This is a genomic window from Flavobacterium sp., assembly GCF_044341265.1.
Taxonomy (GTDB): Bacteria; Bacteroidota; Bacteroidia; order Flavobacteriales; family Flavobacteriaceae; genus Flavobacterium.
The window spans coordinates 1-56,271 of sequence record NZ_JBIISA010000024.1; the positions used below are offsets into that span (position 1 = coordinate 1).

A 56,271-nucleotide genomic window follows, 5' to 3' on the forward strand; every position below is an offset into this window, starting at 1 on the left:
CAATATAAACTGACAAAGTCCTTATCAATTGATAAGTCTATTAACTTTGCAGGCTTGATGGTTCACTTTGTCAGTTTTGGTTGTTAGCATAAAATTACGAATAATTCAATGCACAAAGCTAAAGGCTGGGTTTGGGCTTGCTGTCTAGTTTCCATGGAAAATAAGCTGGCCATTTCAATTTTATCTTTCTAAAAAATGTTGTAGTTTTGTTTTGGTCTGTGTCGGCAGCAGCAACAGACGCAAAGCCGCAGACGTTAGCAGCAAGTGTAAAAAAAATCGTTTGAAATGAAAAATTTCCTTTATTTATTATTATCATTTTTTGCTATTAGTTGCTCAACTTCAAAAAGTTTAAATTTTGAAAGCTCGTTAATTTCAATAATTAAATCCGAAGAGTTTACAAAAAATTATAGATTATGTGAAAAGAAAACTGATACGATTTTGATTTATAATAATCTCGATAGTAAGATTGAAAAAAAGTTCTCAAACATAGATTGTGGAAAAACTATTATGATAGAAAATAATGGTTTTCCAATCGATATGAATAAACATGTAAAATTTGATGATCAAAAAATAATTTTATACAAGTTGGAAATTGTTGGCAAAAAAAGGATTTTTACATTTTTAAATAACCATTCAAATATGAATTTGAAAATTTCAATTAATCATCGAAATGTAATTAAACTTGTCGAGCGTGGATTCTTTTAAAAACACCAGCTGCTAACACCAGTTTTCGCCTATTGCTGGGCTTGCGCATGCTGTTTTGTTTTTCATGGACAATAATCTGGTGATTACAATTTTATCTTCCAAAGAAATTTAGTAGATTTGTTTTGGCCAGTGTTCGCAGCAGCAACAGAGCGAAAGCTGGGGAACGTTGGCAGAAATTTTATATGAAACACTACATACTTATACTTTTAACATTAACGCATTTATTTTCCTTTGGACAAATAAAGCCAAATAATAAAACTGATTTCAACACAATTTTTATTTGTATTGATAGTATTACTTACAAAAATTTATTTCAAAACAAGTTTCTAAAAGACACATTATTATTTTGTAAGGAAAGTCATCAAGAGACAAATGACAATTCATATACAGGCAAATACTTTATTGGAGAATCTTCTACAATAGAATTTTTCCAACCCAAAAAATCTGACAAAGTTGGAGACAATTTTGGTGATTGGGGAATTGAATTTAAAACTCGTAAAATCGGCATACTAGACGACATAATTGGAAAATCAAAATTGCTTAAATATCCAATTGATACTTCTACAACCACATTTTTAGATAGTTTAACTATTATTCCTTGGTATAAAACTTTAAGTTTCAAAACTTCTAAAAATGAATTGTCAATTTTAGAATATCAAAATGAATACTTAAAGTATTTAGGTTTTACTAGTGACCAAATGAACAAGTCAATGACTTATAAAGAGTATAATAGTATTTTATCAAATGGAAAAAAATATCCAAGACAGTTTTCAATGGTAACCTATATTAAACTTTATGCAGACAAAAAACTTATTGATGATTTACAAAAGTTTGGAATAATGAATAATTGTGAAAAAACAAAAAATAAAATTGCTAATAGTGAAACAACAATCGAATTTATCGAAGTACAAAAGTTGCCGAAATTTCAAATAAAGGAAATAACAATTTCACTTTTGACAGAACAGAATAATCGTATTGTAAAAATTAGCGATAATCTTTTCATAAAAATAAAAGGTAAAAAAGCTAAACTTATTTTTAAGGACAACAAATAAAAAAACTTCTGCCAACACATGCTAAAACTCATGGCTAATTTTTCGGTAAATTGTTCGTTTCTTTTTCCTAAATTCGTTTTGTGCTAGTGGAGAAATCTCGGTCGCCAAGCCGCCACGAGTTCTAGCATCGAACGTTAGCAGAAAAAGCTGTTTATGGCTACTCGCCATTTTTAGGTAATTAATAGGAATTTTGTTTAGACCATTCTCAAAAAATATAACATTCCCAAAATGAAAAGAATTGAGATCGTATTAATTAGTCTTTTAGTAGCTTTTATATTGTATTTTGCTTTTTACAAACCCAACAAAATCAGTATTGAAGGCAACTGGGACATACAAAAAATAGTGCTCGATGGAAAACAAATCTATCCTACCGAAGTAGATAAATATCTAAAATTTGAACAGCCATTAATTATTAATAATTGGTCAAATAGTATTTTAATTCCCGGAATGAATGAAGATGTTTCAGTAAAATATGAAATAAAAAAGAACTCCGATGACTCGTTTAAAATAGTCTTATCTTCAAATGAAAAAGCCCTAAATGGTGATTTTGCTATCAAATTGGACACTACTTTTATTACTATGAGAAATTATAAAGTCTTTTTAAAAATTGGCTCAGGTAAAACTACATTTCAATTAAAAAAAGAAATCAATATTATTCCAAAAAAACCTGAATTTCCAAGAAAAGGTCAAGTGTAAAACTTCAAAAAAACCGTCTCGTTTTCAAAACAAGACGGTTTTTAACTTATGAAAAAAAATAATTATAACGGAATGTTTCCGTGTTTGCGTTTTGGTGTGTCTACCACTTTATTTTCAAGCATACTGAATGCTTTTAATAATTTTCTTCTAGTATCTTTTGGTAAGATAACCTCATCAATAAAACCACGTTGCGCAGCTGTGTAAGGATTAGCAAACAACTCAGCATATTCTGCTTCTTTTTCTAATAATTTAGCTGCTGGATCGGCTGCTTCGCTAATTTCTTTTTTGAAGATAATTTCTGAAGCTCCTTTTGCTCCCATTACAGCAATTTCTGCACTTGGCCAAGCAAAGTTCATATCGGCACCAATGTGTTTAGAGTTCATTACGTCATACGCACCACCATAAGCTTTACGAGTAATCACAGTAACTCTAGGCACTGTAGCTTCGCTGAAAGCATATAATAATTTCGCTCCATGAACGATAATTCCGTTCCATTCTTGGTCGGTTCCAGGTAAGAATCCGGGAACGTCTTCTAACACTAACAATGGAATGTTGAAACAATCGCAGAAACGTACAAATCGAGCCGCTTTGATAGAAGATTTCACATCCAAACATCCTGCTAAAAACTTAGGATTGTTTGCAACTATACCAATACTTCTTCCTCCTAAACGAGCAAAACCTACAATAATATTTTCTGCAAAATCTTTATGAATTTCAAAGAAAGAATCTTCGTCGATGATGTTGTCAATTACATCATGCATATCATAAGGCTTGTTGGCATTATCAGGAACGATAGTATCCAATTTCTCACGAACTTCTTCGTTGGTTACATAAGGTAATTTTGGCGTAGTTTCTCTGTTGTTTTGTGGCAAATAACTCAATAATTTTTTGATGTCTTCCAAACACTCAATTCCGTTTGGAGAAGTAATATGTGCTACACCAGATTTAGTTGAGTGCGTACTTGCTCCACCTAATTCTTCTGAAGTAACTTCTTCATTAGTCACAGTTTTCACAACATTTGGACCAGTTACAAACATATAACTGTTTCCTTCAACCATCATAGTAAAATCGGTCATAGCAGGCGAATAAACTGCTCCACCAGCACAAGGTCCCATAATGGCAGAAATCTGCGGAATTACACCACTAGATTGCACATTTCTATAAAAAATATCGGCATAACCACCAAGCGAACGAACACCTTCTTGAATTCTTGCTCCACCAGAGTCGTTTAATCCAATCATTGGCGCACCACTTTTTAGAGCCATGTCCATTACTTTACAGATTTTCTCGGCATGAGTTTCTGATAATGAACCTCCAAAAACAGTAAAATCTTGTGCAAAAACATACACTACTCTACCATTAATTGTTCCGTAACCTGTTACAACACCATCGCCATAAACGATTTCTTTTTCCATTCCAAAGTCGGTCGTTCTGTGCGTTACCAACATTCCGATTTCTTCAAAAGAACCTTCATCCATAAGATATTCGACACGTTCACGAGCCGTTAATTTCTTTTTGGCATGATGTGATGCAATTCTTTTTTCGCCTCCACCTAATTTGGCTAAAGCAATTTTATCGTTTAATATTTTAATTTTATCTTCCATTTTATTTTATGTGTCAATGAGTTAATGTGAAAATTAGATAATTACTTTTTACTAATCACTTTTCACTAATCACTTATTATAGGTAATCTTAAGATTTTTTTATCAGCAACATATTGTTTTAAAGCTACCATCGCCGCAATTTCAGCCTCGATATCTAAATTAGCTTTCAGTTTTTCAGGACTGTAATACGCTTTTACAAAACCAGTATCAAAATCACCTGAACGGAAGGCTTCGTGTTCCATCACAAATTTTCCGAATGGTAAAGTTGTAGCAACACCTTCCACGTGATAATTATCGATAGCTTTAATCATTAACTCGATAGATTCTTCACGAGTTTTTCCATAAGTTACCAATTTGGAAAGCATTGGATCATAGTAAATTGGCACATCCATACCTTCTTCGATACCATTATCTACACGAATTCCTTCGCCTTCTGGTAACTTATAAGTACTTAAATTTCCAACATTTGGTAAAAAATCATTCATTGGATCTTCGGCATATACACGAAGTTCCATAGCATGACCATGAATTACTAAATCTTCTTGTTTGATTTCTAAAGCTTCGCCACGAGCCACTTTTATTTGCAATTCAACCAAGTCTAAACCAGAAACCATTTCAGTAACTGGATGCTCTACTTGCAAACGCGTATTCATTTCGAGGAAATAGAAATTGTGTTTATCGTCTAATAAAAACTCAACAGTTCCAGCTCCAAGATAATCACAAGCACGAGCTACTTTTACAGCGGCTTCTCCCATTTTTTTACGCATTTCTGGAGTTAAAATAGATGATGGTGCTTCCTCAACCACTTTTTGATGACGACGTTGAATACTACATTCTCTTTCAAATACATACAAAACATTTCCATGACTATCAGCCATAATTTGAATTTCGATATGACGCGGTTTGGTTACATATTTTTCAATAAAAACCGAACCATCACCAAAAGCATTGGTAGCTTCAGAAATAGCACGTTCCATTTGAGATTCAAAATCTTCTTCTTTCTCTACAATACGCATTCCTTTTCCACCACCACCAGCAGAGGCTTTAATCAAAATTGGAAAACCAACTTCCTGAGCTGTTCTTTTAGCTTCTTCCACATCAATAATAGCATGATCAACTCCAGGAACCATCGGAATATCATATTTCATAACCGCTTCCTTTGCGGCTAATTTACTTCCCATCATTTCGATAGCTTTCGATTTTGGTCCGATGAAAATGATGTTGTTTTTTTCACATTCTTCAGCGAAAGCGGAATTTTCACTTAAAAATCCGTATCCCGGATGAACTGCATCAACACCAAGTTCTTTACAAACTTCAATGATTTTATCACCGCGTAAATACGATTGACTTGAAGCTGCTTCACCAATACAAACCGCTTCATCAGCATATTTTACGTGAAGTGCATTTCTATCGGCAGTTGAAAATACGGCTACCGTTTTGATGCCCATTTTCTTTGCTGTTTTCATTACCCTTATGGCAATTTCACCACGATTGGCAACTAATATTTTGGTTATTTTTTTCATATATTGATTTTTTTTTGCCGCAAAGACACTAAGACGCTAAGTTATTTTTTATTTCAAGACTCTAATTATATTTTTGTGTCTTTGTGGCTTCGTGGCTAATTCCGTGTCCTATTATTCGAATTCAATTAACAATTGTCCTTTGTCTACAGCGTGACCTTTTTCTACAGCAATAGATTTAATTACTCCATCACGAGGTGAAAGGAAACTATTTTCCATTTTCATGGCTTCAAGAATTAGTAAAGGATCATTTTCTTTAACTGTTTGTCCAACTTCTACATTAATTTCTAGAATTAATCCTGGCATTGGAGCTTTGATAGCATTAACCACTTTAGTTCTGCCACGCTCAATTCCCATACTTTTGATTTGAATATCTAAAGCATCTTCAATAGCAACTTCATACGTATTGTTATTTACTTTAACAGTATACTTTTTTGCTAAAAAATCGGAAGAAACAATTTCGGCTTTATAAGGTTTGTGATTTTTCAAAACGTGGAATTTGTCTTTTTCCACACTAACGGCATCAAGATTTTTGAGGTCACTTTCTGATAAATCAAACGAAGTAGCATGATTAACAGAAAGCTTATAATTATTGCTCATATTGATTGGTTTTTATTGGAAGTAAATTTAGGAAAAGAAAACGTTTTCGGAACTGATAATTATCAGAAAATTGGAAATTTAATATAGCTTTAATATAAAAAAAGACTCCAACTTATAAGCTGGAGTCTTTTTTTATGGTTTTGAATTTAAAATTATACTTTCTTTTCTAAGTCAAATTTTAAATCAATTTCTACTGATTCTGCAATTTTACTTTTAACTACAGAAGGAATTTTGATATTATAATCTGCAGGTTTAACTTTAAAACTACAAGTTGCCACCAGCTTTTCACCAGATTGCACAAATGTGATCTTTGTCTTTACTTTTTTGGTAACACCATGTAAAGTTAAATCGCCTTCAACATCGAAAGTTGCTTTACCTGCAGCTACTTTTGCAGCATCAAAATTGGTAACTTTTCCTTTAAAGGTAGCTTTTGGAAATTTATCACTTTCAATATAATTTTCATTAAAGTGTTCTTCCATTAATGGCACTTTAAATCGAAATGCTTTCACCAACGCCAAAACAGCAATATCACCAGTAGATTTATCAAAAATACAAGAAACAGTGTTGTTTTTAGCTGCTACTTCCTCAAAAGCAGGCATTGATGCTTCAAATTTAATCTCTCCTGAACGTGTCATCATCTTTTGTGAAAACAAGCAAGTCGAAAACAATAATCCAGTAAATAATAGTATCTTTTTCATAGCGATTTTTTTTAGTTTGGAAATCCGTTAGCAGCCCATTTTTTGATTGTATTAATTCTTGTTTGCGGCATTCTTCCTGATTGTGGCATCACTGCACCACAAGATTGGTCGTCAATTCTACAAATCATGTTTCCGCTTTCTGCTGCATCTCTTACTTGTGCGTAGGTTTCCATTGTTGGTAATTCGCCTCCTGCAACGCTATGACATGACAAACAATTGTTTACAATAATGGGTTTTACATTGTCTGTGTATGTTGGATTAGCAACCTCTCCAGAAATTTCTGTATAGGTTTGTGACTCACATGAAAACCCTATAAAACAGGCAATCATCAATACTATTATAATTTTTAATGCTCTCATAATTTAGAATACTCTATACATGTTAAACCCAAAATAAATTCCTTTTCCTTCTGTAATTCCGTTAGCATTGGTAAAATAACTAACATCATTCATTGCTTGACTGTTAGAGAAAACCAATTGGAATATATGTCCACCTGTTTCAATATCCATACCAATTGATAGAGGATTATGATAAAAACTTGTTTCTCTTGCATTCAATCGAGCTGCATATTCCATATTCATACTAATTCTTTTAGACAATTTATATCTTCCGCCAAGTGCTAAAAGAAAATTATCTTTTTCTTCAAATAATGGCTCATATAAGTTTTTGTGAATGTAAATCGGATTTAGTTCCATCGAAAAACTATTAGAAAACTTTCTTGAAATTGGTAATTGCGTACTAAAAGCAAATCTGCTTGATGATTTTAACTCAGGAAATTCATCTTTGCTTAATTTAGAATTGATGTCCATAGTATTGTAACCAACAATTGTTACAGGAAAACCATTAACTTCTTGGTTTGCAAATTTATACTTTGCAGTAAACTCATAGTTTTTATTTAATGTATGACGAGAAAAACCAAGAGTTAGCCAATCGGTTGCACCATACAAACCTCCAATTTTAGTTAAGGCATTGTCTAAACCAAAAAAGTTGTCTAAACCATCTGTTAAATCGCCAAATCTATGTGCTACTAAAAAATACCACTCGCCTTTTGCAGCAAGTTTAGTCGATTGCATTGTGCATACTTGCAAACCTTTGAATGCTGCAATTTCAATCTCCTTTTTTCCTTTATTCTCAGAATCTAATTCATTCAATAAATCATCTTGTGCATTGGAAAATCCGAATACAAATAGAAAAAATACTGAAAAAGCAATTTTAGATAATTTCATTTTTCTTGTTCTTATTTTACGATTAAACATTGATCTAATTTTAATTCTTCTAAAAGGTCATCATAACCAGTTACACGTCCTTTAATGTTAACTTGACTTCCAATAGCAACTTTTTCAGCAACTTGTAATTGACAAGAAACCTTCTCATCTAAAGTGATTACATTTTCACCAACATTGGTGACTTTTCCTGAAATTTCAACTGTTTTGTTTAAATACTTGGCAGTTGCCGTTTCTGAATTATTTGAAAACTCACTAAAAACATCAGTTGCTGATGTAGTGAATTCGGATTTTTCAGTTTGTATATCTCTAGCTCCACCAGTCATTATATAATTGTATCCAAAATAACCTGCAGCTACAATCACAATTAGTCCAATTAATAACTTTACTTTTTTACTCATGTTTAAAAAAAAAAATAGAGTTCACAATTAAGCAAACTCTAATATTAATAGATTTTACTTGTATTAGTTAATGATAACCTTTTTCCAAGATTTTTCAGAATCATTTTGTAATTCTAAAAAGTAAACTCCAGATTGAAGTCCACTAACTTTTAGTTCAACTTCGTTAGATTCATCTGTAACTTCAATTGTTTTAACTAAAGCTCCTGTTTGACTATATACGTTTACTTTAGATAGATTGGTTTTAGTTTTAATAGAAAATTCACCAGAAGAAGGATTTGGAAAAATTGAAGTAGCATTTAAAGAAAAATCTTCTGTTCCTAAAATTGTGAAAGAACCAGTTGCAAATCCTCTATTTGTATTACCATGATTAGCTAAACTAGTAGAAGCACTACTTGATCTTGCCCATGCTACACTGATAGAATTTGTTGAAGCATAAGGTAACTGAAAATCGTTAGTATCAGAATTTGTTAGTGCTCTTTCAAGCGTTAAAGTTCTTATTCCTGTAGTTGTATTTTCATTATTTGACATTGTTGTCCAATCTTGACTTGCATCGGCAGCAGGAGAGGTAAATCCAACATAATTTCTATCATTTAATGAAGTAGTGTAAACAATTACATCACCACTTGACATTGAAAACCCAGAGGAAACACCTAAACCAAGAGCAAACCATCTATCTGACGGTCCTGTTAAAACCAACGTTACTTTGGAAGTTGTGTTGTTTAATGTAAATTGAGCAGTCATGTTTGATGCTAAATTGATAATTGGTGTTGCTTTTGATTGTGAAAATCCCTTGACACCAAATGCAAGAGCAAATAATAAAATAGTAATTTTTTTCATAGTTATTTATTTTAGCAAGTTTATAATTTCTTCGTAATTAAATTCTACGGCATACTCAAAAGCCGTTTTATTTTGATTGCATTTTAGTTCTTTATTAGCCTTTTCTTCTACTAATTTTTTGACCATTTCTGGATTATTAAATTGAACAGCCAACATCAATGCTGTCATTCCGTTTTGATCTTTTAAATCTATATTCGCTCCATTGAGAAGCAATTTATCTACCAATTCAAATTCACCTTTTACAACGCAAGCCATTAATGCTGTTCCGTTTTTTGAAACATAATTTACTTCTGCTTTGTTGTCAATTAAAAAGTTCGCCACTGCATCATTACCTCTATAACAAGCTAATATAAGCATACTTGAACCTTTATCATCAATGGCGTTAACAATGCTTTTATCTTTTTCAAAAAGTGATTTAATATCAGATAAAATGCCTTTTCTAGCCACATCAAAACAATTAACATCTTGAGCAAAAACAGCATTTATTGACAATAAAAAAATTAACAGAATCTTTCGCAATTTATCTTTTTTTATACAAATTTATTAATTTTATGATATATATCATTGTTTCAGTGTAAATAAATGTTTACGAAATAGAATTTTTCAACTCTTGATGATTATATATACGATATGAATTAGAATTTGTATTTACAAATTGATTAATTAATTTGAAATAGAATATAAAAAACTATTCAAAGTATAATTTGAATAATAAAAGAATTTATAAAACCAAAAGTCCAAAACCTCTCAAAGTAGCAATCGATTTGGAATACCAAAACAATTCGAAATCCTCAAAATGTGTTTCGAAATCTGATTTTAATTGAGTGAATGTAGACTTAGATTCACCATAAACTGAGATTTTTTCTAAAGTAATGACCAACCAATCTGCCTTATCTTTTTCTAAAGAAATATCAAACGTTTCGGTTTTGTCATGAAAAGTCAATTTGGTCATTTCCCACGAGTTTCCTTTTTTGGATTTTGTGAAAGTTTCTGAAGTTGGCTTTCCTCCTATCCAAACAATTTTTGCTGAAGGTTTTATGTTGAAATCCGTTTCTTTTTCAAGACAAGAAACAATATAATCGGAAGGGATTTTTGTATTTGGAATTTTAAAATCAAACCAATCTTGTAGGTCATAGTCGAAGCAAATTCCGTGCATATAATTAAACAACGATTTCTTTAATCCGAAACTAAATTTGTCGTGATTGATTCCTGTTTTATCTTTAAAATTGATGTCATTATTGGCAAAAGTGATTGTATTTTGCTCAGGAATTACACCAAATTCCTCTGGAAACATTCCAACAGGCGAATGTGCTGTCATGGCAAATTGATGCCAAAAACCCGATTGTAATATTCCTAATTCAAAAAGTTGACGCACCATTTCTAAACTATCAACCGTTTCTTGAACCGTTTGCGTTGGATAGCCATACATCAAATAAGCATGAACCATAATCCCAGATTCAGTGAAATTTCGAGTTACTTGAGCAACCTGTTCAACGGTTACACCTTTTTTGATTAATTCTAAAAGTCTATCGGAAGCAACTTCCAAACCACCTGAAACCGCAATACAACCTGATGCCTTTAATAAAACACACAAATCGGAAGTAAAACTTTTCTCAAATCGAATATTGGTCCACCAAGAAACTACTAATCTTCTTTTGATAATTTCTAGAGCAACTTCACGCATCAAAGCTGGTGGCGCTGCTTCGTCAACAAAATGGAATCCGTTTTCACCTGTTTGCGCAATTAATTCCTCCATTCTATCTACTAAAATTTTAGCAGCGATTGGCTCATATAATTTGATGTAATCTAACGAAATATCACAAAACGTACATTTTCCCCAATAACATCCGTGTGCCATGGTAAGTTTATTCCAACGACCATCGCTCCACAAACTGTGCATTGGATTGGCAATTTCAATAACCGAAATATAATTTTGAAGTTGCAAATCAGAATAATCTGGAGTTCCAACTTCGCTTTGTTTATAATCTTGACGTTTTGAATTATTAATGTAAGTTACTTCTTTGTTTTGAAGAAGAAAAGTTCGTTTGAATTCATTTGTTTCACTGAGATTCATAGAGATTTCACAGAGATTTTCAAAATTATTAATTACATACTGATGAAGTAATTCTATTGGTAATTCACCATCGTCTAACGTTATAAAATCAAAGAATTCGAAAACGCGATTATCTTTTAGTTCGCGGAGTTCCGTGTTTGGAAAACCGCCACCCATTGCGATTTTAATCTTTGAAAAATGGGTTTTAATAAATTGCGCACATCTAAAAGCACTGTATAAATTTCCAGGAAAAGGAACAGAAAAGCAAACTAATTTTGGTTGCACTTCTGCTACTCTATCTTTTAGAATTTTGAGTGTAATTTTATCGATGTAAGTTGGTTCACTTTGAAGATGATTATACAATTCATCAAACGAATTAGCGCTTCTTCCTAAACGTTCAGCATAGCGACTGAAACCAAAATTTTCATCGACACATTCCACAATAAAATCAGACAAATCCTCTAAATATAATGTAGCTAAATGTTTGGCTTTGTCTTGCATTCCCATAGTTCCAAAAGCCCATTCCATGTCGTCTAATTGAGAAAATCGAGAAGCTTCGGGAAGGAAATTTCCACTACAAATTTGACGTGCAAAGGAAGAATTTTTACCTTGAAGAAATGCAATTAGAGCATCGATGGTTTTGATGTAATCTTCTTTGAGCGAATAAATTCTTTCTGGGTTGTGGGTTGTAGGTTGTAGGTTGTAGGTTGAAAACATTGCTGTCAAACCTTCTTTAGAAAAAAGTTCTAAAATAACTTCAATTCCCAAATCCATTTGGAAAGCAGAAATTCCTTTAGTATTCAGAAAACCTTTAATGTAAGCCGTTGCTGGATAAGGTGTATTCAGTTGGGTAAAAGGTGGCGTTATTAGAAGAAGGTCTTTCATAAAATAATATTAGAACTACAAAATTACTTCATATTTTTTTATGATATAGTCAGATATCGTGAATTAATCCTTAAATATATAAATTGATTTGTCGTAAACAAATTAGAATTATTTTTATCCAAAAATATTATTAATTTTGTTTATCTATTTTTTATTTTATGAAAAACATTTCACTTTTCTTAGTTCTCTTATTATCTGTACTGTGCAATGGGCAAGACTTTCAATGGGCAAGACAAGTTGAGGGAGTAGAAGATGAAAGATGTGATGCAATTGAAGTTGATGATAATGGTAACTCTTATATCATTGGTACTTCAAGTACTTTGTTGTTTGATATTGATCCAACAAATGGGCAACAAATAATTGACAACACCGCTAATAATGGTGGTAGTTCATCGCAAACCCTTTATCTAATTAAGCTTGACTCCAATGGTAATTTTGTGTGGGGCAAAACATTTAATTCATTTTCTTACTACGATAAGGCAATCGATATTAAAATAGGAACAGACGGCAATCTATATTTGTTAGCGATGACTGGAGCTTTTGATTCGACAACAACAATTTACGCTAATTATATCACAATAATAAAATTAGACCAAAATGGCACTATTTTGTTTACCAAACAGTATGGTAATCTAAACAATCCGTTGTATTATCAAAATCATTCTGCAACTTCATTTGATTTGGATAATCAAAATAATATTTACATATCTGGGTATTTTGCATTTCATCTCCAACTACATCCCACCGATCCTTTGTTTAATTTAGATTCTGGTTACAAGGATTCTTTTTTAATTAAATTAGACAGTTCAGGAAATTTGTCTTATGCAAAAAAACTTAATGTTAATTACACTAATGACCATTTGGAAAGAGTAAATGTAGCTCCTGACGGAAATTTAAATTTATTGCTATCTAATGGAGATAATCAGAGCCTTTCAAGCTATGGTTATCATATCATAAAAATAAACAGCTCTGACGGCAATGAAATATGGAGAAAATATCTTGAAAATCAGATCCCTACCGAATTAGGAACTGATAATTTTGGGAATATCGTTATTGCTGGGCAAGCAAGAAATTCCTATGGACCGCAAATAGATGTAGATCCTTCTACCACTACCTATCTGATACCACCAAAAAAATACCTGCTATGGCTAGACGGTAATGGAAACTTTTTAGATGCCAAAAGTTATACGTCAACAGGAATTGGTCCCACAATGTTTTTCACAAAGATTACTTTTGATTCAGATAATAACACATATGTTGGTGGTAATTTTTATTTTCAATTTGATGCTGATCCATCATCAAACATTACTATGCTTGTTAATACAACTCTGACTTATTGTTCTGATATTTACCATTCAATATTCAGTATTAAGTTTGACAACAATAGAAACTTTCTGACTGCTTTTAAATATGGGCAGTACAGTACTTATTGTCCTAATTTATATGTCAATGACATCAAGATAAAAAATGGTTATCAGTATTATGTTGGCAATTTTGGACACGCCTACATAGATCTTGATCCTTCGGTTAATGATTATACTTTTCATGTTAGTCCAACCAATACACCTTATGGAGATGGGTATATCTTAAAGCTTGGCCCTTGTGACAGTTTATTGCCTAATGCATCAGGTAACCAATCTTTTTGCTCTTCACAAAACCCAACAGTCAGCAGTTTATCTCCTAACTCAAGTTCATTTAGATGGTATTCATCTCTAACTTCTACCATCCAGTTACTGCAAACAACTCCGTTAATCAACGGACAAACCTACTATGTATCAAAACAAATTGGCAGTTGTCCTGAAAGCGCAAGATTACCCGTAACTGTAACTATAAATCAATCTCCATTACCACCAATAACAAATAATCAAATATTTTGTGAAAGTGATAACGCGACAATTTCAACACTAATAGCTAATGGATTAAACATAAAATGGTATGCATCACTTACAGATACAACTGAGCTTCCTTCTAATCATTTGCTAACAAGTGTAAACTATTATGCAACTCAAACCATTAATAATTGTGAAAGTGATAGAATCGCTATAAATGTTACTGTAAATTCAAATTCACTTCCAACGGTAACATCACCACAAAAATTCTGTATTCAACAAAATGCAACACTAAACGATATTATAATTTCAGGTTCAAATATCAAATGGTATAATGCTTCAACTGGAGGAAATTTATTGCCAAACTCAACTATTTTGTTAAATAGTACAACCTATTATGCATCACAAACCATTAATGGCTGTGAAAGCAGTAGAGTTCCTGTTTTAGTCAATATACAAAATACTCCAACACCAACTGGACCAAGTTTACAAACCTTTTGTTCTACTCAAAATCCAACTTTAATTGATCTCACGATAAACGGAACAAATGTAATTTGGTACAATTCAAACACAGGTACAATTCCACTTTCTGGAACTACCAACCTTATAAATGGTGGAATATATTATGCCTCTCAAACCATAAATAGTTGTGAAAGTGTAAATAGATTACCAATAACTGTATCATTAATAAATACTTTAAATGCAAACAATTATTCAGAGGTAATTTGTGACAATTTGAATGATGGAAATGAAATTTTAGATTTAGCAACTTATAATTCGCTATTAATTTCTAATACTTCAAATTGCACGTTTGAATATTACAATTCATTGTCAGGAGCCACAAATCAATCAACGATAAACTTAATTACAGCAACAAACAACTATAACTTGATTACAGGAAATCATATCATTTATGTAAGAATTAATTCTAACAATGGTTGTCATCAAATAGTAGAATTGACTTTAACTTTAGTTAATAAACCTATCGTATTAATTGCTGATATAACACCTATTTGTACAGGAAACAATATTACAATTTCAGCTGGATTAGGCTTTGATACCTATAATTGGTCAACTGGCGAAATTTCACAATCAATTGTTATAAATCAAGAAGGAAATTACAGCGTTACCGTAACTAAAAATAACTTTGGTACGATATGTTCTACTACAAAAATTTTGAAGTCGTACTTTCAAACATCGCAACTATATCCAACATTGAAACAATTGATTGGACAGATAATGAAAATATCATAACGGTCAATATTGATAGTAATAGTTTGGGAGATTATGAATATTCATTAGATGGAATTCACTACCAAGATAGTAATGTTTTTAATGGCTTATTTAGTGGACAATATTCTGTTTATGTTCGTGATAAAAATGGTTGTGGAATTGTAAAAAAAGACATATATTTATTTAGCTATCCAAGATATTTCACTCCTAATTCTGATGGAATTAATGATATTTGGAAAATTAATTTTTCAGAAAAAGAGCCAACAATAAACATCAAAATATTTGATAGATTTAGTAAATTATTAAAAAACACAAGTGATAATGGATGGGATGGAACTTATAATGGGCAGTTAATGCCTTCTGATGATTATTGGTTCGTAATAACCAGAGCTAATGGCAAAGAATATAAAGGACATTTTACTCTAAAAAGATAAAACCTTAATTGAAAGTTAAAGACATTTCTATTAATTCAATTTTAAGTATTTTTACAAAAAAATTCAAACATGCCTAGCGACTGTATAACGTACCAAAATTCTGGATATTTCACTAAATTGATGATAGATTATTTTGATGAAACGTCAGAGTTGAAGCCGTTTTACAATCATTTTCCGAAAATTGAGAATTTCAAAAGTCAGATAGAAGAAAAAAGTAGCAACTTCAATAGCAATGGCAAAAGAGAAATTTTAGTTTCTGAACTTGAAAAACAATATCAAAATTTTGAAGTTTCCAAAACAACTTTATACAACATTAAACTTTTAAACAACGCTAACACTTTTACAATTACTACTGGTCATCAATTAAATTTATTCACTGGACCATTGTATTTTTTATATAAAATTGTTTCTACAATCAATCTTTGCAAACAATTAAAGAAAGAGTATCCTGAAAATAATTTTGTACCCATTTATTGGATGGCTACAGAAGATCATGATTTTGATGAAATCAATTATTTTAATTATCAAGGTAAGGTTTTTAGATGGAATCGTGAGAGTTCTGGACCTGTTGGACGTTTATCAACAGAAGGTTTAGATAAAGTTTTCGATTTATTTTCTAAAGAGATTGGAACTTCAAATAATGCCAATTTTTTAAAAAAGCTATTTGAAAATGCTTATTTAAAACATTCAAATTTAGCCGATGCTACTCGATATTTGGCTAACGAATTGTTCCAAAATGAAGGCTTAGTTATTATTGATGGTGATTCAATTGAATTGAAGAAACTATTTATTCCGTTTGTAAAAAAAGAGCTTTTAGAACAAACCTCATTCAAAAAAGTTACAGAAACCAACGAACTTTTGAAAGACTATTTCGTACAAGTAAATCCTCGTGAAATCAATCTATTTTACATAGAAGATAATTTACGTGAACGAATTATTTTTGAAAACAACATATATAAAGTAAATAACACAACCTTTGAATTTTCTGAAAGTGAAATTCTAACCGAATTAGAAAATCATCCTGAAAAGTTTAGTCCAAATGTAATTACACGACCTCTATACCAAGAAGTTATTTTACCAAATCTGTGTTATATCGGTGGTGGTGGTGAAATAGCGTATTGGCTAGAATTAAAATCAAGTTTTGAAGAAAACAACATCACTTTTCCCATGCTGTTGCTAAGAAATTCGGTTCTTTTAGCAACACAAAAGCAAGCTGAAAAAGCAGATAAATTAGAACTATCTTGGAATGATTTATTTTCTAATCAAAGAGTATTATTAGATTCAAAAACTAAAGAGTTTTCAGAATTTGCAATTGATTTTACAGAGCAAAAAGAACATTTGAAAAAGCAATTTGAAAACTTATACACCATTGCTAATCAAACCGACAAATCATTTATTGGAGCAGTAAAAGCTCAAGAAATCAAACAATTAAAAGGTTTAGATAATCTTGAAAAACGCCTTTTGAAAGCTGAAAAAAGAATTCATACAGAAAAGCTTAATCGAATAGTTTCAGTACAAAACGAACTGTTTCCAGGTCAAAGTCTTCAAGAGCGAAAAGCTAATTTTTCAGAATTTTATTTAGAATTTGGAAAAGATTTAATTTCCGAAATAATAGATAATTTAAAACCTCTTGAAACAAACTTTACCATATTAGAATTATAAAAACATAATTAAAATGAAAAAAACATTACTCCTATTTCTATTGTTTTTTGGAATTTCTTACGCAAACTATTCACCTACAGTTGGAATTCTTGAAAATGAATCTACAACTTATCCAACAATTAGTATTATTGGAACAGCAAGTTCGGGTTGGGGAACTGATATAGTCATGGCAACAACTGATGGAATAACGTATACCTTAACAGATTACACTTTATCAAATGGTGAATTAAAATTTCGTCAAGATTATGATTGGGCCACAAATTGGGGAGGAACAAATTTTCCTTCTGGTACTGGAATTTTAAATGGAACCAATAATATTCCTATTCAAGCTGGTATTTATACAATCACATTTAATAGAACAAATGCAACTTATACCTTTATAGGAACTACATTCCCAAGTATTGGAATTTGGGGTCCAGCGGTTAACTCTCAATTAGGATATACAGCGCCAGATGTTGATATGAATACAACTGATGGAATTAATTACACTTTATCAGGCTTTTACTTTTCAAGCGGTAATGCCTACTTTAGACAAGATAATGATTCTGCATTTACTTGGGGCAGTACTATATTTCCTTCTGGAACAGCAGTTGCAAATGGTCCTTCACTTTTCATTTCTGGAGGTGAATGGTTTGTTACATTTAATAGATTAAATGGAAATTATAGTTTTACTTATCCGAGTATTGGAATTCTTGGTACTGCTTTAAATGGATTTAATGTTGCAGATACCGACTTAATTACAACAGATGGTTTTAACTATTACATCTCTGATTTAGTTCTAAATAATGGAGAAGTAAAATTTAGAAAAGATAATCTTTGGACATCAAATTGGGGTTCAGCAGCATTTCCCTCTGGAACTGGGACTCAAAATGGATTAAATATTCCAGTAACTGCAGGAACATATTCTATAACTTTTGATAAATCGACCGGGAATTATACATTTATGCAAATGTTATCCAATACTAATTTCAACTTAAAGAATTTAACTATTTATCCAAATCCAACCAATAAAGACTGGAATTTTTCTTCAAAAGAAATAATTAAATCAATTGAAATTTTAGATGTTTTAGGAAAAATTATTTTTAATTCAAATATTAAATCTGAAAATATAACTATTGACACAACACAATTCAATAGTGGAATTTACTTTGCAAAAATTTCGTCAGGAAATTCAATTCAGACTATAAAACTTATAAAAAATTAGAAATAATAAATTTGCCTTAATAAATCCTCAATCAATTACTTGTGGATTTTTTTTTTCAATATAGAAACACTACTTTTGCACCCGAATTGAAACAAAAAAACAAATAAATTAAAATAAAAATGGCTACAAATAGAACATTTACAATGATTAAGCCTGATGCTGTTGAAAACGGACACATCGGTGGGATTTTAAACATGATTACAGAAGGTGGTTTCAAAATCGTTTCTTTGAAATTAACTCAATTAACTATTGCTGATGCTCAAGCATTTTATGCTGTTCACGCTGCAAGACCATTCTTCGGTGAGTTAGTTGAATTCATGACAAGAGGTCCAATCGTTGCTGCAATTTTAGAAAAAGAAAATGCTGTAGAAGATTTCAGAACTTTAATCGGTGCTACTAACCCAGCTGATGCTGCTGAAGGAACAATCCGTAAAAAATATGCTACTTCAATCGGAGAAAATGCAGTACACGGTTCAGATTCAGATGAAAATGCTGCTATCGAAGGTGCTTTCCATTTTTCTGGAAGAGAGCAATTCTAGTATTCAGTGTTCAGTCGCAGTTGGCAGTAATGTAAATTGTACAAAATACAAAATCTCGTTTCTTTATGGAAACGAGATTTTTTTTAACTATATTTTTCAAACAACGATTGAACAACTTTATCAATTTTTTCAAAACGTAGCTTTCTTTCAATCTTTTTTGGTGGAGCAACACGTTCCAGACAATCCTCAATAGAACAAGTTTCACAGGTCACACCAACTTTTCTTCTTTGAATAGTTTCATCTTCCAAAAACTGAATCTTACTTTGTGAATGTGTCGAAATCATAATTCCTAAAGCAATACTTCTGTAATACCCATTTCTAAAAGGATCTTTAGTCGCAGATGACAATACAAAATACTCATTATCGGTATGATTATAACTAGAAATTTGAGTGTCAAAAAGATGGTTTTTATCTGAATTCGGAATCTCACCTAACGTTTTAATAGAAACCCATCTTCTGCAATAATGCTCATTATTTTCATTAGCATGCGGTTCCAATAAATTAGTAATGTGCAATTCTTTTGTCAACTGAAAATCATTTCGCTCTGGTTTGTAATTGAACCGCAAGAAAAACAAATTCTTCAAATTAAAATCTTTTGACAAAATATTAGTCAAACGCTGGTAAAAGGTTTCAGGCGAATCGGTAAACTTCAAAATCAAATCGGTAAAATCAGTTGGATTAAAAGTCTTTTTCTCAAAAACAACCTTCAATTCTTTTACTAATTCTTTCCTCGGAATTAATAAAGCTCCTGCAAAATAAGACGCAAAAAAGTTGTTCAAAACCTGGTCAAAACTTTCAAATTTTATCCATGAAAAAGTGTACAATCTATCGCTTATTTCCATATAATTATAAGCAATTTCCTTAGCATAGATAAACATTCTTTGCGAAACATCAGCACTTTTAGAAATCAGCAAAGTCTTCGATTTTGGCACAAAAACAGAACGTAAATACACCAACTCTTCATGCTCCGTCAACTCTTCGTTGTTTATCGTATAACCATACTCATCAACCAGAATTTCTTCCAAATCAGCAACGCTCAACTTTTGGGTTAAATCCAATGAATAAGCTTTGGCAAACTTCTCAACTTGCAACTCAATTTCATCAAAATAGTTGTTATTAGCTTCCTGATAAGAACGTAAAGCCGCAAGAAAAAAGCTTTCCCTAGTTAGATTGTAATGTTTGGCAATTTCAAATAACGTACTGATAAAAGCATTCACTTTTACAGGAGCTTCCGCAATAATATCAATCAAATCACTTTCCTTAATTCCGAAAATATCTAATGGAATTTCTTTCAAAATTCTGGATTGCAAAATCTCACCAATCGGAGCCAAATTCTTATCCAACTTCAACGAAACCATCTGGTCGTAAGTCGAATCTAAAGCTTCCGACAAAAGCAAAATCTTGTCTCTTTTCGGATACTTCTTCCCTTTTTCTATCTCATTCAAATACGATTTAGAAAGTCCCGTAACTTTGGCCAAACCAAACAAAGAAAGGTTTTTATCGGTTCTGATTTGTCGCAATTTCAAACCAAATATCAGTCTAATATATTCTTCTTCAATCATAATTATTAAGGAGCGAATGGCTCGGGCTATATTGGTAATCCATATTCCTGCCTTCCGCAGTATCTTTTTTTACAAAAAAGGATACTTGCTCCAGTCAGGGCTATTAGAATAACTATTTGTGTACTTATTTCTTCAACAAAGATACAATAATTCATATAAAAACAACAGCTGAAAAAATATTTTTACATTTTAGCGAACGTTCGCTTGTTTTGTATTTATTTTTTTTATAGTATTGCAGCAACAAAAAACAACATCTTATGGAAACCGAAGTAAAAACAACTGTAGAAATTATAAATTCAACAAAACATCAAAACATTTTAACCGAAGAAGCCTTGACTTTTTTGAGTGCTTTACATCATCAATTCAATTCAAAACGTATTGAACTATTAAAAAATAGAGCAACTCAACAAGAATTATTTGACCAAGGTGATTTGCCAAAATTTCCAAAAGAAACCGAATCCATAAGAAATTCGGTTTGGTCAGCAGCACCAATTCCAGAAAAACTATTAGACCGCCGTGTAGAAATAACTGGTCCAGTGGACAGAAAAATGGTTATCAATGCTCTAAACTCAGGCGCAAAAATTTTCATGGCAGATTTTGAAGACAGTTGTTCACCAACGTTCGAAAATCTAATAGAAGGTCAACAAAATCTAATTGACGCCATTAGAAAAACGATTACTTTAGAACTCAATAATAAAACCTACAAACTAAACAAAGATGTTGCAACGCTACTTGTTCGCCCAAGAGGTTTACATTTAGAAGAAAAAAACTTAAAAATAAAGGATGAAAATCTCTCTGGTTCGTTGGTTGATTTTGGTTTGTATTTTTTCCACAATGTACTAGAACTTCAGAAACAAAATCTTGGAATTTATTTGTACTTACCTAAAATCGAACATTACACCGAAGCGTGTTGGTGGAATGAAGTATTTGAATTTTCACAAAATTATTTCAAAGTACCAATTGGAACGGTAAAGGCAACCGTTTTAATCGAAACAATAACGGCAAGTTTTCAATTGGATGAAATTATTTATGAATTAAAAAACCACATTGCTGGATTAAACTGTGGTCGTTGGGATTACATCTTTTCATACATCAAAAAATTAAAAAATCATGAAAACTTCATGGTTCCCGATAGAGATCAAGTTACCATGACAAGTCCGTTTATGAGTGCTTATTCTTTACGAGTGATTCAAGTTTGCCACAAAAGAAATATTCTAGCTATAGGCGGAATGGCAGCACAAATTCCAATAAAAAACGATGAAGAAGCCAACAAAATCGCCTTTGAAAAAGTAAAAGCCGACAAAGAACGTGAAGTGAAAAACGGACATGATGGAACATGGGTTGCTCATCCTGGATTGGTAAGTTTAGCCATGAAAGTTTTTGATGAAAATATGCCAACAAAAAATCAAATGCATATAAAAAGAAGTGAATTAAATATCACCGAAGCACAATTACTCGAACTTCCAAAAGGAACAATAACAGAAAATGGTGTTAGAAAAAACATCAACGTAGGGATTTTATACCTTGAATCATGGCTTATGGGAGTTGGTGCAGCAGCATTATACAACTTAATGGAAGATGCGGCAACAGCAGAAATTTCTAAAGCACAACTTTGGTTATGGCTTAAAAAACAAGCGAAATTAGACAATGGCGAAGTAATCTCTAAAGCTTTCTATGAAAAATTAATTTCTGAAGAATTAGTAAAAATAAAAGAATATGTTGGAGAAGAACGCTACAATTCGGGTCAATTTGAACTAGCAACCAAACTATTCTCAACCATGATTTTCAATGAGAAGTTAGATGATTTTCTAACATTAGAAGCTTACAATTTTATAAAATAAAACTGCCGAATGCTGTAACACTCGACAGTTTCTAATAAATAATTAAATAAATAACTATCTAAACAGTACAAAAGTATGAAAACAGAAGACAGAATTCAAGCATTAATCACAGATTGGACAACTAACCCAAGATGGAAAGGAATTGAAAGACCTTACACTGCCGAAAAAGTAATAACATTACAAGGTTCATATCAAATAGAACATTCCATTGCAAGACGTGGTTCGGAAATTCTTTGGAAAAAATTAAACAATCAAGATTGGGTTGCCGGATTGGGAGCATTAACAGGAAATCAAGCTATTCAAGAAGTCGAAGCCGGATTGGAAGCAATCTACTTAAGCGGATGGCAAGTCGCAGCTGATGCAAATATTGCTGGTGAAATGTATCCCGATCAATCATTATATCCTGCGAACAGTGTGCCAATTGTAGTTAAAAAAATCAACAATGCTTTGTTACGCGCAGATCAAATTCAAACCGTTAATAAAATTGAAGATAAAAAAGACTATTTAGTTCCTATTGTAGCCGATGCTGAAGCAGGTTTTGGAGGAAACTTAAATGCTTTCGAATTGATGAAAAGCATGATCGAAGCTGGTGCTTCCGGAGTACATTTTGAAGACCAATTATCTTCAGCAAAAAAATGTGGTCACTTGGGAGGAAAAGTTTTAGTTCCGACCCAAGAAGCTATCAATAAATTAATTGCTGCTCGTTTGGCAGCCGATGTAATGAACGTTCCAAGTTTAATTGTAGCAAGAACTGATGCGGATGCTGCAAATTTAATTACAAGTGATATTGACGAAAGAGATCATAAATTCATAACTGGCGAGCGTACTCCAGAAGGATTTTTTTACGTTAACTGTGGCGTAGAACAAGGAATTGACAGAGGACTATCCTATGCTCCGTATGCCGATTTAATTTGGATGGAAACTTCCAACCCAGATTTAGACTACGCTAGAAAATTTGCAGAAGGAATTCACGCTAAATATCCAGGAAAAATGTTGGCGTACAATTGTTCACCTTCATTTAATTGGGCTGCAAAATTATCAGTTCCAGAAATGGAAACATTTAGAGAAGAATTGGCTGCTATGGGATACAAATTCCAATTTATCACATTGGCAGGATTCCATGCGTTGAATACTTCTATGTTTGAACTAGCTTTGGCTTACAAAAAAAGAGGTATGGCAGGATATTCTGAATTACAGGAAAGAGAATTCGCACTACAAAAAGAAGGTTTTAAAGCTGTTAAACATCAAAATTTTGTTGGAACCAGCTACTTCGACGAAGTTCAAAATACCGTTACAGCAGGATTAAACTCTACAGTAGCCATGAAAGATTCTACTGAAACCGCTCAATTTTAATTGATTTAAGTTTGTTGTTTGAACGCTTCAGTGTCGCGACTGGAGCGTTTTTTTTATCTTAAAACTAAATCTTTTACAATTTCTTTTCGAAGTTCTTCGTTGAGCATCACAATGATTTTTTGTTTGCCATAACTCAATTCTTCTCTTAAAACAGCCGAAGTTAATTTGACATACAAAGTAGTTCCTTTCAAGATTACTTCCTGAGTGTAACTATTTACTCCATTTCCCATAAGTGATTTCCAAGCCTGTTCTACATCAATTTTATCCATACCAGCTTCTAGTTTATTAACTTGAATAAACTGTTGCAAAACCTCCGATATAGAACTTTCGTTGCTTGTTCTTTTTGCCATTTTAAAATTACTTTAAAGAAAAAGGTTTATATCTTTTATAGTTATATTCTAAATCATCTTTATTTTTTAGAACTAAAACAGAATCTTGAAGTTCAATAATTTCCTCTTTCCACTTACCATAACTTGTTGAATAATTAACAAAATAACTACCATTTTCATTAGATATTGAAATCTCTTCTTTCAAATTATTGGTTTTATAAGTCCCATCAAGTTGTGGCATTACTTTTTGACGAAAACCCTTTTTATCTTTCAACTGAAAATAATCAATTGTTTCGTTAATCTTGTAATCTTTCTTCTCACCGTCTTTTAAAATAACCTTTTTTATTTCCCAATAGCCATTTAATTTAGCAATATCTTCATCTGTAATAGACTGATTACAAGAAACTAAAAGCAATAACGACAGAAAAAGTGTAATTGTATTTTTCATAATTTTAATAAAACCTAAAATTACAACATATTTTAAATAATAAAAAAGTATTTTTGATTAAACCTTTTTGATAATCTATTGTCTTAATTGAAAACCTACCAATTATGAGAAAATATATTACACTTTTAGCGCTTTCACTACTAACTTTCAGTTGTAGTTCCGATGACGATACAAATAGCTCTAACAATACAGAAGAAACTATGTATTTCCCACCAAATGATGGAAGTAATACATGGGAAACAAAGTCAATTTCTTCTTTAGGTTGGAATCAAAGTGCGGTTCAACCTTTATTAGATTATTTACAATTAAAGCATTCCAAATCATTTATAATATTGGTAAATGGAAGAATAGTTTTAGAAAATTATTTTAACGGACATTCTGCAACAACACCATGGTATTGGGCAAGTGCAGGTAAAACATTAACAACAACTGTCACAGGAATTGCCGAACAAGAGGGATTAATCAACATCAACAACAAAGTATCTGATTATTTAGGAACTGGTTGGACAAGCGCTCCATTAGCAAAAGAAAACTTAATAACATGTAAGAATCTTTTGTCTATGAATTCAGGTTTGAATGAAACTTTGGGTGACGATGTATCTCCAGCAAATCTTCAGTATGTTGCAGATGCAGGTACACGTTGGGCTTACCATAATGTTTATGTAAAACTTCAAGATGTTATTGCTCAAGAAAGTGGACAAACTTGGACCAACTACTTCAACACAAAACTTAGAGATAAACTTGGCATGACTGGTGGTAGTTGGTTGAATAGTGGCGATGGATTAAGTGTTTACAGAAGTACAACTAGAAATATGGCACGTTTTGGACTAATGGCTTTAAACAAAGGAAAATGGAATGGCAACCAAGTAGTTAATGAAGCTTTCTTCAATAGCGCAACGACTACATCACAAAACATAAATCAATCCTACGGATATATGTGGTGGCTAAATGGAAAATCTTCTTATCGTTTGCCACAAACACAATTTCAATTTAATGGAAGTATAATTCCGAGTGCTCCAAGTGATATGTATTGTGCCCTAGGCAAAGACGATCAAAAAATTTATGTTGTACCAAGTAAAAAAATGGTAATCATTCGAATGGGAGATGCAGCAGACACAGTAAGTATGGCATTGTCTGATTTTGATGATGTTCTTTGGCAAAAAATAAGCGCTTTATATCAATAAAGCGCTTATTTTTTATTTAAATATTTTATCAAATACTCTTTTCAATGCATAAACAAATAATATAAAAGTTATAAGCTGTAAGCCCATAGCTATATCTGAGAATTTCTTTTCTATAAGTTTTGCTAAAACTCCTAATCCGAAACAAATTAAAATCAAAATTATTGGAGAGGATGTTTTAAAAAAAGATACAATTTTATTCATATTTGCAAAATTTGATTTTTAAGCAATTATTTAAAAAAGCTATCTACAAATTCATATTTATTAAAAACTTGTAAATCTTCAATTCCTTCACCTACACCAATATATTTAACTGGAATTTGAAATTGATCAGAAATACCAATAACAACACCACCTTTTGCAGTTCCGTCTAGTTTTGTTACAGCTAAACAAGAAACTTCAGTTGCAGCTGTAAATTGTTTGGCTTGTTCAAATGCATTTTGCCCAGTAGAACCATCTAAAACTAAAAGCACATCGTTAGGTGTGTCTTCAACCACTTTCTGCATTACTTTTTTAACTTTAGAAAGTTCGTTCATTAAACCTACTTTGTTATGCAAACGTCCAGCAGTATCAATGATTACAACATCGGCATTTTGAGCCACAGCACTTTGTAAAGTATCAAAAGCTACAGAAGCAGGATCACTTCCCATTTGTTGTTTTACTATCGGAACTCCTACTCTATCAGCCCAAATTTGCAATTGGTCAATTGCTGCGGCACGAAAGGTATCTGCAGCGCCAAGAACAACTTTATAACCTGCTTTTTTAAACTGGAACGCCAACTTACCTATAGTTGTAGTTTTTCCTACTCCATTAACTCCTACAACCATAATTACGTAGGGTTTTTTATTGGCTGGAATTTTAAATTCTGATTCTTCTCCAGATTTAGTTTCAGACAATAAAGAAGCTATTTCTTCACGAAGGATTTGATTTAACTCTTCTGTTCCAAGATATTTATCATTTGAAACTCTTGTTTCAATTCTTTTTATGATTTTTAATGTTGTTTCAACACCAACATCTGATGAAACCAAAATCTCTTCAAGGTTATCTAAAACCTCATCATCAACTTTAGATTTACCTGCAATAGCTTTCGTTAATTTAGAAAAAAACGTTGTTTTAGTTTTTTCTAAACCTTTATCTAGTGTTTCTTTTTTTTCGGATGAAAATATTCTTTTAAAAAAACTCATTTCTTCAATTTATGTATTAAAAATAAGGATGCTAGAAAAGATTTTAGTCCTTATCAATAAAATTAGAGACAAATATAAAAATAAAAAAGCTACTTCCATACGAAAGTAGCTTTGATATATATTTAATTAGGAATTATTTCTTTGATAAGAAAGCATCCACTTCTTCTGGAGTCATAATGCTTTCAACAAAAGTATAAGCACCTGTTTTAGGAGATTTTACCATTTTGATAGCTTTTGTTAATCTCTTAGAAGCTGTTTGTAACGTTGCAACGGTTTTCTTTGCCATGATTAAAATGTGTATTTGAAATTCAACAAATGTGAAATTTCTAATTATTTAATTTCTTTATGAACAGTCATTCTCTTTAAGATTGGATTAAATTTTTTAATCTCTAATCTGTCTGGAGTATTTTTTTTGTTTTTGTTTGTAATGTAACGTGAAGTTCCAGGAAGACCTGTTCCTTTGTGCTCAGTACACTCTAAAATTACTTGGATTCTATTACCTTTCTTTGCCATCTTGCTTTATTTTTATTGGATATGGAATTATTTAATAAAACCATTAGCTTTAGCTGTTTTTAACACAGCAGCTAATCCATTTTTATTGATTGTTTTAATTGTAGAAGCAGCTACTCTTAAAGTAACCCATCTGTCTTCTTCAGCAAGATAGAAACGTTTTTTAACTAAGTTTACAGAAAATTTTCTCTTAGTTTTGTTCATTGCGTGAGAAACATTATTTCCTACCATCGCTCTTTTACCTGTAAGGTCACAAACTCTTGACATTATGCTTATCTTTTATCGTTATTCAAATCGAGGGTGCAAAGAAACAAAAAAGAAACCTTATACACAAAAAAATATTAGAGATTTTTTAAAATTTCTTTTTGTAACATTTCAAATGCTTTATTTACTGCTCTATCTATCACTTTCTCAAGTGGTTGACCAAAATTAAATTCTTCTACTATTACTTCACTTGGTGTAGCTAAAGCTAAAAAAACGGTTCCAACCTCTGCATCAGCATCACCTTTTGATGGTCCAGCATTGCCAGTTGTAGCAATTGCGTAATCTGTTTTCATTAATTTTTGAATTCCAAGCGCCATTTCTTTTGCAACTTGAGCACTAACAACTGTATATTTATTTATTGTTTCCTCGGAAACTCCTAAAACTGAAACTTTTGTATCTGTTGCATAAGAAACTACGCTTCCTCTAAAATAATTTGAAGCACCTGAAACTGATGTCAAAACTTGTGCAATTTTTCCTCCAGTACAACTTTCGGCTGTTGCTATTGTTTTGTTTTGTTGCGTTAATAATCTTCCTAAAACGACTTCAATAGTTTCATCTTCATCAAATCCGACAATAATATCTCCAATTATTTTAGCCAACGATGTTACATTATTATCTATTGCTTTTTCGAGAATTTCTTTCTCAGTTCCACGAGCTGTTAAACGCAAACGAACTCTTCCAGGAGCAGGTAAATAAGCTAATTTTACAAAATCTGGCAAATTGTTTTCCCAATGCTCAATTCGTTCAGCCACAAGACTTTCACCTTGTCCATAGGTCATTATTGTTTTGTGTAAAATGTAAGGTCGTTTGTACTCTTTTACTATTTTAGGAATGATTTCGTTTTCGACAATATATTTCATTTCGTAAGGAACGCCTGGAAGCGAAATAAAGACTGTATTTTCTTTTTTCATCCACATACCTGGTGCAGTTCCGACTTTATTGAAAAGAACCTCGCATTTTGATGGAACAAGTGCTTGATCTTTGTTCATCTGTGATGCCGGACGCTTCATTACTGATTCAATCAATTCGATAACATGCGATTCAACTTCTTTATTTATAACTAATGTATCGTTGAAGTATTCGCAGAATGTATGTTTTGTAATATCGTCTTTAGTTGGACCTAATCCTCCAGTTATAACAACAAAATCGACTTTGTTTTGTAGCGACTTAAAAGTGTCTAAAATGTGTTGCTTATCATCACTTATTGATAGTAGTTCGTGGGTTTGAACTCCAATTTTATCTAATGCTTTTGCGATGTATCCGGAATTGGTATCAATGATTTGTCCTATTAGGATTTCGTCACCTATGGTAACTATGGCTGCTTTCATTTGAAGTTTAGTATTTGTTTTTCAACTGTCTAATGCAGTTACTTCGATCATATCAAAAAAATATTGATTTCGATTATTGATTTGATTAGCAAAGATAGTACAAATAAAAAAATGAATCACTTTTTTAGCCCAGATTGGAGTATGTATCCTTTTATTTTGTTGCCTAAAACTTTGAGTTGTGATTAAAGAAATGTTCTCGAAGGCAACAAAATAAAAGATACTGCGGAAAGCTGGAAAATGGCTTGCAGATAAATCCCAAGCCATTCGCTTCTTACTATTATATTTCGAAATCTTTTTTGATTTCTTTTATTGCTTTATCAACTTGATCTTGAATGCTATCAAAAGTAGCTTCAATTTCTTTTCTCTTGCCTTCTGCTCTTGTCCAAGCTTCAACTTGAAGTATTTCTTCATAAGCCATTGTCATCCCTAATAAGTCTAGAGTTGGCTTAATCTTGTGTGCATAAGCATAAGCTTGCTTGTGATCTTTATCTTTAATACCTTGCTCTATTTGCTTCAAATCTTGAGGCACTTCGGTTACAAAAAGTGAGATAATTTGCATTACAAATTCCGGATCATTATCCGAAAGAGCGTAAACTTTTGAGAGGTTATAATTTATTGCCATTATTTAACTTGTATTCTAAATGATTTTTTATTTTCTATGAATCCTTCTAATATATCGTTTGCTTTTACAGCACTTACTCCTTCTGGAGTTCCTGTAAATATAATATCACCTTTTTTTAATGTAAAAAATTGAGAAACATGTGAAATAAGTTCATCAATTCTCCAAATCATGTGACTCGAATTCCCTTTCTGAACTACATTTCCATTGCTATGTAACTCAAAGTTAATATTTTCTAATGAAATAAACTCATTTTTCGGATAAAATTCACCAATTACCGCTGAACCGTCAAAAGCTTTAGATTTTTCCCAAGGCAAACCTTTTTCTTTAAGCTTAGCTTGCAAATCTCTTGCTGTAAAATCGATTCCTAATCCGATTTCATCGTAATAATTGTGAGCAAATTTTGCATCTATATATTTTCCGACTTTATTTATTTTAACCAAAACTTCAACTTCATGGTGCACATCATCACTAAACTCTGGAATTACAAAAGGATGTTGTTTTAACAAAATTGCAGAATCCGGTTTTAAAAAAACTACAGGTTCATCAGGACGTTCATTTTGAAGTTCCTCGATGTGTTTAACGTAATTTCTTCCGATGCAAATTATTTTCATAAGTAGTAGTAACAATTTGTAAGATAAAAACCCTACTTTTAACTTAGTTTATTATTAAGTTTTCTTAGCTTAATTCCTGTCAATACTTTTTTAGTGTAAAGAGGAAAATCAGCACCTTGAATCCAACCATAGTAACCTGGTTCTTTTTCAAGCACTTCCTCTACTAATTGACCTTTGTTTTTTCCGAAAGTAAAAATTTCTTTTCCTTCATTATTCAAAGCAATAAAACCAGCAAAATCAACTGATTTTTTACGAGTAGTGAACTCAGATAACCATTTCATATCGTTGTCTAAATCGTCATATCTGTCTAATTGTGCTTTTAGAATTTCATAAGTTGCCATAGTATCCGCTTCAGCAGAATGGGCGTTCTCTAAATTGGTACCACAATAAAATTTTAAAGCCGCACTTAAAGTTCGCTCTTCTTTTTTGTGAAAAATAGTTTGAACATCTACCGAAACCCTGTTTTTCATATCAAAATCTACTTCAGCACGAAGTAATTCTTCAGCTAAAAGTGGAATATCAAATCTATCTGAGTTAAATCCAGCCAAATCAGAATCCTTAATCATATTATGAACTTGTGATGCTAGTTCTTTAAAAGTTGGCTCATTAGCTACTTTTTCATTAGTAATACCATGAACAGCTGTTGTTTGAGGTGGAATTGGAATTGTTGGGTTTACTAACCATGTCTTGCTTTCTTTATTCCCGTTAGGATATACTTTGAAGATTGAGATTTCTACAATTCTATCCTTAGCAACATCAATTCCTGTAGTTTCAAGGTCGAAAAAGCAAATTGGTCTGTTTAATTTTAATTCCATTTTTTAAAAATGTTAGCCGACAAATATAAAATAATGTTGTTACCGTTTATCGATTATTTAAAAAGTTTTAATCAAAAATTAAGAAACCCTTTCAATTTGTTATCATTGAAAGGGTTACGTTTAATTTTTATTTTAGTATTCTCTATTCACATCAAATGCTTCAAGATATTCGGCTACTCGTTTTACAAAACTTCCGCCAAGTGCACCATCTACAACTCTGTGGTCATAAGAATGTGATAAGAACATTTTCTGACGAATTCCGATAAAATCACCTTCTGGAGTTTCAATTACTGCTGGCACTTTTCTAATGGCACCAAGAGCTAAGATTCCTACTTGTGGTTGATTAATAATTGGAGTTCCAAATACCGAACCAAAAGTTCCAACATTTGTAACTGTATATGTTCCGCCTTGTGTATCGTCTGGTTTTAATTTTCCTGCTTTAGCTCTATTTCCTAAATCGTTAACAGCTTTTGCCATTCCAACAAGGTTTAACTGGTCAGCATTTTTAATTACTGGAACGATAAGATTTCCGTTCGGTAAAGCTGCCGCCATTCCTAAATTGATGTTTTTCTTTTTAATGATGTAATCACCATCAACAGAAATATTCATTCCTGGAAAATCTTTTAAAGCTTTAGCAACTGCTTCCATCATAATTGGAGTGAAAGTCAATTTCTCACCTTCGCGTTTTTCGAAAGCACCTTTTACTTTATCTCTCCATTTTACAATATTAGTTACGTCAACTTCAATAAACGATTGTACGTGAGCAGACGTTTGAACCGAAGCAACCATGTAGCCTGAAATCAATTTACGCATTCTGTCCATTTCTACAATTTCATCACCTCCATTTACAGAAACTGGAACAGCAGAAGTTGTTGTAGATTGAACAGGTTGTGTTATAGGTTGTGCAACTGGAGTAACAGTTTGTGCTACAACTGGCTGACTTGTTCTATTCTTTACAAAATTTAATATATCTTCTTTAGTAACACGACCATCTTTTCCTGAACCTGAAATACTTTCTAATTCAGCAACTGAAACACCTTCTTCTTTAGCAATGTTTTTTACTAATGGCGAAAAGAATTTATCAGAACCACTAAAATCAGCTGGTGCAACATTTTCTTTAGCTACTTCAACTGTTTTAGCAACTTCAGCAACAATTGGAGCAGCAACTTCAGCAGTTTTAGGTGCCTCTACGCTTCCGCCTTCTGTTTCAATAATTGCAATAGTTTGACCCACTTTTACCACATCATCTTTCCCAAAAAGTTGTTCTACTAAAACACCTGAAACTTCACTTGGTACTTCACTATCTACTTTATCGGTAGCAATTTCAAGAACTGCTTCGTCCATTGCGATAGTATCTCCAACGTTTTTTAACCAATTGGTAATTGTTGCTTCAGCAACGCTTTCACCCATTTTAGGTAATTTCAATTCAAACTTTGCCATATCTTTAAACTAAAGTTGTGTTTTTTTATAATGATTGCAAAATTAGTAATTTTATCTTCATTTTGTAAAGAATACACTAATTTTTTAATGTTATGATTTCTCCTCTATCAATTGAATTATTGCTTCCAATAAGGTAATTAGAATTAGAAATATAATTCTTAAATGTTAAATTCTTACTTTTATTTGAATTCATAAAATCTATAATTTCCTTATAACTAAATGATTTTGTATCAAAAATGATTTCAGTATTCAAATTTACATTGTTTTTGAATTCTGAAAAATCATTTAAAATTGTTTCTTTTTTGTTCAAATCCAATTGTAATGAATCTTTAGAAAAAATTATATATTCATCAATCGTTCTTTTTATTTCTTTAGATTGATTTTTCTTAATAAACGAAAAAACAAAAACACCTATTTTCATAAAAAAATCGAATATAACTGATTTCTTAAAATGTTTAGTATAAAAGAAATTCATAGCTTCTTGAAAGCGTTTCATATACTTTTCATCACGAATAGTGCTTTCTCCTTTATAATGTATTACAGTTGTTTCGTGAAAATAATAATTGGTTTTACCTTTCTTTAAAGCCATGTAACTCAAATCAATATCGTCAGAATACATGAAGCAATTTTCATCAAATCCGCCAATTTCATTATACAATTCGCGCTTCATTACCATAAAAGCACCAACCAAAATATCCACTTTTCCAGATTGATTTTCAGTTAAATGTTGGGCGTAATATTTTCCAAAAACATTTGAAACTTTGTACAATCCGAAGATTTTTGTGAAGGCAACCCATGGAGTTGGTATGCCACGCTTACTTTCGGGTAGAAACTTTCCAGTTCCGTCAATAAGTTTACAACCAATTATTCCGCTGTTTGGCTTCCAATTTTTAGTATCAAGTATTTTAATAAAAGTATCTTCGGCAACTACTGTATCAGGATTTAAAATACAAATATAGTCGCCTTTGGCTTGTGCAACTCCAATATTATTTCCTTTTGGGAAACCTAAATTTTCTTTGTTTTCAATAAGTTTCACGTTTGGAAACAACTCTTTCATCATCGCACAACTATCGTCAGACGAATTGTTGTCTATTACAATGATTTCGCCATCAATGTTTTCAAGTGCTTTTTGGACACTTAAAACGCATTGCTCTAAAAAATAGCGCACATTATAATTTAGGATGATAACCGATAGTTGCATTTGACAAATATAATCTACTTTTGCAAAAAAATTACAACTGTGAATTACCTTTCTGTAGAAAATATTTCGAAATCATTTGGAGAACGCACTTTGTTCAAAGACATTTCGTTTGGAATAAACAAAGACCAAAAAATTGCTTTTATTGCCAAAAATGGTTCAGGCAAAACTTGCATTATGAAAATTATTAATGGCGAAGACGAACCAGATTCTGGGCAAGTGGTGATTAGAAAAGAAATCAAAATGGCTTTCCTATCGCAAGTCCCTCAATTGCAAGATGAGTTGACCGTTGAAGAAAGTATTTTTGCGTCTGACAATGAAATTCTACACGTAATTGAACGCTATGAAAAAGCATTAGAAAACCCAGAAGATACTGAAGCTTATGAAAAAGCTTTTGATGATATGGACCGTCATAATGCTTGGGATTTTGAAACCCAATTCAAACAAATTTTGTTCAAATTGAAGTTGGAAGATTTCAAATTGAAAGTAAAAAACATGTCTGGTGGACAGAAAAAACGTCTCTCGTTGGCGATTATTCTTATCAACAAACCTGATTTATTAATATTAGACGAGCCAACCAATCACTTGGATTTGGAAATGATTGAATGGTTGGAAAGTTATTTTGCAAAAGAAAATATTACGTTGTTTATGGTAACGCACGACCGTTTCTTTTTGGAACGCGTTTGCAATGAAATCATAGAATTGGATAACGGAAAATTATACAGTTACAAAGGAAATTATTCGTATTATTTAGAGAAAAAAGAAGAACGATTGGCATCTGAAAATGCTTCTATTGATAAGGCCCAAAATCTTTTTGTAAAAGAATTAGCTTGGATGCGAAGACAACCTAAAGCTAGAACTACCAAATCAAAATCACGTCAAGATGACTTTTATGTAATCAAAGAAAAGGCAGAAAGTCGCCGAAAAGAAAATAAAATCGAACTAGAAATCAACATGGAACGTCTTGGAAGCAAGATTATTGAGTTGCATAAAATTTCAAAAAAATTTGGCGATAAAAAGATTTTAGAAAATTTTAGTTTTGATTTCCAACGTGGTGCTCGAATTGGGATTATTGGTAAAAACGGAACAGGAAAATCGACTTTCTTGAACTTGTTGACACAAACAATTCCAACTGATTCTGGGAAAGTCATTACTGGTGATACGATTAAAATTGGTTATTACACGCAAAGCGGAATTAATCCAAAACCTGGACAACGCGTTATTGATATTATTAAGGAATACGGAGAATATATTCCGTTGATGAAAGGAAAATTGATATCGGCTTCGCAATTATTGGAACGCTTTTTATTTGACAGCAAAAAACAATATGATTTTGTAGAAAAACTTTCTGGTGGCGAATTAAAACGATTGTATTTATGTACTGTTTTGATTCAGAATCCTAATTTCTTAATTTTGGATGAGCCAACGAATGATTTGGATATTGTTACGCTAAATGTATTAGAAAGTTTCTTATTGGACTTTCCGGGTTGTTTGCTTGTAGTTTCTCACGACCGATATTTTATGGATAAGATTGTTGATGATTTATTCGTTTTTAGAGGTGACGGAATTGTAGAAAACTTCCCAGGAAATTACTCTGATTTTAGAGCTTATGAAGATTCGAGTGAGCCAACAAATAAAGACGATAACAAAGAAAAAAACAATTGGAAAACTAAAACTATTTCTTCTGGATTAGATTTTAACGAGCAAAAAGAATTCAATAAAATTGAAAAAGAAATCAAAGATTTAGAATACCAAAAGAAACAAATCGAGCAACTATTCTCTGACGGAAAAGTAGCCGATAATGATATAGAAGCGAAAGCAAATGAATTGCAGAAAATAATTCAAACCATGGAGCAGAAAGAAGAGCGTTGGTTTGAGTTGAGTTCAAAAATGGAATAATAAAAAGTATTCAGTGCTCAGTGTTCAGTTGGCAGTTACGCACTGAACACCGAACACCGAACACTGAACACTAAATAATGTTACAAATTATAAAATCATATCTGAATTTCCTTTGGAACTCCAAAAATCAACATGGAGTGCATTCGCCATTTGTATTTGATTTGGTTACCAAATGTTTTTATGATAAGAAGAATTATCCTGAATATCAATCTTTAAATGAGTACCGAAAATTTCTCTTAAACAGCAAAACAAGTATCGAAGTCACCGATTTTGGTGCTGGTTCACGAGTTTTTAAAAGCAATACACGAGCCATAAACCAAATTGCAAAAAACGCTGGAATTTCTCCAAAAAGAGCGGAACTTTTATTTAGAATTGTAAATTATTTTCAACCAGAAAGTATTCTTGAAATTGGAACTTCTTTAGGATTAGCAACTTCGGCTCTTTCATTGGGAAACTCAAATGCGAAAATCACCACACTTGAAGGTTGCCCGAAAACATCTAATGTTGCAATAATTTTTTTTCAAAAGTTTGGTTTCTTTAATACAAAAGTAGAAAAAACAGAGTTTTCATCTTATTTAAAAAATAACTTGGCAATAACTCAACCTATTTCACTAATCTACTTCGATGGCAATCACTCAAAAAAAGCTACTTTAGAGTATTTTGAACTATTACTTCCAACAACTACCAACGATTCTGTTTGGATTTTCGACGATATTCATTGGAGTAAAGACATGGAAGATGCTTGGGAAATTATTAAAAACCATCCAAAAGTTACCATAACTATTGACACCTTTCAATGGGGAATTGTATTTTTTAGAACCGAACAAGAGAAAGAACATTTTGTAATTAGAGTATAAAAAAAATGACAACCATCACTGATTGCCATTTTCCTGAATTAATAATAAACAAAAACCTCTATTCTTTAGCTTCTGATGTTTCTCTACTTTTTGCACCCATTCTGTTTAATTTAAACATTGGTCCAAATTTCAATTTTATTGAAGCTATCGAACTATTATCGTCAGATGTTAATCCTTCTTTTTCAACTGTATTTTTTCTATTATCTAATGCTTCATACATTAGTTTAATTTCATCATAATCTTCTCTTGAAAAATCTTCTTTGTTGTCTTTGTAAGATTGGAAAAAAGTTTCATATGTTTTCAAAATATTATCTTTATTTACCCATGCAAAACTCATATCGTTACCAATTTTTCCAGCACCAAAAAGTCTATCTCTTAAAAGCTGACTTGGATTTGGAATATCCGAAATTATTGCTGCTTTTTTAGTTTCCATACTTAACTTCAACTCATCATATTTTGCAACAGTTATGTTAATTTTTTCCTGAGATGCAGTTTTTGTAGCTTCATCAAGTGCAACTAAAGATTCATTTGCATTAGCACTTTTTCTATCAAAATCAGTAGCAATTTGATCCCAATTTGCCATCATTTCATCTGTATCAGCCATTTTTAATGAATCTACATAGCTTTCAAGTTCACTGATTCTTTTATCTGCAGCCTCTTTTTCCTTATTTTGACAAGAAACCATTCCTATTAGAACCATCGAAAGGATTCCAAATTTTAACATACTTTTTTTCATAATTTATAAGTTTTAATATTTATGTAAAATTACTTCCAACATCCATTTGTAATGTTATATAATTAAATGTTAAACTTATATAAATGTCATTTTTTAGTTTTGAATTTGTAACTTTATACAGTTTTAAACTACTAATCATTTATTAGTCCAAATTATCATGTCAAACACTCTTATAAAAATCTCAGACATCAAAAGAGATTTCATCCTCGGAAACGAAACTATTTATGTATTAAAAGGAATTGATTTGCAAATCAATAAAGGTGAGTATGTTGCTTTAATGGGACCTTCTGGCTCAGGAAAATCAACATTAATGAATATTTTAGGATGTTTAGACACACCAACATCAGGAACCTACATTCTTAACGGAAAAGATGTTTCTCAAATGCACGATGATGATTTGGCAGAAGTTCGTAACAAAGAAATTGGTTTTGTTTTTCAAACTTTTAATCTTTTGCCAAGAACAACTGCTTTAGATAACGTTGCTTTACCAATGATTTATGCAGGTTATCCAAAATCCGAAAGAAATAAAAGAGCCACCGAAGTACTTACTCAAGTTGGATTAGACGATAGAATGGATCACCAACCCAATCAACTTTCTGGAGGTCAACGTCAGCGTGTAGCAGTTGCAAGAGCTTTGGTTAACAAACCTTCAATCATCCTTGCCGATGAACCAACAGGAAACCTTGATAGTAAAACATCGGTAGAAATCATGAAACTTTTTGGAGACATTCACGCATCAGGAAACACTGTAATTCTTGTAACTCACGAAGAAGACATTGCTAAATATGCTCACAGAATCATCCGATTACGTGACGGAATTATCGAAAGTGATAAATTAAACGAAGGTCATTTATAAATCTTTCTTTTAGTTTTAATGGATTTAGGAGCGAATCGCTTGGGCTTTATCTGTAATCCTTATTCCTGCTGTCCATTCTGTCTCGTCCCAAAAGACGAGACGCCATTCCCATCAGGGCTAGTTGGCAATCCATATTAATTTTTGTTACCTTTGAAAAACAATTTTGATTTTTTTGACAAAGACATAAATCTCACAGTCAAAAAATCTAAAAATCTAAAAGTCTAAAATGAAAGTATATACAAAAACTGGCGACACCGGTACAACAGCCCTTTTTGGCGGAACTCGAGTTCCAAAACACCACATCAGAATTGAAAGTTATGGAACTGTTGACGAATTAAATTCACATATTGGATTAATTCGCGACCAAAAAATAAATTCACACTATAAAGACGTATTAATTGAAGTTCAAGATCGACTTTTTACTGTTGGAGCAATATTAGCAACACCACCAGAAAAAGAAACGCTAAAAAATGGAGAAAAACGTTTGCAAAATTTAGGGATTTTAGAAACTGACATTGAATATTTAGAAAAAGAAATTGATGCAATGGAAGATAGTTTACCACAAATGACACATTTTGTGCTTCCTGGTGGTCATACAACGGTGTCATATTGTCATATAGCGCGCTGTGTATGCCGTCGTGCCGAACGTTTATCAGTACATTTAAATGACATCGAGCCAACAGATGAACTAGTAATTAAATACCTAAACCGACTTTCTGACTATCTTTTTGTCTTGGCACGAAAGTTGTCCTTTGACCTAAAAGCTGATGAAGTTCAGTGGATACCTAGAAAGTAATTTGCTTTCTAAAACCAACAAAAACAAACGTTCTTAACTTTAATTATAAAATAAATCAATTTTTACTTGACTATTTCAGTTAAAAATTTATTTTTGCATAAATTATAAAATCGAAAGCAGATGTATTGGACATTAGAATTAGCATCTTATTTAAGTGATGCACCGTGGCCTGCAACCAAAGATGAACTTATAGACTACGCAATTAGAGCTGGTGCTCCGCTTGAGGTAGTTGAAAACCTTCAGTCTATTGAAGATGAAGGCGAGATATATGAATCAATGGAAGAAATTTGGCCAGATTATCCAACTGACGAAGATTATCTTTGGAACGAGGACGAATATTAAAAAAAATAAACTAACACAACAGAAAAAAGTCTCCTTTGGGGCTTTTTTTTTGTTTAAATTTGCACACCCAAATTAGGGATAATAAAAAAACAAATACAAACCCATTATGAGTTTCATTAATAATATACTTAAAATTTTCGTAGGTGATAAATCTGAAAAAGATGTAAAAGCTACACAACCTTATATTGCTAAAATTAAAGCACTTGAACCAGCATTAATGGCTTTATCTCACGATGAGTTAAGAGCAAAAACTACCGAATTCAAAGAAAAAATTAAGCTAGCTCGTGCAAAACAAGATGCTGAAATTGCTGCAAAAAAAGCAGATGCTGAAAACACCTTAGACATAGATTTAAGAGAAGATATCTATAATGCTATTGATGCTCTAGAAAAAGAAGCTTACGAAATTTCAGAAAAAGTATTAATGGAAATTCTTCCTGAAGCTTTTGCAGTTGTAAAAGAAACTGCAAGACGTTTCAAAGAAAATACTACAATTACAGTTACTTCAACAGAAAAAGACAGAGAACTTTCTGCTACAAAACCATACATTACTCTTGTTGGCGATCAAACAAATTGGGCAAACCAATGGAATGCTGCAGGAAAAGAAATCACTTGGGACATGATTCACTACGACGTTCAGTTAATTGGTGGTATCGTTTTACATCAAGGGAAAATTGCGGAAATGCAAACAGGAGAAGGAAAAACATTAGTGGCTACTCTTCCACTTTACTTGAATGCGTTAACTGGAAATGGAGTTCATTTAGTAACTGTAAATGACTACTTAGCAAAACGTGATAGTACTTGGAAAGCACCTTTATTTGAATTCCACGGAATAACAGTTGATTGTATCGACAACCATTCGCCAAATTCTGATGCAAGAAGAAAAGCTTATGAAGCTGATATTACTTATGGTACAAACAATGAATTTGGTTTTGATTACCTAAGAGATAACATGGCACATTCGCCAGAAGATTTGGTTCAAAGAAAACACAATTATGCCATTGTCGACGAGGTTGACTCTGTATTGATTGATGATGCAAGAACTCCATTAATTATTTCTGGTCCAGTTCCTGATGGTGATCGTCATGAATTTAACGAATTGAAACCAAAAATTGAAAATTTATTCAATTTGCAACGTCAACTTGCTAATGGATTTTTAGCAGAAGCCAGAAAATTGATAAAAGAAGGAAATACTAAAGATGGTGGTTTTCAGTTGTTGAGAGCTTATCGTTCGCTTCCAAAAAACAAAGCACTTATTAAATTTTTAAGTGAAGAAGGTGTAAAAGCACTTTTACAAAAAACTGAAAATGAATATATGCAAGACAACAACCGCAAAATGCCAATTGTTGACGAAGCATTATATTTTGTAATTGAAGAAAAAAACAATCAAGTAGAATTGACTGATAATGGAATCAAATTCCTATCACAAGATACTGATGAAAGCTTTTTCGTTCTTCCAGATATTGGAACTGAAATTGCTGCTATAGAAAAACAAAATCTTGAAAAAGATAAAGAAGCTGAAGCAAAAGAAAAATTATTTCAAGACTTCGGAATCAAATCGGAACGTATTCATACACTTACACAATTACTAAAAGCTTATACTCTTTTTGAAAAAGATGTAGAATATGTTATCATGGATAACAAAATTCTTATTGTTGATGAGCAAACTGGTCGTATTATGGATGGTCGTCGTTATTCAGACGGATTACACCAAGCCATTGAGGCCAAAGAGCAAGTAACCATTGAAGCTGCAACGCAAACATTTGCTACAATTACACTTCAAAACTACTTCCGTATGTACAGTAAATTAGCTGGTATGACAGGAACTGCTGTTACAGAAGCTGGTGAGCTTTGGGAAATTTACAAATTAGACGTAGTTGAAATTCCAACAAACAGAGGAATTTCTAGAAACGATAAAGAAGATTTAATCTATCGTTCTGTTCGTGAAAAATTTAATGCTGTTATTGAAGATGTAACTCAATTATCTGCATCAGGAAGACCTGTGTTAATTGGAACAACATCGGTTGAAATTTCAGAATTATTGAGTAGAATGCTTAAAATGCGTGGAGTTGCTCACAATGTATTGAATGCCAAAATGCACAAAAGTGAAGCAGAAATTGTTGCTGAAGCTGGAAAACCTGGAGTAGTAACCATTGCGACCAATATGGCTGGTCGTGGAACCGATATTAAATTAACTCCAGAAGTAAAAGCTGCTGGTGGTTTAGCAATTATTGGTACTGAACGTCACGATTCGCGTCGTGTTGACCGTCAGTTACGTGGTCGTGCTGGTCGTCAAGGAGATCCAGGAAGTTCACAATTTTATGTTTCTCTTGAAGATAACTTAATGCGTTTATTTGGTTCAGAAAGAGTTGCAAAAGTGATGGACAGAATGGGATTGAAAGAAGGTGAAGTGATTCAACATTCTATGATGACTAAATCTATCGAAAGAGCTCAGAAAAAAGTGGAAGAAAATAACTTTGGTACTCGTAAACGTTTGTTAGAATATGATGACGTTATGAATGCACAAAGAGAAGTAGTTTACAAACGTCGTCGTCATGCTTTACATGGAGAACGTTTGAAACTAGATATTGCAAATATGATGTATGATACTTGCGAAGTAATCGTTGGTGATAATAAAGCAAGTAATGATTTTAAAAACTTTGAATTCGAATTAATTCGTTATTTCTCGATAACTTCACCAGTATCAGAAGGTGATTTTGCAAAATTATCAGAAATGGAATTGACTGGTAAAGTTTATAAAGCTGCAATGCAATATTATACTGAAAAAACTAAAAGAAGTGCAAGAGAAGCATTCCCAATCATTGCTAATGTTTATGAGCAAGAAGGAAACACATTTGAGAGAATTATAGTTCCTTTTACAGATGGTATCAAATCATTAAATGTTGTTACCGATTTGAAAAAAGCATATGAATCTCATGGAACACAATTAATTGCTGATTTTGAGAAAAACATCACATTAGCAATCGTTGATGAAGCTTGGAAAAAACACTTACGTAAAATGGATGAATTGAAACAATCTGTTCAACTTGCTGTTCACGAACAAAAAGATCCTTTACTGATTTATAAATTAGAAGCTTTTAATTTATTTAGAACCATGTTAGATGGCGTAAATAAAGAAGTTATTTCGTTCTTGTTTAAAGGTGATTTACCACAGCAAAACAATAATATACAAGAAGCAAGAGAGGTAAAACGTAAGCAAGATTACATTGAATCTAAAGATGAAATCCCAAATAGCGAAACCCTAGCGGAACAAAACCGTGAAGCTGGACAAACGCAACAACGTCAAGTAACAGAAACTATCGTTCGTGATCAACCTAAGATTAACAGAAACGATAATGTTACTATCAAACACGTTATGAGTGGAAAAACAGAAAGCTTGAAATACAAAAAAGCTGAAAGTATGATTGCAAGTGGTGAATGGGTTATCGTTAACGAATAAGTAAATTTGCTCAAAATACAATCCTCAATTGTGAAAGCAGTTGAGGATTTTTTTATATTTGAAAAAAATAATTATATGTTTGAAAACAAAACATTATCCGATCAAGAAAACCCAAAAAGCATACAAGAGTATGTTGTTTCTAGCCTTATTGCTGAACAACCTAAACGACTAATTATTGCTGCTTTATTAGAAAAAGGAATCGAGGAAGAAGAAGCAAAAAAACTAATTGCTGATGGCGAAGACAAATTAATGGATGAAGAAAGAGCAGCAGCTAACAAAGATATACTATATGGAGCCATTTGGCTTGTAGTTGGAATAGCAATCACATTTTCAGGAGTTGGATTGATAACCTACGGAGCTATAATTTATGGTTTATTTAGATTATTCAAAGGATTAAGTAATACAAATATTTTATAAAAAAAACATGCAAAACATCATCGACCGCTTTATAAGCTATGTCATTATCGATACAGAATCGGATGCAAATTCTCCGACGACACCAAGTACTAAAAAACAATTAGATCTTGCCAATTTATTAGTTAAAGAATTAAATACTATTGGATTAACCGAAGTTACCATTGATGAAAATGGCTACGTTATGGGAACATTACCTAGCAATGTTGACCATGAAGTTCCAACAATTGGATTTGTTTCTCATTATGATACATCTCCAGATTTTACTGGTAAAGATGTAAAACCACAAATTATAGAAAACTATGATGGTGGTAATATTGTTTTAAATAAAGAGCAAAATATCATTCTTTCTCCAAGTTACTTTAAAGATTTATTATTGTATAAAGGACAAACTTTAATTACAACAAACGGATTAACACTTTTAGGTGCTGATGACAAAGCTGGTTTAACTGAAATTGTTACCGCTATGGAATATTTAGTGCAACATCCTGAAATTAAGCATGGAAAAATAAGAGTTGGATTTACACCAGATGAAGAAATTGGTCGTGGTGCCGATATTTTTGACGTAGAGAAATTTGGTGCAAAATGGGCTTACACTATGGACGGAAGTCAAATTGGTGAGTTAGAGTATGAAAACTTTAATGCTGCTGGAGCAAAAATCAAATTCAAAGGAAAAAGTGTACATCCTGGTTATGCTAAAGGTAAAATGATAAATTCAATGCTTATAGCAAATGATTTTATAAACCAATTACCAAAGAATGAAATTCCACAAGAAACAGTAGATTATGAAGGATTTTACCATGTTGTAGGCCTTTCAGGAAGTATTGAAGAAAGTGTAGTTGAACTAATTATTCGTGATCATGACGCCAATTTATTTCAAGAAAGAAAAAATAAAGTTTTAGAAATTGCTGAAGGAATTAATAAAAAATTCGCTCAACAATTTGGTGAAGATATTTGCATTGCAGAAGTTAAAGACCAATACTACAACATGCGCGAAAAGGTTGAACCGATGATGTTTATTGTAGATTTAGCCGAAGAAGCTATGAAGCAATTAGGAATCACACCATTAATAAAACCAATTCGTGGAGGAACAGATGGCTCAAGATTATCTTATATGGGATTACCTTGTCCGAATATATTTGCTGGTGGACATAATTTCCATGGAAAATATGAATATGTTCCAGTAGAAAGTATGCAAAAAGCCGTTGATGTAATTGTAAAAATTGCAGAACTAACAGCTACAACAGATTTTTCAGATAAATAATCATTTTTTGTATGGACGAAAAAAATCCTTGGATGAAATATGATTATTGGGATGATGAAATTGAAATAATTAAATCAATTCTCAATAAAACCGAATTAATTGAAACTACAAAATGGGGTGGAATTGTTTATACCATAAATAACAAAAACGTCATTGGAGTTGGAGCTTTCAAAAATTATTTTGCCCTTTGGTTTTATAACGGAGTATTTCTAAAAGATGAACTAAATGTTTTAGTTAATGCCAATGAAGGTGTGACCAAAGCTCTTCGTCAGTGGCGATTTACTTCTAAAGAGGAAATCAACGAAAAACATATTTTAGCTTACATCAATGAAGCTATTGCAAATGAAAAAGAAGGAAAATCGATTAAACCAACTAAAAAACCAAGAATTGTTTGTGAATTTTTAGATACCGAATTAGAATCAGATAAAGAACTTTCTATTGCTTTTGAAAAATTTACATCTTCTAAACAAAATGAGTTTCTTGAATATATTGAAACTGCAAAGCAAGAAAAAACTAAACTTGCAAGATTTGAAAAAATCAAACCTATGATTTTAAATAATATAGGTTTGAATGATAAATACAGATAAAATAGTCAAAAAAAAATCCCAAACTTCATCATTTGAAATTTGGGATTTTTTTAATCTTGGAATCTAAACTTATGCCTTCTTATTCAAAGCAGCACTCATATCAAGAGATATAGCAGATTTTTCCATTTTTAATTTTCCTGACATTGTTTCGATAACAACAGTAGTTTCAGCTAATTCAGCAATTTTACCATGAAAACCACTTTTAGTGACTATTTTATCACCAACTTTTAAACTACTTTCAAACTCTTTCTCTTTTTTAGCTTTCTTTTGTTGTGGTACTATCATAAACAAATAGATTACAACAAACATTAGAATAAACGGTAAAAACTGACTTATCTGTTCCATATTTTTTATTATTTAAATTTATATTAAACCTCTTCCGGCTTTATTAACTCTATTATTTTTTTGGAAATCTTTTACAAGATTATCTAAAATTCCATTAATAAAAAGACTACTTTTTGGTGTTGAGTATTCTTTTGCAAGTTCTAAATATTCATTAATAGTAACTTTCAAAGGAATTGATGGAAATTTCAAAAACTCACAAATAGCCATTTTCAAAATAATAGTATCCAATTCGGCTATTCTTTCGACATCCCAATTTGGAGTTTTATCAATAAATTCTTTTGCTAATTCACTTTCGTTTAAAACCGTTTTTCTGAACAAGGCGGAAGCAAAATCTTTATCTTCATCGTCTTTATAAATTGCAGGAACTTTAATTAAATCGGCATCAGCCAACATGTGTCGCAATTGCTTTTGAATTTGCGTATTGACAACAGGAATATCATCTACCCACGTCAATTTAAAATCCTCTAAGTAAGAATATAATTTTTCGTTAGGCGCAATCAATTCAGAGAACATATCCACCACAAAAAAGCGCTCTTCTTCAAAAGTAACCGCTTTTTTAGCCATGTAATTCTGATACAAATCACTTTGCTTTACATCTTGCAAAAGCAACAAAATCGTATCATCATTAGCTTGCCAGTTGTTGATTTTTCTTTTTTCAAGAGCAATACTCAACGAATTACTTTCTTCTAAAGCAACAAGAATAGGATTATTAACAAAACGTTGATTTGGATTTCGCTCTTCAGGTGTAGCAAGATGCTTTTTCTGAGCAATTTCGATATATTCTATTTCCTTTTTTCGAATTTCGACTAAAGAAGACAACATTATTAGATATAAATCTAAAATATTTTCTAGACTAGCTTGCAAAAATTTTTCTTGTTTTTCAAGATCGTCAGAACCACTTTGGTGCATAGCATAAATAGCTTGCATCACTTTTATACGGATATGTCTTCTGTTTAACACGGATAAGAACTTTTAAAAATTAACAAAGCGAAAGAAATTGCTCTTTCGCTTTGCAAAAATAAAACTATTTTTTTTAAACACTTAACTATTTAGCGTTTTCTTTTTTTCTTTGTTCGATTCTAAGTTCTGCAATTGCCATTGCCGCTTTTTGAGGCGTCAAATTGTTTGCTTTAGCATAATCAAAAATTTCTAAAGTTGTATTGTAGATATTTTCTGTTCTACGCATTGATTCAGCTTTGTCATAATGAGCAATTTCTGCATAAACATTGATAATTCCACCTGCGTTGATTAAGAAATCTGGTGCGTAAACAATACCTCTTTCTTGCAAAATTGGTCCATGAACGTTTTCATTTGCCAACTGATTGTTAGCTGCTCCAGCAATAACTTTAGCATTTATCTTGTAAACTGTGTCGTCATTGATTGTTGCTCCAAGTGCGCAAGGTGCATAAATATCAACATCCGCAGTATATAAATCGCTTCCTGTATAAATTGAAGCGCCATACTTTTTGCTAACTTCTTCAAGACGTCCTTCGTTGATATCTGCAATTTGAACCAAAGCTCCTTCTTTAGTTAAATACTCAACTAAAGTTTCACCAACGTGACCAATTCCTTGAACTAATATTTTTTTACCGTCTAAATTATCTGAACCAAATTGGTATTTAGCAGCAGCTTTCATTCCCATGTAAACACCATAAGCGGTTACCGGAGAAGGATTACCTGATCCACCACGAGATTCTGAAATTCCTGTTACGTATGGAGTTACATCGCGAACCGTATCCATATCGGCAGTAACCATACCAACATCTTCAGCCGTGATATATCTTCCTGATAAGGAATGAACAAACTCACCAAATTTACGCATCATTTCTGGTGTTTTTTGAGTTTTAGCGTCACCTATAATAACTGCTTTTCCTCCACCAAGATCTAAACCTGTAATTGCAGATTTATAAGTCATACCACGAGAAAGACGTAAAACATCGTTTAATGCTTCCCATTCGTTTGCATAATTCCACATTCTAGTTCCACCCAAAGCTGGTCCTAAAACTGAATTGTGAATACCAATTATTGCTTTTAATCCTGTATCTTTGTCGTTGCAAAAAACAATTTGCTCGTGATTATCAAATGATAGTTGTCCGAAGACCGGATCCATTTTTTGAAGCTCTTTTGGAGTTGTGATTTCTGTAGTCATAAAAATATATTTGGGTTGCGACTTTATCAATAAGTAATCGCAAATTTAACTTTTTATTCAAAATAATTCATGAATTTTAGTTTTAATTAGCATATTGTTAATAAAATTAATTTTTACTGAATATTTTAAAAATGAATTATTTCTATCATTTTAACAATTATAGAAGTATTTCTGCAAACAATTAAAGAATTAAAATGAAAGAATTACAATATTTAAATAAATATTTTGTCAAATATAAATACCGATTTTTATTAGGTATTGTCATCACAATTGTTGCGCAAATCTTTAGATTGTTTACTCCAAAATTGATTAGTAAGTCATTTAAAGCCATTGAAGACTTTCATAAAAACAACATAAGTAATGAAATAATTAAAAGTCAATTGATAGAAAATATCCTTTTAATTGTTGGAACTACAATAATTGCAGGGATTTTAACTTTCTTGATGCGTCAAACTTTAATCGTAATGTCGCGTCATATCGAATTTGACTTAAAAAATGAAGTTTTCAAACACTATGAAGTTTTAGATCAAAACTTTTACAAACAAAATCGCACAGGAGATTTGATGAGCAGAATTAGTGAAGATGTTGCCAAAGTGCGAATGTATGTTGGTCCTGCTGTTATGTACACTATAAATACTTTGATTACTTTTACAATTGTGATTATCTATATGTATAATGTTTCACCAAGATTAACATTATACACTCTTCTACCCTTGCCTATTTTATCGTTTATTATTTTCAAATTGAGTGTTGAAATCAATAAACGAAGTACTATTTTTCAGCAATATTTATCTAAAATTTCAAGTTATACACAAGAAGTTTTTTCAGGAATTAGAGTTATAAAAGCTTATGGTTTAGAAAAACAACATCAAAACAACATTATTGATTTAGCAAAAGAAAGCAAATCAAAGAGTATGAGTTTGGCAAACGTTCAATCGTTTTTTGGACCATTGATGGTGACTTTGATTGGAGTGAGTAACTTGGTTGTGATTTATTTTGGTGGAATGATGTACATCAATGGCGAAATTGATAGCATCGGAAAAATTGCCGAATTTATTTTATATGTAAACATGCTAACTTGGCCTGTAGCTACAATTGGTTGGGTTTCATCGTTAGTACAAGAAGCAGAAGCATCTCAAAAAAGATTGAACGAATTCTTAAAAGTAGAACCTGAAATTAAAAATACCAATCCAAATCATTCAGTAATTAAAGGTGAAATTGAATTTAAAAATGTAAGTTTCACATACGATGATACCAATATTGAAGCTTTGAAAAACGTTTCTTTTAAAGTTGATAAAGGACAAACTCTTGCTATCTTAGGTAAAACAGGTTCAGGAAAATCGAGTATTCTAACATTAATTACTAGAATGCACGATGTGAAAGTTGGTAAAATTTTAATGGACGGAACTCCTTTGGCGGAACTAAATTTATATGATTTAAGAAACAGCATCGGAATTGTTCCACAAGATGCCTTTTTGTTTTCAGATACTATAAAGAATAATATCAAATTTGGAAAAGAAAATGCTACTGACGAAGAAGTATTTGAAGCCGCAAGAAAATCGGTAGTTCACGATAATATTATAAATTTCAATCAGCAATATGAAACTATTCTTGGTGAAAGAGGAATTACCCTTTCTGGAGGACAAAAACAACGTGTTTCTATTGCCAGAGCGATTATAAAAAATCCTGAAATTCTACTTTTTGACGATTGTCTTTCGGCAGTTGACACAGAAACAGAAGAGCAAATTTTGAATAATTTATTGGAAATTTCTAAAGATAAAACCACAATAATTGTTAGTCATAGAGTTTCCTCAGCAAAAAATGCTGATATAATTATAATTTTAGAGGAAGGAAAAATTATCCAACAAGGTTCTCATAATCAATTAGTAAACCAAGAAGGCTATTATAAAGAACTTTATTACAAACAACTTTCTGAAAAAGAAGTAGAATAATTCTTGCATCGTAACATTTTTTTTATCATTTTCGTAAAAGAAAAACTACACTAATTGACAGAACGAATATGAGAGAACACGACATGTTAGAAAAAGATGAAATTTTTTCTAAAGTATTGAGAGCAGGAAGAAGAACTTATTTCTTTGATGTAAGAGCTACAAAAGCTGAAGATTACTACATCACCATTACTGAAAGTAAAAAATTTACCGAAGAAGATGGATCATTTCACTTTAAAAAGCATAAAATTTATTTGTACAAAGAAGATTTTACAGCTTTCAAAGAAATTCTAGACGAAATGACATCGTTTGTATTAAACAATAAAGGCGAAGAAGTAATTTCTGAAAGGCACCAAAAAGATTTCAAAAAAGAATACTTCTCAGAAAAAACAGAAGGCGAAGAAGAACCAAAAACAACTAGCTTTACCGATATTGATTTTGATGATATTTAAAATAAAAACAGACTCCAAAAGTTGAAAGATTTTTGGAGTTTTTAATTTCTAGCCATTTTTAAAGTTATGAAGTACTTAATCCTTTTTATGTTGGTTTGTTTTAATGCGTTTGCTCAAAACAATGTTGTTGTAAATAAATACAATAGCAACGGTTATAAAACGACAACCAACAACACTAAATTTGGTGTAGTTGATAGTACAGGAGTAGAAACTATTCCATCAATTTATGACCAAATTGGTGCATTTTCTGAAGACAAAATATGGGTGAAATTAGGAGATAAAATGGGTTCGATTTCAAAAACAGGAAAAGAAATCATTCCGCTTGTTTATGACTATGTTGGTAATTTTATAAACGAAAGAGCGGTTGTCGTAAATAAAGGAAAATACGGTTATTGCGATGCAAATGGTAAAGTAGCCATTCCATTAATTTATGATATTGCGGACCAATTTAAAAACGGTATCGCTATTGTAAGAAAATCAGGCAAATGTGGTATAATTGATGTCAACGGAAAAGTTTTACTTCCTCTAATTTATGATACCATTGACGGATTTGATAATGGTGTAGCAAGGGTTTATAAGAACAACAAATGGGGTTATATTGATACTAACTTTAAAGAAATAATTCCTTGTATCTATGAAAGAGCCAACTTTTTTAGAGATGGATTATGTCTTTTATTGTTAAATGGAAAGATTGGCTTCGCTGACAAATCTGGAAAAATTGCAATTCCTTTTATCTATGAAATGGCCGAAAATTTTAAAAATGGTACCACTACAGTAACTTTAAACGGAAAAACTTTTACCATAGACAAACAAGGAAATAAAATATAAAACACTTACACTATGCAAAAAATTCTAGCTTTTTTAAACAAGTATGCTTTTCATTTGAATCTAATAATCATTTTATTTTGGTTGTATATTATTTATGAAAATTACCAACATATTCAACAAAACGATTCCTTTGAAGAACGAAAATTCTACTTTGTTGTTCCGGTATTATTTATTTTACTTTCAGTTTTTAATATGTATATGGCTAACAAACGTAGAAAACAAAACTAAGCAATTCGCAAACCGTTTTCTACTTTTAAATCGGATGATAAAAGGACTACTTCATCTTCATTTACGGAACCTAAAACTAAACATTCACTCATGAATTTTCCAATTTGTTTCTTTGGGAAGTTCACAACTGCTATGATTTGTTTTCCAATTAATTCTTCTTTTGAATAACGCTTAGTTATTTGTGCTGACGATTTTTTAATTCCGATTTCAACACCAAAGTCAATAGTTAATTGATAAGCAGGTTTTCTGGCTTCAGGAAAATCATTTGCTTCAATAATTGTTCCAACTCGCATTTCTACTTTTTCGAAATCATTCCAGGTAATTGATTCCATATTATTTAGATACTTTCTTAAGGACAACTTCTAGAGGTTTATTGGCTTTTCTTCCAAATTGAGTTACATACTCTTGTGCTTGATTGGTGCATAAAACAAACATATCAAAAAATCCTAAATCAACGATTTGAGTTTCAAAAAATCCACCATTTTCTGTACCATCAATGTCTTCAATCTTTACTTTCACTTCGTCAGCAGGAAATGAATTGATTATTGACAGAAAATAATTGTCTTTAGCATAAGGAAAAAACCAACGTTCTTTTTTATTTTCTGCTGGAACTTCAGATTTTACTTCTTCTTCAATCTTATAATTGAAAGAAAAAATTAAGGGTTTATTTTCTTCTTTCCAACTGTATTTATTATTTATATTTATCAGTTCATTTCCTTCTAAATCAACCAATGTCAATTTCAAACCTTTAATATTTTGCTTCACTCCTTCTTCATGAACATCTAAAACTAAATAAGACGTAAAGTCATAGCCACAATGTTGCGCCTGACTCATATCTTGTGCCTGAATTGAAAAAGTTGCCAATAAAAAAACAATTAAATAACGCATTGAAGGTAAATAAAGTTCAAAGATAGTAACTCAAAAACTATTCCAATAAAAAATCCGCCAAAAGACGGATTGATTTTTAGTTAGCAGTTAAATAACTATATATTTTTTCTCTTTGCTCATCTGAAATTTCAGCTTTTTTCTGCATGTCTAAAAGAATTGGCTTCCATTGTTCTGCATTAAAATCTTTTGGTTTAAAAAGATCATGACATTTTGCACAATTGTTTTCGTATAAACTTTTTCCTTCGGCCAAGTCAGATGCGCTATCTGCTTGCTTCGCTTCAACTGTTGGAACTTTATATGTTTGTGTTAATGGTGGTGGCGTTGGTGGTGGTGGAACTGATTTAGATCCTCCACATGAGTAAAGCACAATTGCAAAAAGAGCAACTGCTAAAATTTTTGTTTTCATAGTATTGAATTATTGGTTTTGTAAAGTAAAAATAAAAAAAATCCCGACAGAATATCTATCGAGATTGTTTTTTTACATTTAATTTACAATATTTACTTAACGTCCATTAGTTCTACGTCAAAAACTAAAGTTGCATTTGGTGGAATTACACCTCCAGCACCACTTGCTCCGTATCCTAAATATGATGGAATTACAAAACGTGCTTTATCTCCAACTTCTAACAATTGAATTCCTTCATCCCAACCTTCAATAACGTGACCTTTTCCTAAAGGAAACTCTATTGGTTTTTTTCTTGGGTAAGAGGAATCAAATGTTTTACCATTTTCTAATTGACCTGTGTAATGAACAGAAACAGTTTTTCCAGCTTCAGCTTTTTTACCGTTCCCTTTTTGAATGATTTTATATCTCAAACCACTTTCTGTTTTATCAAAACCAGCAGCTAATTTTTCCATTGCTTCTTCAGCTTGCTTTTTAGCTTCTTCTAATTTTCTTAATCTTGAACCTTCAAATGTTCTAAAAGCTTCAATAGCATTCCATTTTTCAGCCTCTTCTCCTACTCTAACTATTTCTAAAGATTCTATTAAATCACCTTGAGCTACAGCATCAACTACATCTTGACCGTCTACAACATGACCAAAAACTGTATGTTTGTTGTCTAACCAATTTGTTGGAACATGCGTGATAAAAAATTGAGAACCATTACTTGCAGGGCCCGAATTTGCCATAGATAAAACTCCAGGTTTGTCATGTTTTAATGAAGGATGAAATTCATCTTCAAAGCTATATCCAGGACCACCAGAACCAATTCCTTGAGGACAACCACCTTGAATCATAAAATCTGGAATTACTCTATGAAATTTTAATCCATCATAATATGGTTTTCCCATTGGTTTTGCAGTGTTTTCTAATTGACCTTCTGCCAATCCTACAAAGTTTCCAACTGTTCCTGGTGTTAAATCGTGTGTAAGTTTTACTAAAATTGAACCTTTAGAGGTATTGAATTTAGCATATATTCCGTTTTCCATTCTATTGTATTTTTATTTGAAGTGCAAAATTACAAAATTTTAATTGTTTCGATTTAAATAGTACATTTGATTTTAAAATATTTTGAAATGGAAAATAAATTGGATTACATAAACATAAATAAACAAACTTGGAACAATAAAACCGATGTTCATATTGCGTCTGAATTTTATGATATGCAAGGTTTTTTGGATGGAAAATCTACTTTAAATTCTATTGAATTAGAATTACTTGGAGATATAACAGGAAAACGTATTTTACATTTACAATGTCATTTTGGTCAAGACACGATGACATTTTCGAGAATGGGTGCGATAGCTACAGGTGTTGATTTGTCTGATAAAGCCATTGAAAGAGCACGAGAATTTGCATCAAAATTGAATTTAGATACTACATTTGTATGTTGTGATATTTATGATGCTCCAAAGTTTATTGATGAAAAATTCGATATTGTTTTCACAAGTTATGGAACTATTGGATGGTTTCCTGATTTAGATAAATGGGCAAAGGTTATTTCACATTTTTTAAAACCTGATGGAAAATTTATAATGGCTGATTTTCATCCTGTCGTTTGGATGTTTGACAATGATTTTAAGGAGGTTTTTTATAACTATTTCAATGTCGAGCCAATTATTGAAGACGAATCTGGAACTTATGCTGATAAAGAAGCTGAACTTTCAACACAAACGATGACTTGGAATCATCCAACTTCTGAATTATTAAATTCTTTGATTAATAATGGTTTGGAAATTAATTGTTTCAATGAATATGATTATTCGCCTTACAATTGCTTTAATGAAATGGAAGAATTTGAGCCAAATAAATTTAGGATAAAACATTTTGGCAATAAGATTCCGATGGTATATTCTATTTTAGCAAGTAAGAAATAAAAAAAGAACCGCTCAATTACTTGAACGGTTCCCAGGGTTTAAACAATTGTATATTAAATATAAATCTACAATTTAGTAATAATAAATTCTGATCTTCTGTTGGCTTGGTGTTGGTCTTCTGTACAACTTGATTGGTTTGTTGGTTCACATCCACAATCGTTTACTAGTTGCGACTCACCATATCCTTTTCCTGTTAGTCTTGATTTGGCAATGCCTTTTTCTACTAACCAAGCTATAGTTGATTTAGCTCTTCTGTCAGACAAAGCCATGTTGTATTTAGCTGTTTGACGACAGTCTGTGTGTGAACGAACATCAATCTCCATCGTTGGGTTTTGCTCCATTACATCTAAGATTTTAGCCAATTCTACTGCTGCATCTGGTCGGATGAATGACTTATCTAAATCGAAGTAGATGATCTTGATTTTGAAAGCTTCTGCTAAGTTGTCTCCAACTTTAACTGGTTTTACTGCTTTCTCAAGTTCTACTGGAACAAATGATTTTCCAGATTCTTCTTTTGTAATGGTTGAAGTCTCTAAAGTATTGTACTCTGGTTTTTCTGTTTTGATGTAGTATTTTGTTCCACAATCAACTTTTCCAAAGTCAAACTTACCATCTTTATCCGAGATTACTTCTTGTAGCTTTTTGTAATTAGCATCTGATAATGTTACGCGTGCTCCAGAAAGTGGTAATCCTGATTCTTTATCCTTTACAACTCCAGTTAAGAATTGCTCACATTCTAGTTTCTTAGTTTCTTTAAATCTGTAGATATCATCACCACCTTGTCCACCATCTCTATTTGAGGTAACATATCCTATTCTTGATGATGTATCGATAAGGTAAGCAAAATCGTCTTTCGAACTGTTTAATGGTTCTCCTACGTTTTCTACTTTCTTGTAGCTTCCATCAGCTTGTTCTTTAGCAACAAATACATCTAATCCTCCAAGTCCTGGATGTCCATCTGAGGCAAAATAAATTTCGTTCTCATTAGTTACCATCGGAAAAGTCTCTCTTCCTTCAGTGTTGATTACATTTCCAAGATTTGTTGGCGTACCATAACTTCCATCTGATTTTATTTCAACTTTAAACAAATCTGATTGTCCTAAAGTACCTGGCATGTTTGATGCAAAATATAATGTTTTCTCATCTGCACTTAATGCCGGATGTGCCACACTATATTCATTGCTATTGAATGGTAACTCCGTTACATCACTCCATTTATCGCCATCTAAGGTTGCTTTGTATAATTTTAATAAAGTCGATTTTCTAGCATCTTTTCCTTTTTTTCCGTCAAGGAAATTGTTTCTTGTAAAGTAAACTGTTTTTCCGTCTTTGGTAAAAACAGGTGTTGATTCGTGGAACTTTGAATTTAAATTTGCTCCAAATCTTCCTGGTTCAGATAAAGCACCTTGGTCGCCTATATTGGCACTATACAAGTTTGTAAAACTCTCACCTGTCCAAGAGTGTCTCTTGTTAGATAATCCTCCGGTATCTCTTGCTGAGGCAAAAACTACTTTAGTACCTGAAAAAGCACTTCCGTAATCAGAATACTCTGAATTGATTCCAGCATTTTCTAAGGTATAACGTCCAGAGTTTTTCTTGATTTGTGCCAAATAATCTTTCTGAGCTGTAGCTAATTTAGCACGTAAATCATTACCGCTTTTTTGATTAAATTTTACCAACATTTCATCGGCTTTTTTATAATCTTTTATTGCTTTTAATGATTGCGCATAACGATAGTAGTATTCTGGCTCTACATCTTGTGTGAAAGCGAATAACTCGCCATACCATTTTGCAGCATTGTCTAAATCGGCTTTAAAATAGTACGAATCACCAAGCTTTTGTAACATCTCTTGCGATTTGTATCCTTTAGCAAAAATACGCTCGTAGGTTTTTATAGCATCAACATAGGCAAACTTGTCGTATTGTTGGTCTGCTTTAGCTTCTTTTAACTTCTGACCTGACATGCTCATTGAAGCGATGCAGGCAACTACTAAATATATAATTCTGTTTTTCATTTCCTTTGTTTTTAGAAGAATCTTGGTGA

58 protein-coding genes are annotated in these 56,271 nt (G+C 31.9%); 24 read left to right on the forward strand and 34 right to left on the reverse strand.

From position 1 onward, the window contains the following. Nucleotides 1–118: 118 nt before the first annotated feature. Complete coding sequence (locus tag ACIQ06_RS11565; protein WP_396146480.1) at nt 119–316, reverse strand: hypothetical protein; 198 nt, start codon at nt 314–316, stop codon at nt 119–121. Nucleotides 317–887: 571 nt separating this feature from the next. Between ACIQ06_RS11565 and ACIQ06_RS11570 the strand changes: the two genes are divergently transcribed. Continuing rightward, on the forward strand, nt 888–1,757 hold the full coding sequence (locus tag ACIQ06_RS11570; RefSeq protein WP_396146482.1) for a DUF5829 family protein: 870 nt from the start codon (nt 888–890) through the stop codon (nt 1,755–1,757). 228 nt (nt 1,758–1,985) lie between these two features. Continuing rightward, entirely contained in the window at nt 1,986–2,453 is a 468-nt protein-coding gene (locus tag ACIQ06_RS11575; RefSeq protein WP_396146484.1) for a hypothetical protein, read from the forward strand. Between the two features lie 62 nt (nt 2,454–2,515). Here the strand turns inward: ACIQ06_RS11575 and ACIQ06_RS11580 are convergent, their stop codons facing one another. From ACIQ06_RS11580 to ACIQ06_RS11625, 10 genes are all read right to left on the reverse strand, one after another. After that, nucleotides 2,516–4,057 (reverse strand): acyl-CoA carboxylase subunit beta, encoded by a 1,542-nt coding sequence (locus ACIQ06_RS11580; protein WP_298303206.1) that lies wholly within the window; start codon nt 4,055–4,057, stop codon nt 2,516–2,518. A 65-nt stretch (nt 4,058–4,122) separates the two neighbouring features. Continuing rightward, nucleotides 4,123–5,580 carry an acetyl-CoA carboxylase biotin carboxylase subunit gene (gene accC, locus ACIQ06_RS11585; protein WP_396146486.1) on the reverse strand — a complete coding sequence of 486 codons (1,458 nt, stop codon included), beginning with the start codon at nt 5,578–5,580 and terminating at the stop codon, nt 4,123–4,125. A 111-nt stretch (nt 5,581–5,691) separates the two neighbouring features. Continuing rightward, nucleotides 5,692–6,177 carry a biotin/lipoyl-containing protein gene (locus tag ACIQ06_RS11590; RefSeq protein ID WP_396146488.1) on the reverse strand — a complete coding sequence of 162 codons (486 nt, stop codon included), beginning with the start codon at nt 6,175–6,177 and terminating at the stop codon, nt 5,692–5,694. Between the two features lie 152 nt (nt 6,178–6,329). Then, entirely contained in the window at nt 6,330–6,875 is a 546-nt protein-coding gene (locus ACIQ06_RS11595) for a YceI family protein (RefSeq protein WP_396146490.1), read from the reverse strand. An 11-nt stretch (nt 6,876–6,886) separates the two neighbouring features. After that, nucleotides 6,887–7,234 (reverse strand): hypothetical protein, encoded by a 348-nt coding sequence (locus ACIQ06_RS11600; RefSeq protein ID WP_396146492.1) that lies wholly within the window; start codon nt 7,232–7,234, stop codon nt 6,887–6,889. A 3-nt stretch (nt 7,235–7,237) separates the two neighbouring features. Further along, nucleotides 7,238–8,101: a DUF5777 family beta-barrel protein gene (locus ACIQ06_RS11605; RefSeq protein WP_396146494.1), complete on the reverse strand. Its 864-nt coding sequence runs from the start codon at nt 8,099–8,101 to the stop codon at nt 7,238–7,240. An 11-nt stretch (nt 8,102–8,112) separates the two neighbouring features. Further along, nucleotides 8,113–8,499, reverse strand: coding sequence for a hypothetical protein (locus tag ACIQ06_RS11610; RefSeq protein ID WP_344816206.1), 387 nt, complete (start codon nt 8,497–8,499; stop codon nt 8,113–8,115). Nucleotides 8,500–8,562: 63 nt separating this feature from the next. Next, nucleotides 8,563–9,336: a T9SS type A sorting domain-containing protein gene (locus ACIQ06_RS11615; RefSeq protein WP_396146496.1), complete on the reverse strand. Its 774-nt coding sequence runs from the start codon at nt 9,334–9,336 to the stop codon at nt 8,563–8,565. A 6-nt stretch (nt 9,337–9,342) separates the two neighbouring features. Beyond that, complete coding sequence (locus ACIQ06_RS11620) at nt 9,343–9,855, reverse strand: ankyrin repeat domain-containing protein (protein WP_396146498.1); 513 nt, start codon at nt 9,853–9,855, stop codon at nt 9,343–9,345. 202 nt (nt 9,856–10,057) lie between these two features. Beyond that, nucleotides 10,058–12,274 (reverse strand): B12-binding domain-containing radical SAM protein, encoded by a 2,217-nt coding sequence (locus tag ACIQ06_RS11625; protein WP_396146500.1) that lies wholly within the window; start codon nt 12,272–12,274, stop codon nt 10,058–10,060. Between the two features lie 158 nt (nt 12,275–12,432). Between ACIQ06_RS11625 and ACIQ06_RS11630 the strand changes: the two genes are divergently transcribed. From ACIQ06_RS11630 to ACIQ06_RS11650, 5 genes are all read left to right on the forward strand, one after another. Further along, on the forward strand, nt 12,433–15,357 hold the full coding sequence (locus tag ACIQ06_RS11630) for a hypothetical protein (protein ID WP_396146502.1): 2,925 nt from the start codon (nt 12,433–12,435) through the stop codon (nt 15,355–15,357). Continuing rightward, nucleotides 15,261–15,770 carry a T9SS type B sorting domain-containing protein gene (locus ACIQ06_RS11635; protein ID WP_396146504.1) on the forward strand — a complete coding sequence of 170 codons (510 nt, stop codon included), beginning with the start codon at nt 15,261–15,263 and terminating at the stop codon, nt 15,768–15,770. Before ACIQ06_RS11630 ends, ACIQ06_RS11635 begins: the two co-directional genes overlap by 97 nt. Before the next feature lie 69 nt (nt 15,771–15,839). Then, entirely contained in the window at nt 15,840–17,432 is a 1,593-nt protein-coding gene (bshC, locus tag ACIQ06_RS11640) for a bacillithiol biosynthesis cysteine-adding enzyme BshC (RefSeq protein ID WP_396146506.1), read from the forward strand. Between the two features lie 13 nt (nt 17,433–17,445). Then, the gene (locus ACIQ06_RS11645) at nt 17,446–18,636 is read left to right on the forward strand and encodes a T9SS type A sorting domain-containing protein (RefSeq protein ID WP_396146508.1); all 1,191 of its coding nucleotides are present in this window, start codon (nt 17,446–17,448) and stop codon (nt 18,634–18,636) included. Nucleotides 18,637–18,755: 119 nt separating this feature from the next. Then, on the forward strand, nt 18,756–19,175 hold the full coding sequence (locus ACIQ06_RS11650) for a nucleoside-diphosphate kinase (RefSeq protein WP_008253880.1): 420 nt from the start codon (nt 18,756–18,758) through the stop codon (nt 19,173–19,175). Between the two features lie 83 nt (nt 19,176–19,258). Here the strand turns inward: ACIQ06_RS11650 and ACIQ06_RS11655 are convergent, their stop codons facing one another. Continuing rightward, a complete protein-coding gene (locus ACIQ06_RS11655; RefSeq protein WP_396146572.1) occupies nt 19,259–20,740 on the reverse strand; it encodes a helix-turn-helix domain-containing protein in 1,482 nt (493 codons plus the stop codon). 254 nt (nt 20,741–20,994) lie between these two features. Here ACIQ06_RS11655 and aceB point away from each other — a divergent pair, with 254 nt between their 5' ends. Beyond that, the gene (gene aceB, locus ACIQ06_RS11660; protein WP_396146510.1) at nt 20,995–22,578 is read left to right on the forward strand and encodes a malate synthase A; all 1,584 of its coding nucleotides are present in this window, start codon (nt 20,995–20,997) and stop codon (nt 22,576–22,578) included. A 75-nt stretch (nt 22,579–22,653) separates the two neighbouring features. Next, nucleotides 22,654–23,931: an isocitrate lyase gene (gene aceA / locus ACIQ06_RS11665; protein WP_396146512.1), complete on the forward strand. Its 1,278-nt coding sequence runs from the start codon at nt 22,654–22,656 to the stop codon at nt 23,929–23,931. A 53-nt stretch (nt 23,932–23,984) separates the two neighbouring features. On the opposite strand, the gene ACIQ06_RS11670 is transcribed toward aceA, so the two are convergent. Together ACIQ06_RS11670 and ACIQ06_RS11675 are read right to left on the reverse strand one after the other, a co-directional pair. Beyond that, nucleotides 23,985–24,281, reverse strand: coding sequence for a DUF721 domain-containing protein (locus ACIQ06_RS11670; RefSeq protein WP_345093747.1), 297 nt, complete (start codon nt 24,279–24,281; stop codon nt 23,985–23,987). 7 nt (nt 24,282–24,288) lie between these two features. Then, complete coding sequence (locus ACIQ06_RS11675; RefSeq protein ID WP_396146515.1) at nt 24,289–24,708, reverse strand: lipocalin family protein; 420 nt, start codon at nt 24,706–24,708, stop codon at nt 24,289–24,291. Nucleotides 24,709–24,812: 104 nt separating this feature from the next. On the opposite strand from ACIQ06_RS11675, the gene ACIQ06_RS11680 reads away from it, so the two are divergent. After that, nucleotides 24,813–25,892: a serine hydrolase domain-containing protein gene (locus tag ACIQ06_RS11680; protein WP_396146517.1), complete on the forward strand. Its 1,080-nt coding sequence runs from the start codon at nt 24,813–24,815 to the stop codon at nt 25,890–25,892. 12 nt (nt 25,893–25,904) lie between these two features. On the opposite strand, the gene ACIQ06_RS11685 is transcribed toward ACIQ06_RS11680, so the two are convergent. The 11 genes from ACIQ06_RS11685 to ACIQ06_RS11735 form a co-directional block, all read right to left on the reverse strand. Continuing rightward, complete coding sequence (locus ACIQ06_RS11685) at nt 25,905–26,093, reverse strand: hypothetical protein (protein WP_396146519.1); 189 nt, start codon at nt 26,091–26,093, stop codon at nt 25,905–25,907. A 26-nt stretch (nt 26,094–26,119) separates the two neighbouring features. Then, nucleotides 26,120–27,073: a signal recognition particle-docking protein FtsY gene (gene ftsY, locus ACIQ06_RS11690; RefSeq protein WP_298303240.1), complete on the reverse strand. Its 954-nt coding sequence runs from the start codon at nt 27,071–27,073 to the stop codon at nt 26,120–26,122. A gap of 133 nt (nt 27,074–27,206) precedes the next feature. Beyond that, nucleotides 27,207–27,359: a DUF4295 domain-containing protein gene (locus ACIQ06_RS11695; protein WP_298303242.1), complete on the reverse strand. Its 153-nt coding sequence runs from the start codon at nt 27,357–27,359 to the stop codon at nt 27,207–27,209. Nucleotides 27,360–27,403: 44 nt separating this feature from the next. Further along, nucleotides 27,404–27,586, reverse strand: a complete 183-nt coding sequence (gene rpmG, locus ACIQ06_RS11700) for a 50S ribosomal protein L33 (RefSeq protein ID WP_035126304.1) — start codon at nt 27,584–27,586, stop codon at nt 27,404–27,406. A gap of 27 nt (nt 27,587–27,613) precedes the next feature. Next, complete coding sequence (rpmB, locus tag ACIQ06_RS11705) at nt 27,614–27,850, reverse strand: 50S ribosomal protein L28 (RefSeq protein WP_035126302.1); 237 nt, start codon at nt 27,848–27,850, stop codon at nt 27,614–27,616. Between the two features lie 74 nt (nt 27,851–27,924). Further along, nucleotides 27,925–29,175: a CinA family nicotinamide mononucleotide deamidase-related protein gene (locus tag ACIQ06_RS11710; protein ID WP_396146522.1), complete on the reverse strand. Its 1,251-nt coding sequence runs from the start codon at nt 29,173–29,175 to the stop codon at nt 27,925–27,927. A gap of 277 nt (nt 29,176–29,452) precedes the next feature. Further along, nucleotides 29,453–29,797, reverse strand: a complete 345-nt coding sequence (locus tag ACIQ06_RS11715; protein ID WP_396146524.1) for an Hpt domain-containing protein — start codon at nt 29,795–29,797, stop codon at nt 29,453–29,455. Further along, nucleotides 29,797–30,408 carry a fumarylacetoacetate hydrolase family protein gene (locus tag ACIQ06_RS11720; RefSeq protein ID WP_396146526.1) on the reverse strand — a complete coding sequence of 204 codons (612 nt, stop codon included), beginning with the start codon at nt 30,406–30,408 and terminating at the stop codon, nt 29,797–29,799. The genes ACIQ06_RS11715 and ACIQ06_RS11720 overlap by 1 nt, the downstream gene beginning before the upstream one ends. 38 nt (nt 30,409–30,446) lie before the next feature. Then, complete coding sequence (locus tag ACIQ06_RS11725; protein WP_396146528.1) at nt 30,447–31,223, reverse strand: exonuclease domain-containing protein; 777 nt, start codon at nt 31,221–31,223, stop codon at nt 30,447–30,449. A 132-nt stretch (nt 31,224–31,355) separates the two neighbouring features. After that, nucleotides 31,356–32,663 carry a dihydrolipoamide acetyltransferase family protein gene (locus ACIQ06_RS11730; RefSeq protein WP_396146530.1) on the reverse strand — a complete coding sequence of 436 codons (1,308 nt, stop codon included), beginning with the start codon at nt 32,661–32,663 and terminating at the stop codon, nt 31,356–31,358. Nucleotides 32,664–32,739: 76 nt separating this feature from the next. Then, a complete protein-coding gene (locus tag ACIQ06_RS11735; RefSeq protein WP_396146532.1) occupies nt 32,740–33,864 on the reverse strand; it encodes a glycosyltransferase family 2 protein in 1,125 nt (374 codons plus the stop codon). 39 nt (nt 33,865–33,903) lie between these two features. On the opposite strand from ACIQ06_RS11735, the gene ACIQ06_RS11740 reads away from it, so the two are divergent. Both ACIQ06_RS11740 and ACIQ06_RS11745 read left to right on the forward strand, forming a co-directional pair. Then, a complete protein-coding gene (locus ACIQ06_RS11740; protein WP_345093770.1) occupies nt 33,904–35,760 on the forward strand; it encodes an ABC-F family ATP-binding cassette domain-containing protein in 1,857 nt (618 codons plus the stop codon). 77 nt (nt 35,761–35,837) lie between these two features. Continuing rightward, complete coding sequence (locus tag ACIQ06_RS11745) at nt 35,838–36,617, forward strand: O-methyltransferase (protein ID WP_396146535.1); 780 nt, start codon at nt 35,838–35,840, stop codon at nt 36,615–36,617. 58 nt (nt 36,618–36,675) lie between these two features. On the opposite strand, the gene ACIQ06_RS11750 is transcribed toward ACIQ06_RS11745, so the two are convergent. Then, nucleotides 36,676–37,353, reverse strand: a complete 678-nt coding sequence (locus ACIQ06_RS11750) for a hypothetical protein (protein WP_396146537.1) — start codon at nt 37,351–37,353, stop codon at nt 36,676–36,678. 157 nt (nt 37,354–37,510) lie between these two features. Here ACIQ06_RS11750 and ACIQ06_RS11755 point away from each other — a divergent pair, with 157 nt between their 5' ends. The 7 genes from ACIQ06_RS11755 to ACIQ06_RS11785 all read left to right on the forward strand — a co-directional run bounded on the left by ACIQ06_RS11755 (nt 37,511) and on the right by ACIQ06_RS11785 (nt 45,069). Further along, the gene (locus tag ACIQ06_RS11755) at nt 37,511–38,209 is read left to right on the forward strand and encodes an ABC transporter ATP-binding protein (protein ID WP_396146539.1); all 699 of its coding nucleotides are present in this window, start codon (nt 37,511–37,513) and stop codon (nt 38,207–38,209) included. Between the two features lie 226 nt (nt 38,210–38,435). Further along, nucleotides 38,436–39,005 (forward strand): cob(I)yrinic acid a,c-diamide adenosyltransferase, encoded by a 570-nt coding sequence (locus ACIQ06_RS11760; protein WP_396146541.1) that lies wholly within the window; start codon nt 38,436–38,438, stop codon nt 39,003–39,005. A gap of 120 nt (nt 39,006–39,125) precedes the next feature. Beyond that, complete coding sequence (locus ACIQ06_RS11765) at nt 39,126–39,347, forward strand: DUF2795 domain-containing protein (protein WP_022828503.1); 222 nt, start codon at nt 39,126–39,128, stop codon at nt 39,345–39,347. 106 nt (nt 39,348–39,453) lie between these two features. Next, the gene (secA, locus tag ACIQ06_RS11770) at nt 39,454–42,804 is read left to right on the forward strand and encodes a preprotein translocase subunit SecA (protein ID WP_396146544.1); all 3,351 of its coding nucleotides are present in this window, start codon (nt 39,454–39,456) and stop codon (nt 42,802–42,804) included. Nucleotides 42,805–42,879: 75 nt separating this feature from the next. Beyond that, the gene (locus ACIQ06_RS11775) at nt 42,880–43,221 is read left to right on the forward strand and encodes a hypothetical protein (RefSeq protein WP_396146545.1); all 342 of its coding nucleotides are present in this window, start codon (nt 42,880–42,882) and stop codon (nt 43,219–43,221) included. A gap of 7 nt (nt 43,222–43,228) precedes the next feature. Continuing rightward, on the forward strand, nt 43,229–44,482 hold the full coding sequence (gene pepT, locus ACIQ06_RS11780) for a peptidase T (RefSeq protein ID WP_396146547.1): 1,254 nt from the start codon (nt 43,229–43,231) through the stop codon (nt 44,480–44,482). 11 nt (nt 44,483–44,493) lie between these two features. Beyond that, the gene (locus ACIQ06_RS11785; RefSeq protein ID WP_396146549.1) at nt 44,494–45,069 is read left to right on the forward strand and encodes a YdeI family protein; all 576 of its coding nucleotides are present in this window, start codon (nt 44,494–44,496) and stop codon (nt 45,067–45,069) included. A gap of 69 nt (nt 45,070–45,138) precedes the next feature. Here the strand turns inward: ACIQ06_RS11785 and yajC are convergent, their stop codons facing one another. The 3 genes from yajC to ACIQ06_RS11800 all read right to left on the reverse strand — a co-directional run bounded on the left by yajC (nt 45,139) and on the right by ACIQ06_RS11800 (nt 47,563). Continuing rightward, nucleotides 45,139–45,414 (reverse strand): preprotein translocase subunit YajC, encoded by a 276-nt coding sequence (yajC, locus tag ACIQ06_RS11790; protein ID WP_344816233.1) that lies wholly within the window; start codon nt 45,412–45,414, stop codon nt 45,139–45,141. A gap of 18 nt (nt 45,415–45,432) precedes the next feature. Beyond that, entirely contained in the window at nt 45,433–46,341 is a 909-nt protein-coding gene (gene nusB / locus ACIQ06_RS11795; protein ID WP_396146574.1) for a transcription antitermination factor NusB, read from the reverse strand. Between the two features lie 118 nt (nt 46,342–46,459). Further along, complete coding sequence (locus ACIQ06_RS11800; protein ID WP_298303278.1) at nt 46,460–47,563, reverse strand: Glu/Leu/Phe/Val dehydrogenase; 1,104 nt, start codon at nt 47,561–47,563, stop codon at nt 46,460–46,462. Nucleotides 47,564–47,757: 194 nt separating this feature from the next. Between ACIQ06_RS11800 and ACIQ06_RS11805 the strand changes: the two genes are divergently transcribed. The 4 genes from ACIQ06_RS11805 to ACIQ06_RS11820 all read left to right on the forward strand — a co-directional run bounded on the left by ACIQ06_RS11805 (nt 47,758) and on the right by ACIQ06_RS11820 (nt 51,020). Then, nucleotides 47,758–49,515, forward strand: a complete 1,758-nt coding sequence (locus tag ACIQ06_RS11805; protein WP_396146552.1) for an ABC transporter ATP-binding protein — start codon at nt 47,758–47,760, stop codon at nt 49,513–49,515. A gap of 68 nt (nt 49,516–49,583) precedes the next feature. After that, a complete protein-coding gene (locus ACIQ06_RS11810; protein WP_396146554.1) occupies nt 49,584–49,964 on the forward strand; it encodes a PUR family DNA/RNA-binding protein in 381 nt (126 codons plus the stop codon). Nucleotides 49,965–50,030: 66 nt separating this feature from the next. Continuing rightward, the gene (locus ACIQ06_RS11815) at nt 50,031–50,792 is read left to right on the forward strand and encodes a WG repeat-containing protein (RefSeq protein ID WP_396146556.1); all 762 of its coding nucleotides are present in this window, start codon (nt 50,031–50,033) and stop codon (nt 50,790–50,792) included. Nucleotides 50,793–50,804: 12 nt separating this feature from the next. Continuing rightward, nucleotides 50,805–51,020, forward strand: a complete 216-nt coding sequence (locus ACIQ06_RS11820; protein ID WP_396146558.1) for a hypothetical protein — start codon at nt 50,805–50,807, stop codon at nt 51,018–51,020. Here ACIQ06_RS11820 and ACIQ06_RS11825 read toward each other — a convergent pair. The 4 genes from ACIQ06_RS11825 to ACIQ06_RS11840 all read right to left on the reverse strand — a co-directional run bounded on the left by ACIQ06_RS11825 (nt 51,017) and on the right by ACIQ06_RS11840 (nt 53,339). Beyond that, entirely contained in the window at nt 51,017–51,352 is a 336-nt protein-coding gene (locus ACIQ06_RS11825) for a tRNA-binding protein (protein ID WP_396146560.1), read from the reverse strand. The genes ACIQ06_RS11820 and ACIQ06_RS11825 overlap by 4 nt on opposite strands. A 1-nt stretch (nt 51,353) precedes the next feature. Further along, nucleotides 51,354–51,908: a hypothetical protein gene (locus ACIQ06_RS11830; RefSeq protein WP_396146562.1), complete on the reverse strand. Its 555-nt coding sequence runs from the start codon at nt 51,906–51,908 to the stop codon at nt 51,354–51,356. A gap of 76 nt (nt 51,909–51,984) precedes the next feature. Then, complete coding sequence (locus ACIQ06_RS11835) at nt 51,985–52,314, reverse strand: c-type cytochrome (protein WP_396146564.1); 330 nt, start codon at nt 52,312–52,314, stop codon at nt 51,985–51,987. A gap of 92 nt (nt 52,315–52,406) precedes the next feature. Further along, a complete protein-coding gene (locus ACIQ06_RS11840; RefSeq protein ID WP_396146566.1) occupies nt 52,407–53,339 on the reverse strand; it encodes a peptidylprolyl isomerase in 933 nt (310 codons plus the stop codon). 87 nt (nt 53,340–53,426) lie between these two features. Here ACIQ06_RS11840 and ACIQ06_RS11845 point away from each other — a divergent pair, with 87 nt between their 5' ends. After that, nucleotides 53,427–54,227, forward strand: coding sequence for a class I SAM-dependent methyltransferase (locus ACIQ06_RS11845; protein ID WP_396146568.1), 801 nt, complete (start codon nt 53,427–53,429; stop codon nt 54,225–54,227). A 65-nt stretch (nt 54,228–54,292) separates the two neighbouring features. On the opposite strand, the gene ACIQ06_RS11850 is transcribed toward ACIQ06_RS11845, so the two are convergent. After that, the coding region (locus ACIQ06_RS11850) for an OmpA family protein (protein WP_396146570.1) at nt 54,293–56,271 on the reverse strand (1,979 nt) is incomplete at its 5' end.

Excerpts from the sequence above, each read along its gene's own strand:
- ACIQ06_RS11565 (WP_396146480.1), bottom strand. The coding sequence starts at position 316 with ATGATAATAATAAATAAAGGAAATTTTTCATTTCAAACGATTTTTTTT.
- ACIQ06_RS11570 (WP_396146482.1), top strand. The coding sequence starts at position 888 with ATGAAACACTACATACTTATACTTTTAACATTAACGCATTTATTTTCC.
- ACIQ06_RS11575 (WP_396146484.1), top strand. The coding sequence starts at position 1,986 with ATGAAAAGAATTGAGATCGTATTAATTAGTCTTTTAGTAGCTTTTATA.
- ACIQ06_RS11580 (WP_298303206.1), bottom strand. The coding sequence starts at position 4,057 with ATGGAAGATAAAATTAAAATATTAAACGATAAAATTGCTTTAGCCAAA.
- accC (WP_396146486.1), bottom strand. The coding sequence starts at position 5,580 with ATGAAAAAAATAACCAAAATATTAGTTGCCAATCGTGGTGAAATTGCC.
- ACIQ06_RS11590 (WP_396146488.1), bottom strand. The coding sequence starts at position 6,177 with ATGAGCAATAATTATAAGCTTTCTGTTAATCATGCTACTTCGTTTGAT.
- ACIQ06_RS11595 (WP_396146490.1), bottom strand. The coding sequence starts at position 6,875 with ATGAAAAAGATACTATTATTTACTGGATTATTGTTTTCGACTTGCTTG.
- ACIQ06_RS11600 (WP_396146492.1), bottom strand. The coding sequence starts at position 7,234 with ATGAGAGCATTAAAAATTATAATAGTATTGATGATTGCCTGTTTTATA.
- ACIQ06_RS11605 (WP_396146494.1), bottom strand. The coding sequence starts at position 8,101 with ATGAAATTATCTAAAATTGCTTTTTCAGTATTTTTTCTATTTGTATTC.
- ACIQ06_RS11610 (WP_344816206.1), bottom strand. The coding sequence starts at position 8,499 with ATGAGTAAAAAAGTAAAGTTATTAATTGGACTAATTGTGATTGTAGCT.
- ACIQ06_RS11615 (WP_396146496.1), bottom strand. The coding sequence starts at position 9,336 with ATGAAAAAAATTACTATTTTATTATTTGCTCTTGCATTTGGTGTCAAG.
- ACIQ06_RS11625 (WP_396146500.1), bottom strand. The coding sequence starts at position 12,274 with ATGAAAGACCTTCTTCTAATAACGCCACCTTTTACCCAACTGAATACA.
- ACIQ06_RS11630 (WP_396146502.1), top strand. The coding sequence starts at position 12,433 with ATGAAAAACATTTCACTTTTCTTAGTTCTCTTATTATCTGTACTGTGC.
- ACIQ06_RS11635 (WP_396146504.1), top strand. The coding sequence starts at position 15,261 with ATGTTCTACTACAAAAATTTTGAAGTCGTACTTTCAAACATCGCAACT.
- bshC (WP_396146506.1), top strand. The coding sequence starts at position 15,840 with ATGCCTAGCGACTGTATAACGTACCAAAATTCTGGATATTTCACTAAA.
- ACIQ06_RS11645 (WP_396146508.1), top strand. The coding sequence starts at position 17,446 with ATGAAAAAAACATTACTCCTATTTCTATTGTTTTTTGGAATTTCTTAC.
- ACIQ06_RS11650 (WP_008253880.1), top strand. The coding sequence starts at position 18,756 with ATGGCTACAAATAGAACATTTACAATGATTAAGCCTGATGCTGTTGAA.
- aceB (WP_396146510.1), top strand. The coding sequence starts at position 20,995 with ATGGAAACCGAAGTAAAAACAACTGTAGAAATTATAAATTCAACAAAA.
- aceA (WP_396146512.1), top strand. The coding sequence starts at position 22,654 with ATGAAAACAGAAGACAGAATTCAAGCATTAATCACAGATTGGACAACT.
- ACIQ06_RS11670 (WP_345093747.1), bottom strand. The coding sequence starts at position 24,281 with ATGGCAAAAAGAACAAGCAACGAAAGTTCTATATCGGAGGTTTTGCAA.
- ACIQ06_RS11675 (WP_396146515.1), bottom strand. The coding sequence starts at position 24,708 with ATGAAAAATACAATTACACTTTTTCTGTCGTTATTGCTTTTAGTTTCT.
- ACIQ06_RS11680 (WP_396146517.1), top strand. The coding sequence starts at position 24,813 with ATGAGAAAATATATTACACTTTTAGCGCTTTCACTACTAACTTTCAGT.
- ACIQ06_RS11685 (WP_396146519.1), bottom strand. The coding sequence starts at position 26,093 with ATGAATAAAATTGTATCTTTTTTTAAAACATCCTCTCCAATAATTTTG.
- ftsY (WP_298303240.1), bottom strand. The coding sequence starts at position 27,073 with ATGAGTTTTTTTAAAAGAATATTTTCATCCGAAAAAAAAGAAACACTA.
- ACIQ06_RS11695 (WP_298303242.1), bottom strand. The coding sequence starts at position 27,359 with ATGGCAAAGAAAACCGTTGCAACGTTACAAACAGCTTCTAAGAGATTA.
- rpmG (WP_035126304.1), bottom strand. The coding sequence starts at position 27,586 with ATGGCAAAGAAAGGTAATAGAATCCAAGTAATTTTAGAGTGTACTGAG.
- rpmB (WP_035126302.1), bottom strand. The coding sequence starts at position 27,850 with ATGTCAAGAGTTTGTGACCTTACAGGTAAAAGAGCGATGGTAGGAAAT.
- ACIQ06_RS11710 (WP_396146522.1), bottom strand. The coding sequence starts at position 29,175 with ATGAAAGCAGCCATAGTTACCATAGGTGACGAAATCCTAATAGGACAA.
- ACIQ06_RS11715 (WP_396146524.1), bottom strand. The coding sequence starts at position 29,797 with ATGGCAATAAATTATAACCTCTCAAAAGTTTACGCTCTTTCGGATAAT.
- ACIQ06_RS11720 (WP_396146526.1), bottom strand. The coding sequence starts at position 30,408 with ATGAAAATAATTTGCATCGGAAGAAATTACGTTAAACACATCGAGGAA.
- ACIQ06_RS11725 (WP_396146528.1), bottom strand. The coding sequence starts at position 31,223 with ATGGAATTAAAATTAAACAGACCAATTTGCTTTTTCGACCTTGAAACT.
- ACIQ06_RS11730 (WP_396146530.1), bottom strand. The coding sequence starts at position 32,663 with ATGGCAAAGTTTGAATTGAAATTACCTAAAATGGGTGAAAGCGTTGCT.
- ACIQ06_RS11735 (WP_396146532.1), bottom strand. The coding sequence starts at position 33,864 with ATGCAACTATCGGTTATCATCCTAAATTATAATGTGCGCTATTTTTTA.
- ACIQ06_RS11745 (WP_396146535.1), top strand. The coding sequence starts at position 35,838 with ATGTTACAAATTATAAAATCATATCTGAATTTCCTTTGGAACTCCAAA.
- ACIQ06_RS11750 (WP_396146537.1), bottom strand. The coding sequence starts at position 37,353 with ATGAAAAAAAGTATGTTAAAATTTGGAATCCTTTCGATGGTTCTAATA.
- ACIQ06_RS11755 (WP_396146539.1), top strand. The coding sequence starts at position 37,511 with ATGTCAAACACTCTTATAAAAATCTCAGACATCAAAAGAGATTTCATC.
- ACIQ06_RS11760 (WP_396146541.1), top strand. The coding sequence starts at position 38,436 with ATGAAAGTATATACAAAAACTGGCGACACCGGTACAACAGCCCTTTTT.
- ACIQ06_RS11765 (WP_022828503.1), top strand. The coding sequence starts at position 39,126 with ATGTATTGGACATTAGAATTAGCATCTTATTTAAGTGATGCACCGTGG.
- secA (WP_396146544.1), top strand. The coding sequence starts at position 39,454 with ATGAGTTTCATTAATAATATACTTAAAATTTTCGTAGGTGATAAATCT.
- ACIQ06_RS11775 (WP_396146545.1), top strand. The coding sequence starts at position 42,880 with ATGTTTGAAAACAAAACATTATCCGATCAAGAAAACCCAAAAAGCATA.
- pepT (WP_396146547.1), top strand. The coding sequence starts at position 43,229 with ATGCAAAACATCATCGACCGCTTTATAAGCTATGTCATTATCGATACA.
- ACIQ06_RS11785 (WP_396146549.1), top strand. The coding sequence starts at position 44,494 with ATGGACGAAAAAAATCCTTGGATGAAATATGATTATTGGGATGATGAA.
- yajC (WP_344816233.1), bottom strand. The coding sequence starts at position 45,414 with ATGGAACAGATAAGTCAGTTTTTACCGTTTATTCTAATGTTTGTTGTA.
- nusB (WP_396146574.1), bottom strand. The coding sequence starts at position 46,341 with ATGCAAGCTATTTATGCTATGCACCAAAGTGGTTCTGACGATCTTGAA.
- ACIQ06_RS11800 (WP_298303278.1), bottom strand. The coding sequence starts at position 47,563 with ATGACTACAGAAATCACAACTCCAAAAGAGCTTCAAAAAATGGATCCG.
- ACIQ06_RS11805 (WP_396146552.1), top strand. The coding sequence starts at position 47,758 with ATGAAAGAATTACAATATTTAAATAAATATTTTGTCAAATATAAATAC.
- ACIQ06_RS11810 (WP_396146554.1), top strand. The coding sequence starts at position 49,584 with ATGAGAGAACACGACATGTTAGAAAAAGATGAAATTTTTTCTAAAGTA.
- ACIQ06_RS11815 (WP_396146556.1), top strand. The coding sequence starts at position 50,031 with ATGAAGTACTTAATCCTTTTTATGTTGGTTTGTTTTAATGCGTTTGCT.
- ACIQ06_RS11820 (WP_396146558.1), top strand. The coding sequence starts at position 50,805 with ATGCAAAAAATTCTAGCTTTTTTAAACAAGTATGCTTTTCATTTGAAT.
- ACIQ06_RS11825 (WP_396146560.1), bottom strand. The coding sequence starts at position 51,352 with ATGGAATCAATTACCTGGAATGATTTCGAAAAAGTAGAAATGCGAGTT.
- ACIQ06_RS11830 (WP_396146562.1), bottom strand. The coding sequence starts at position 51,908 with ATGCGTTATTTAATTGTTTTTTTATTGGCAACTTTTTCAATTCAGGCA.
- ACIQ06_RS11835 (WP_396146564.1), bottom strand. The coding sequence starts at position 52,314 with ATGAAAACAAAAATTTTAGCAGTTGCTCTTTTTGCAATTGTGCTTTAC.
- ACIQ06_RS11840 (WP_396146566.1), bottom strand. The coding sequence starts at position 53,339 with ATGGAAAACGGAATATATGCTAAATTCAATACCTCTAAAGGTTCAATT.
- ACIQ06_RS11845 (WP_396146568.1), top strand. The coding sequence starts at position 53,427 with ATGGAAAATAAATTGGATTACATAAACATAAATAAACAAACTTGGAAC.